The sequence below is a fragment of the Halonotius aquaticus genome, assembly GCF_003605575.1.
In the GTDB taxonomy this organism is placed as follows: domain Archaea; phylum Halobacteriota; class Halobacteria; order Halobacteriales; family Haloferacaceae; genus Halonotius; species Halonotius aquaticus.
The window spans coordinates 1-57,671 of record NZ_QKNY01000012.1 but is presented as its reverse complement, the minus strand read 5'-3'; the positions used below and the strand labels follow the sequence as shown (position 1 = coordinate 57,671).

General features: G+C 53.1%; 42 protein-coding genes and 2 pseudogenes (1 of these 44 running past the window's edge). 24 read left to right on the top strand and 20 right to left on the bottom strand.

The features are described from left to right. The 4 genes from DM826_RS08050 to DM826_RS13165 all read left to right on the top strand — a co-directional run. Nucleotides 1-510 carry the 3' portion of a DUF7680 family protein gene (locus DM826_RS08050; RefSeq protein ID WP_120102887.1) on the top strand. The gene continues 132 nt to the left of window position 1, outside the view, so 510 of the gene's 642 nt are visible here — the last part of the coding sequence; the start codon falls outside the window, past its left edge; the stop codon is at nt 508-510. 7 nt (nt 511-517) lie between these two features. Next, nucleotides 518-3,409 (top strand): DUF1156 domain-containing protein, encoded by a 2,892-nt coding sequence (locus DM826_RS13230; RefSeq protein WP_233735729.1) that lies wholly within the window; start codon nt 518-520, stop codon nt 3,407-3,409. Nucleotides 3,410-3,426: 17 nt separating this feature from the next. Continuing rightward, complete coding sequence (locus DM826_RS08035; protein WP_120102885.1) at nt 3,427-7,377, top strand: helicase-related protein; 3,951 nt, start codon at nt 3,427-3,429, stop codon at nt 7,375-7,377. 259 nt (nt 7,378-7,636) lie between these two features. Next, a complete protein-coding gene (locus tag DM826_RS13165) occupies nt 7,637-7,993 on the top strand; it encodes a hypothetical protein (protein WP_205738819.1) in 357 nt (118 codons plus the stop codon). A gap of 180 nt (nt 7,994-8,173) precedes the next feature. Here DM826_RS13165 and DM826_RS08025 read toward each other — a convergent pair whose 3' ends face one another. Both DM826_RS08025 and DM826_RS08020 read right to left on the bottom strand, forming a co-directional pair. After that, entirely contained in the window at nt 8,174-11,155 is a 2,982-nt protein-coding gene (locus tag DM826_RS08025) for an AAA family ATPase (protein WP_120102884.1), read from the bottom strand. After that, nucleotides 11,152-12,879, bottom strand: coding sequence for a hypothetical protein (locus tag DM826_RS08020; RefSeq protein WP_120102883.1), 1,728 nt, complete (start codon nt 12,877-12,879; stop codon nt 11,152-11,154). The genes DM826_RS08025 and DM826_RS08020 overlap by 4 nt, the downstream gene beginning before the upstream one ends. A 325-nt stretch (nt 12,880-13,204) precedes the next feature. Here DM826_RS08020 and DM826_RS08015 point away from each other — a divergent pair, with 325 nt between their 5' ends. The 6 genes from DM826_RS08015 (at nt 13,205) to DM826_RS07990 (ending at nt 24,210) form a co-directional block, all read left to right on the top strand. After that, on the top strand, nt 13,205-14,302 hold the full coding sequence (locus DM826_RS08015; RefSeq protein WP_008524494.1) for a hypothetical protein: 1,098 nt from the start codon (nt 13,205-13,207) through the stop codon (nt 14,300-14,302). 3 nt (nt 14,303-14,305) lie between these two features. Next, on the top strand, nt 14,306-15,433 hold the full coding sequence (locus tag DM826_RS08010; RefSeq protein ID WP_120102882.1) for a hypothetical protein: 1,128 nt from the start codon (nt 14,306-14,308) through the stop codon (nt 15,431-15,433). Between the two features lie 277 nt (nt 15,434-15,710). Further along, nucleotides 15,711-15,983, top strand: coding sequence for a hypothetical protein (locus DM826_RS08005; protein ID WP_120102881.1), 273 nt, complete (start codon nt 15,711-15,713; stop codon nt 15,981-15,983). Between the two features lie 238 nt (nt 15,984-16,221). Beyond that, complete coding sequence (locus DM826_RS08000) at nt 16,222-19,278, top strand: PD-(D/E)XK nuclease family protein (protein WP_120102902.1); 3,057 nt, start codon at nt 16,222-16,224, stop codon at nt 19,276-19,278. Beyond that, nucleotides 19,271-22,906, top strand: a complete 3,636-nt coding sequence (locus DM826_RS07995; protein WP_120102880.1) for a UvrD-helicase domain-containing protein — start codon at nt 19,271-19,273, stop codon at nt 22,904-22,906. Before DM826_RS08000 ends, DM826_RS07995 begins: the two co-directional genes overlap by 8 nt. Nucleotides 22,907-23,016: 110 nt before the next feature. Continuing rightward, on the top strand, nt 23,017-24,210 hold the full coding sequence (locus DM826_RS07990; RefSeq protein WP_120102879.1) for an RNA-guided endonuclease InsQ/TnpB family protein: 1,194 nt from the start codon (nt 23,017-23,019) through the stop codon (nt 24,208-24,210). Between the two features lie 168 nt (nt 24,211-24,378). Here the strand turns inward: DM826_RS07990 and DM826_RS07985 are convergent, their stop codons facing one another. Both DM826_RS07985 and DM826_RS07980 read right to left on the bottom strand, forming a co-directional pair. After that, the gene (locus DM826_RS07985) at nt 24,379-25,074 is read right to left on the bottom strand and encodes a nucleotidyl transferase AbiEii/AbiGii toxin family protein (protein ID WP_120102878.1); all 696 of its coding nucleotides are present in this window, start codon (nt 25,072-25,074) and stop codon (nt 24,379-24,381) included. Beyond that, entirely contained in the window at nt 25,071-25,745 is a 675-nt protein-coding gene (locus tag DM826_RS07980; RefSeq protein WP_120102877.1) for an RNA polymerase subunit sigma-70, read from the bottom strand. Before DM826_RS07980 ends, DM826_RS07985 begins: the two co-directional genes overlap by 4 nt. Nucleotides 25,746-26,057: 312 nt before the next feature. Here DM826_RS07980 and DM826_RS07975 point away from each other — a divergent pair, with 312 nt between their 5' ends. Together DM826_RS07975 and DM826_RS07970 are read left to right on the top strand one after the other, a co-directional pair. After that, entirely contained in the window at nt 26,058-26,876 is an 819-nt protein-coding gene (locus tag DM826_RS07975) for a ParA family protein (RefSeq protein WP_120102876.1), read from the top strand. After that, nucleotides 26,873-27,295, top strand: coding sequence for a hypothetical protein (locus tag DM826_RS07970; RefSeq protein WP_120102875.1), 423 nt, complete (start codon nt 26,873-26,875; stop codon nt 27,293-27,295). The genes DM826_RS07975 and DM826_RS07970 overlap by 4 nt, the downstream gene beginning before the upstream one ends. Nucleotides 27,296-27,435: 140 nt before the next feature. Here DM826_RS07970 and DM826_RS07965 read toward each other — a convergent pair whose 3' ends face one another. The 3 genes from DM826_RS07965 to DM826_RS07955 form a co-directional block, all read right to left on the bottom strand. Further along, the gene (locus DM826_RS07965) at nt 27,436-28,428 is read right to left on the bottom strand and encodes a helix-hairpin-helix domain-containing protein (protein WP_120102874.1); all 993 of its coding nucleotides are present in this window, start codon (nt 28,426-28,428) and stop codon (nt 27,436-27,438) included. Beyond that, nucleotides 28,425-31,562: a DEAD/DEAH box helicase gene (locus tag DM826_RS07960; protein ID WP_120102873.1), complete on the bottom strand. Its 3,138-nt coding sequence runs from the start codon at nt 31,560-31,562 to the stop codon at nt 28,425-28,427. The genes DM826_RS07965 and DM826_RS07960 overlap by 4 nt, the downstream gene beginning before the upstream one ends. 167 nt (nt 31,563-31,729) lie before the next feature. After that, nucleotides 31,730-32,275 (bottom strand): HNH endonuclease, encoded by a 546-nt coding sequence (locus DM826_RS07955; RefSeq protein ID WP_120102872.1) that lies wholly within the window; start codon nt 32,273-32,275, stop codon nt 31,730-31,732. Nucleotides 32,276-32,851: 576 nt separating this feature from the next. Here DM826_RS07955 and DM826_RS07950 point away from each other — a divergent pair. Then, entirely contained in the window at nt 32,852-34,108 is a 1,257-nt protein-coding gene (locus DM826_RS07950) for a tyrosine-type recombinase/integrase (RefSeq protein ID WP_233735725.1), read from the top strand. Between the two features lie 11 nt (nt 34,109-34,119). On the opposite strand, the gene DM826_RS12865 is transcribed toward DM826_RS07950, so the two are convergent. Then, nucleotides 34,120-34,635 (bottom strand): hypothetical protein, encoded by a 516-nt coding sequence (locus DM826_RS12865; protein ID WP_133304668.1) that lies wholly within the window; start codon nt 34,633-34,635, stop codon nt 34,120-34,122. A gap of 236 nt (nt 34,636-34,871) precedes the next feature. On the opposite strand from DM826_RS12865, the gene DM826_RS07945 reads away from it, so the two are divergent. Further along, entirely contained in the window at nt 34,872-36,599 is a 1,728-nt protein-coding gene (locus DM826_RS07945) for a recombinase family protein (RefSeq protein WP_165853281.1), read from the top strand. Between the two features lie 110 nt (nt 36,600-36,709). Here the strand turns inward: DM826_RS07945 and DM826_RS07940 are convergent, their stop codons facing one another. From DM826_RS07940 to DM826_RS07915, 6 genes are all read right to left on the bottom strand, one after another. Further along, on the bottom strand, nt 36,710-37,663 hold the full coding sequence (locus DM826_RS07940) for a recombinase family protein (RefSeq protein ID WP_120102870.1): 954 nt from the start codon (nt 37,661-37,663) through the stop codon (nt 36,710-36,712). Then, entirely contained in the window at nt 37,660-38,331 is a 672-nt protein-coding gene (locus tag DM826_RS07935) for a transcription initiation factor IIB family protein (RefSeq protein WP_165853280.1), read from the bottom strand. The genes DM826_RS07940 and DM826_RS07935 overlap by 4 nt, the downstream gene beginning before the upstream one ends. Nucleotides 38,332-38,497: 166 nt before the next feature. Then, on the bottom strand, nt 38,498-39,460 hold the full coding sequence (locus DM826_RS07930) for a ParB/RepB/Spo0J family partition protein (RefSeq protein ID WP_120102868.1): 963 nt from the start codon (nt 39,458-39,460) through the stop codon (nt 38,498-38,500). Between the two features lie 2 nt (nt 39,461-39,462). Continuing rightward, complete coding sequence (locus DM826_RS07925; protein ID WP_120102867.1) at nt 39,463-40,680, bottom strand: ParB N-terminal domain-containing protein; 1,218 nt, start codon at nt 40,678-40,680, stop codon at nt 39,463-39,465. Next, nucleotides 40,677-40,946, bottom strand: coding sequence for a hypothetical protein (locus DM826_RS07920; protein ID WP_120102866.1), 270 nt, complete (start codon nt 40,944-40,946; stop codon nt 40,677-40,679). The genes DM826_RS07925 and DM826_RS07920 overlap by 4 nt, the downstream gene beginning before the upstream one ends. Beyond that, nucleotides 40,946-41,761 carry a hypothetical protein gene (locus DM826_RS07915; RefSeq protein ID WP_120102865.1) on the bottom strand — a complete coding sequence of 272 codons (816 nt, stop codon included), beginning with the start codon at nt 41,759-41,761 and terminating at the stop codon, nt 40,946-40,948. Before DM826_RS07915 ends, DM826_RS07920 begins: the two co-directional genes overlap by 1 nt. 298 nt (nt 41,762-42,059) lie before the next feature. Between DM826_RS07915 and DM826_RS07910 the strand changes: the two genes are divergently transcribed. Next, entirely contained in the window at nt 42,060-42,284 is a 225-nt protein-coding gene (locus tag DM826_RS07910) for a helix-turn-helix domain-containing protein (protein ID WP_120102864.1), read from the top strand. Between the two features lie 43 nt (nt 42,285-42,327). On the opposite strand, the gene DM826_RS07905 is transcribed toward DM826_RS07910, so the two are convergent. Then, nucleotides 42,328-42,996, bottom strand: a complete 669-nt coding sequence (locus tag DM826_RS07905) for a DUF7509 family protein (RefSeq protein ID WP_120102863.1) — start codon at nt 42,994-42,996, stop codon at nt 42,328-42,330. 112 nt (nt 42,997-43,108) lie between these two features. On the opposite strand from DM826_RS07905, the gene DM826_RS07900 reads away from it, so the two are divergent. From DM826_RS07900 to DM826_RS07870, 7 genes and pseudogenes are all read left to right on the top strand, one after another. Next, nucleotides 43,109-43,501, top strand: a complete 393-nt coding sequence (locus DM826_RS07900) for a winged helix-turn-helix domain-containing protein (RefSeq protein WP_120102862.1) — start codon at nt 43,109-43,111, stop codon at nt 43,499-43,501. A gap of 17 nt (nt 43,502-43,518) precedes the next feature. After that, a complete protein-coding gene (locus DM826_RS07895; RefSeq protein ID WP_120102861.1) occupies nt 43,519-44,886 on the top strand; it encodes a restriction endonuclease in 1,368 nt (455 codons plus the stop codon). Nucleotides 44,887-45,191: 305 nt separating this feature from the next. Beyond that, nucleotides 45,192-46,190: a hypothetical protein gene (locus DM826_RS07890; RefSeq protein ID WP_120102860.1), complete on the top strand. Its 999-nt coding sequence runs from the start codon at nt 45,192-45,194 to the stop codon at nt 46,188-46,190. A 341-nt stretch (nt 46,191-46,531) separates the two neighbouring features. Beyond that, nucleotides 46,532-46,819 (top strand): PadR family transcriptional regulator, encoded by a 288-nt coding sequence (locus DM826_RS07885; RefSeq protein WP_120102859.1) that lies wholly within the window; start codon nt 46,532-46,534, stop codon nt 46,817-46,819. Between the two features lie 193 nt (nt 46,820-47,012). After that, nucleotides 47,013-47,192 (top strand): annotated as a pseudogene (locus DM826_RS13220) (hypothetical protein); the annotation flags it as partial. Between the two features lie 138 nt (nt 47,193-47,330). Further along, complete coding sequence (locus DM826_RS07875) at nt 47,331-47,519, top strand: hypothetical protein (protein WP_120102858.1); 189 nt, start codon at nt 47,331-47,333, stop codon at nt 47,517-47,519. A gap of 259 nt (nt 47,520-47,778) precedes the next feature. Further along, nucleotides 47,779-48,558 carry a hypothetical protein gene (locus DM826_RS07870; protein ID WP_120102857.1) on the top strand — a complete coding sequence of 260 codons (780 nt, stop codon included), beginning with the start codon at nt 47,779-47,781 and terminating at the stop codon, nt 48,556-48,558. Nucleotides 48,559-48,578: 20 nt separating this feature from the next. On the opposite strand, the gene DM826_RS07865 is transcribed toward DM826_RS07870, so the two are convergent. Continuing rightward, nucleotides 48,579-50,042, bottom strand: coding sequence for a hypothetical protein (locus DM826_RS07865; RefSeq protein WP_233735723.1), 1,464 nt, complete (start codon nt 50,040-50,042; stop codon nt 48,579-48,581). Between the two features lie 149 nt (nt 50,043-50,191). On the opposite strand from DM826_RS07865, the pseudogene DM826_RS13370 reads away from it, so the two are divergent. Continuing rightward, a pseudogene (locus DM826_RS13370) lies at nt 50,192-50,507 on the top strand (hypothetical protein); the annotation flags it as partial. Nucleotides 50,508-50,523: 16 nt separating this feature from the next. Here DM826_RS13370 and DM826_RS07855 read toward each other — a convergent pair. Together DM826_RS07855 and DM826_RS07850 are read right to left on the bottom strand one after the other, a co-directional pair. Beyond that, nucleotides 50,524-51,327, bottom strand: coding sequence for a DUF6036 family nucleotidyltransferase (locus tag DM826_RS07855; RefSeq protein ID WP_120102855.1), 804 nt, complete (start codon nt 51,325-51,327; stop codon nt 50,524-50,526). Next, the gene (locus DM826_RS07850) at nt 51,324-52,250 is read right to left on the bottom strand and encodes a MarR family transcriptional regulator (protein ID WP_120102854.1); all 927 of its coding nucleotides are present in this window, start codon (nt 52,248-52,250) and stop codon (nt 51,324-51,326) included. Before DM826_RS07850 ends, DM826_RS07855 begins: the two co-directional genes overlap by 4 nt. Before the next feature lie 140 nt (nt 52,251-52,390). Here DM826_RS07850 and DM826_RS07845 point away from each other — a divergent pair, with 140 nt between their 5' ends. Beyond that, nucleotides 52,391-52,714 carry a hypothetical protein gene (locus DM826_RS07845; RefSeq protein ID WP_120102853.1) on the top strand — a complete coding sequence of 108 codons (324 nt, stop codon included), beginning with the start codon at nt 52,391-52,393 and terminating at the stop codon, nt 52,712-52,714. A gap of 287 nt (nt 52,715-53,001) precedes the next feature. Here DM826_RS07845 and DM826_RS07840 read toward each other — a convergent pair whose 3' ends face one another. Both DM826_RS07840 and DM826_RS07835 read right to left on the bottom strand, forming a co-directional pair. Continuing rightward, nucleotides 53,002-54,348 (bottom strand): orc1/cdc6 family replication initiation protein, encoded by a 1,347-nt coding sequence (locus DM826_RS07840; protein ID WP_120102852.1) that lies wholly within the window; start codon nt 54,346-54,348, stop codon nt 53,002-53,004. 773 nt (nt 54,349-55,121) lie between these two features. Then, nucleotides 55,122-57,287, bottom strand: coding sequence for a type B DNA-directed DNA polymerase (locus DM826_RS07835; RefSeq protein WP_120102851.1), 2,166 nt, complete (start codon nt 57,285-57,287; stop codon nt 55,122-55,124). Nucleotides 57,288-57,671: the final 384 nt, after the last annotated feature.

Here is a 57,671-nt window from a genome sequence, read left to right as displayed (position 1 = left end):
GGCGGCGAGTGGACGCTCCACGAACTACTCCCTCGTGAACAGGCTGAAGCCCGCCGTGATCGCCTGGAGCGGGATGGTCGTTCGCTGAGTATTACACCAGTCGAGGATCTCGTCTCGGACGTCGCCGGGGACGACCTCCTTTCCAAGCTCGATGGTTGGACGTGGGATGAGTGGGCCGGCGCAAAGGTCGCACGGCTTGATCCGACCCGTGTCCGTGCGCTCCAGGCCGTCGTCGGGGAGGCGATTGAGGGCACGCCAGGAGATTCCTCAGAAGTTCTTACTGGTGGGGCTGGATTCGTGTTCCTACCCGAAACGGCAGGCGTCCGGCTTGCTGTTGCCTTCCGTGGCGTGAAGCCGATCCAGCGTATCGACCGGATGCGGTCGCTGGCTCGAGGCGTTGCACGGATGAGCGATGAGGAGTGTTACTACTGGTACGCAAAGTGTCGGTCTCCGTCGAGTCCGAACGGCGAAAAGGCCCTTCGAGTGTTGCTGACGGACCATATTGAGTGATTTAACGATGAGCCAAAATCCCGAAAGTCAGGATAGTGATTCGGAGCTGAAGCGTGTCGCAATTGAGGGGACACTTCCCCTGAAAGCGGTAGGTATTGAGAATCTCAAGGAAGCAAACCCGAACCGGATGCCTCCTCATCGTTATCTCCATCCATGGTTTGCTCGTCGTCCTACCCCTGTATCTAGATTGGCAACACTCTCGTCAGTTTTACCTCCAGATATTGACGCCAATACTATCCTTGATTGGATGCAAATCGGCCCCCGTGACGATATTGATGTCGATATTGAAGAGTACGTGGCCGAGCGAAAGAGGACTGAGGGAGAGCGTACTGGAACTCTAGACGATCATTATGGCTATCCCCGTCCGTATTCTCAGACTCCCACTTCTTCTGAAATGGGTGAAATTCATTCCCTTCTTAGAGACCATTGGGATGGTGAACTTCCGACGGTTTTGGATCCTACAGCTGGTGGAGGAGTAATCCCTCTAGAGTCCGCTAGATACGGACTTCCCACTGTAGCAAATGAACTCAATCCAGTTCCAACTGTAATCCTGAAAGTCATCTTAGAATATGCACGGGAGGTTGGTTCCATCTCAAACGAATTGAATCGGTGGGGTGAGCAAATTAACGAACGTGCTGGTGAGCGTGTTGATTCGTATTTCCCTGGAGAGAAAGATCACCAGACACCATCTCATTACGTTAGTACGTATACTGTCGATTGTCCCGAGTGTGGCTGTGATATCCCGTTAGCAAAGAAGTGGTGGCTTAGAAAAAAATCAGCTTCTGAAGGAGTAGCGGCCCGCCCGATTGTATCAGAGGATGCTTCGGAGATTAACTACGAAGTTGTCAATCTTCCGGATGATGTTTCAAAGTCTGAATTCAATCCTCAACAAGGGCCTCACACACGTAGTGGTGCTGAATGCCTGAATTGTGGGATTGTAATGGAATCCGAAGAGATTCGAATTCGCCTCCGTGATGGTGACTTTGACTATGAGCCATATGGGGTGAAATATGTTAAGTCAGGTGGGAAGACAGGATGGCGAGCTCCAAACTCTGACGACTATGAGGCCCAGGAGAAAGCTCGAGAACGGATTAATTCTGATTTTGAACTCAGTACGCTCCTTGACGTTCAGCGATATATTGGTGATGAAGATCGAGCGGGCCCATACGGTGTTACAAAATGGCGGGATGCGTTCACCCCTCGCCAGCTAGTCACCCAGTACGAATATCTTCGGACCTTCAAGGAATTTGAAGATGAAATTCTATCAGATGAGGGCGAGAACGAAGGGGAGGCAGTACTGACCGCATTGTCATTAGTAGCAAGTAAAATCGTAGACCGAAATTCCCGTTTCTCTCCGCTAGATACGAGACTTGGAAACTTGGGTAATGCTCTTGGTGGAAAACATTTCACTCTTCAATGGACCTTCGTCGAGAATAATCCTGCATTAGGATTTCAGGACTATAACGATCATCTCAATCGCGTACGAGACTCTTATGAAGAAATTGTATCGTACTATAACGATGAAGCCGCCGATGATGTCCGTGTTTCTCAAAGTGACGCAGCAAATCTGGAAATAGATTCGAATTCTGTTCAGGCCGTTATCATCGATCCACCATATTATGATAGTATAATCTACTCCGAGATGGCCGATATGTGCTATGTTTGGCTCAAAGAATATCTCTCCAGCATCTTCCCCGACATCTTCCGGGATGATCTGACTGACAAAGATAGTGAAGCGGTTGCCAACGTAGCCGAATACGAGGATGTGGCTTCATCCTCCAATTCAAAGTCAGATCTAGCTGCTGAGGATTATGAAAACAAAATGAAGGACATATTCCAAGAGCTCTATAGAGTCCTTCAACCAGGGGGCGTTATGACTGTGATGTTCACACACAAGGAATCTAGCGCTTGGGATACGCTCACAAATTCCCTAATTCGTTCTGGGTTTACGATAACATCCACTCATCCAATCACCAGCGAAATGCCTCATCGAACAGACACACAGGGGGGTGGATCTGCAGACAGCACACTTCTTCTGACTGGTCGTAAACCACATTCTAAAGATGAACATAGAGACAATCAGAGTCCGACTCTTTGGAGCGATGTACGGGCGGATACAAGAGCGGTCGCAAAGGATGCCGCTCGTGATCTCCTCGACTCAGGTCTCTCTCTCACCAAGACTGATGTGATCATATCCGCATTCGGACCGACACTCAAGGTCTACGCTGACGCCTATCCGGTTGTTGATGACCAGGATCAAGAAATCCCCCCTCGCCGTGCTTTAGAGGAGGCCCGGGAGGCTGTAACACGCGTTCTTGTCGACGAATATCTGGACGGAGAACGTCTCGGTGATTTAGACGATATTACAGAGTGGTACATCCTTTCTTGGCTAGTCCATGAATCGGATACATTCGATTACGATGATGGCCATCAGTTAGGACTCGGTCTCGGGGTTGATATCGATGATATCAAACGGTCTACAAAGCTCTGGGGGAAGAAGCGTGGTGATATTCAGCTGAAGACCCATGAGGATCGCGTCCAGGATATAACACTCCCGCCCGAAGAGAGATCTAACCGGACACCCGTCGATCCTGAAGCACTGTCCTACACGATCGCTCTGGATGCGGTTCACGCCGCAATGCACGTTTATCATAAACAGGGTGAGGATGTCGCAATTGATTGGCTCAAAGAACGCAACTTCGATACGGATGCGGGGTTCAAAGCAACTCTCAAAGCCCTCCTACAAGTTCTTCCCAAAAACAGTTCGGAATGGGAGGCTGCTCGCGACCTCGCATTAGGGAAAGCCCATGACGCTCTTGGCCTCGAATTCACCCCTACCGATTTCACTAACGCCTCAGACGACACTCTCGAACAGAGCGAACTCGGCGACCACGCCTAACTCGAAACACCTCTAGTATGACTAATCTACGTGACCGCGAGTGGCAGTCGATCTACGAGAGCAAACCCGAACAGGGGCGAGCCCACTTAGTCAAGGATTTCTACGAGCCCGCGCTGAAAAGCAGTCAACAATACGACCGGATCGCGGGCTACTTCTCTAGTACGGCACTCGCGGCTGCTGCCAACGGCATTCACGCCCTCGTCGAGAACGATGGTGAAATGCGTCTCATCGTCGGCACCGAACTCTACGAGTCAGACCGTCCGGTTCTAGAGACGCTCACCGACCGCCTCGAGGAAAACCTCGAGGACCTCGATGACGAACGCCTGGATGCGAATCTCCGTATTCTCGCGCGTCTCCTCCGCGAGGGACGGATCCACATCAAGGTCGCCTATCCACGCTCTCCCTCTCACGATTGGGAGATCTTCCATCCGAAAGTTGGACTCTTCCACGATAGCGACGGAAACACGATTTCGTTTGAGGGCAGCGTCAACGAGACGGTCGGCGGCTGGGCTCGCAACTATGAGCGGTTCAAAGTTCATCGGTCGTGGGTTCCTGAACAGGCGGACTACGTCGCCGGCGACGAGGAGACCTTCGAGCGGCTGTGGAATGATGAGCACCCCTTCGTCAAAGTGTATGATCTTCCCGAGGCGATTGAAGAGGATATCATCGATTGGAAAGCTCCCGACACGGAAAGCGATCTGCAAGAAGCGATTCAGATTGCGAACGGTACAGCTCCGCCGACGGAGCGCGACAAAGCGAATATCATTCAGGATGGACCGCTCTCGCCCGGTGGGCTCGCACTGGCCGAGGAAGCGAGCACGATCACTCCGTGGCCTCATCAACGAGTCGTCTCGGACACGCTCGTCAACACGTATCCGCAAAGCTTCCTGCTGTGTGACGAGGTGGGACTCGGGAAGACAATCGAGGCCGGTCTTACACTCTCCCGGCTTGGACTTACTGGCGAGCTTGAAACCGGGCTGTTGCTGGTTCCGGCGAGTCTGCAGCGACAGTGGCAGGAAGAGCTCTGGGAAAAGTTCAACATCAACGCCGTCCGGTTTGACCGGGACACAGCGGGCGATCACGTATTCCGAGACGTCCGCGGCCGCGACCACTATCCACCATCGGTAACAGATCTCGACCTCACCGGGGAGCACGAATGGGCGGACAGCCCTATCTGGCGGTTCCTCTACGAACAGCAGTCGACTGACGACGATACATCGTCGCCGCTGGATGGGCCAACGGTCGTCATTATGTCCTGGCACACGGCCCGTCTCGACGACCGGTGGGATCAAGTCGCTCCCTTAGACCGGGTATCCGACCGGTCTCGGGACGTCATCCCGGCAAGCTGCCGCGGACGCGACCACGATACGGAAGACCGGATGGGCGTGTGGGACGCCGTCATCGTCGACGAGGCGCACAACGCCCGGCGTGGCAGTAATTTCTACGCTCTTCTCGAACAGCTTCGCGATTATACGCACGCCTACTACCTGCTGACGGCTACCCCGATGCAATTGCACGCTGGCGAACTCTATGACCTGATGCAGTTGCTGGATCTTCCGGGTGGTTGGGATAACCGGGATACCTTCATGGAGTTCTTCGAAACTAGAGACGGGCTTTCGCAGGCCCTCAACGAAGTTCTCAACAATCCTGGTTCAGAGTCCGACGAAGCAGAGGCTTCCTGGGACACGCAAGCCACGCTCGATGGACTGGAACACCAAGACCGGCTCCCGACGGATCGACCATTCTCCTCAAAAGTCTTCCAGCACATTGCGGATGAGCTTGAGATTAATGAGGACGGACAGAACCGTGCCATTGCCAAAGAGCGTGTGCTGACCGCCTGCCGGCTCGCACGCGCCTATGGGGACGCCTACGACGGCTATCTTGACCACGTCGACGACGCGATGGCAGAGTACGATATCGACCGTTTTGAGGCGAGCGAGGATACGAAACTCAAACGACTCCTCTATCCTGAAGACGCCGACGAATGGTTGATGGCGTCCCGCAGCGACCGACAGGACGCACTTGACGAACTCTCTCCGGGCGGTTGGCGAGTCATCCGCGATGTTTTAGCAGAGTCCACACCCGTCGACGCGCTCATCCATCGGAATACGCGGGATACACTCCGAAAGTACGAGGCGGTCGGACTCCTCGACACGACCGTTCCGAACCGGAATCCCGAACAACGGAAAATCAAACTCACCGAGGAGGCACGGGCGGTCTACGACCAGATCGACGAGTACACCCGTGAGTTCTACAAGCGAGCCCAACAGACTGACGAAGCCCAAACACGCGCCATCGGGTTCGTGATGACCACGTACCGGCAGCGACTCACGTCGAGTGTCTATGCGATCAGTCAGAGCCTGAAACACCGGCTTGAGACCCTCCGCGCGCAACGGACCGTGCTTGCTGGTCGGGAGCGCGCTCGTGACCGGGACTATGGTGATGCGGAGCAGGTCGTCCTCGAAACGCTACAAAACGCAGACCTCGACGACGGGGACGTTCTGGATGAACTCGACGCTAGTAGCGACGACCTGGACCTCTCTGAACTCATCCCGAGCGTGACTGAAGAGGGGAAACAGCTAATCGAGGAAGAAATCGAGGCTCTGGAAGCGTTCGTCAACGACTTAGACTTGGTTGATACAGACCCGAAGATTCAGCAGCTGTACAACGACCTCGACGAGCTGGATCGGGCTGGCCACAACCGGGTGATTGTCTTCACGCAGTACGCGGACACAATGGACTTCATCCGGGACAGTCTCGCGGACCTTCTTGGAGCGACAATCGCGACGTACTCCGGTCGTGGGGGCGAGCTTTACGACCCCGATTCTGAAACGTGGGAGCATGTCGGGAAAGAGCGCGTGAAGCGTGAATTCTCACGCGATGATGGGCAGGTCGATATCCTCGTCTGTACCGACTCCGCGAGTGAGGGGCTAAACCTCCAGGAGTGTGGGGCGCTCATCAACTACGACCTGCCGTGGAACCCGATGAGGGTTGAACAGCGTATCGGTCGGATCGACCGCATCGGCCAACGATTTGACGAGATTCGCATTCTCAACTACAGCTACGAGGATACGGTTGAGACGGACATCTATGATCGCCTTGACGACCGGATTGGCCTCTTCGAAAACGTCGTCGGTGATATGCAACCCATACTCTCCGGCGTCAGCCAACAGATCCGGGATGCGACCTTGAACGCGGACAGTGCTAACGACCAGTCTGCAGTCGAATCAGCTGATCGTGAGTTCTCTGAAGAACTCGAAGAGCGCGATCAGGGCGATCGCGTCGATGTCGGAGAGTCACTGGAGGACGTTGACGACCTCGTCGCTCAGGATGTTGTCGACGAAGCAAAACTTGATGCGTGGCAATCATACAGTCACCCAGATCTCGTCGATGTCGGCGAGGAGGAATACGAGTATCAACCTCCGTTCGAGACACCAAGCCTCCAGTCAGTGTTGGTCGATAACGAGGCTCTTGCTGAGGCCGGTGTCGAATTCACCTCGGTTCAGGAGATTGACTTCGAGTACGATGACGGGGACTTCGACTTTGCGGATAGTACGTATCGCCTCTCAATAGGTGACGCACCGATTGAGGTTCCAGCTATGGATGGGGAACAGACGATTGCACAGGCTATTGCGACTGGTGCTGATGAAGTGGCGGTGACGTTCTCGGCTGTGTGTGCTGACGAGTTCCCATCGGTTCAGCATCTTGCACCAGGTCATCCACTTCTAGGACAGCTTCTCACAGTACTACAGAATGTGAGTGAGGATACGTCGCGACTCCAACAGCGAATCGTGACTCGACCCGATCAAGACCAAGAACCAGTCGTGTGTGCGTGGGGGCGGGACGGCATGTTTACCCGCATTGCAGGCGATGGGACGGTGGCTGAAAATGGATCGATGGATTCCCTTCCGACGTGGTGTGATCAATTCCTCGATAACCGAGAGAAGTCAACAAAGCAGCCACAGTAGCTGGATAGTTTTGTAAGTATGGACCTCCCAGATGAACCAATAGATGCCAAATACTGCTCTTGAAGCAAATCTCCGCGCTATCGGGGACGGTGCGAGACTGGAACAGTTAGTTGTCGACTTGCTTGGTCGAGAAGGATACGATGTCGATCCAACCGGCGTGAGGGGTCCGGATGGTGGGAGAGATGCACTTTGAACGCTCGGGAAAATCTGGCGTGCTCCATTAGCTATCTCTTTGTAGCTCCAATTAGACTCGGACAATATGCCGAAGCCGGATATCGAAGTCCTCGACGACGGCGACGCCTATCCGTATTCATCGCATATCAGCGTAGACGGTACAGAACTCCAGCTGGGCGATCTTCTCCTTGTGTTTGATTCTCCTGACGATAATGGTGTCAGCTTCTTTGAGCGCATCTATGGGTTCACTTGGCCGGGAATCATCACTCACGTCGTCGATGGGCCGGTTCCTGCTGAGTTCCACAATTTCGAGGACTTTGCTGCGGATCTCGACAGCGTGAAGATCGCGGTCGCCAGCAAACGAGCATCTTTGTCGACGAAGACACCGTCCGCACTATCACCCTCTACCGATACCAGTACCAGGGCGGGTGGCAGCCGATAGTGATTGATGAGCGACGAGATCCACTTGAGAACACTCCTTTCAATGAATCAATTACTCTCTGTGAGGATGGAGAGCAGGTGATTGAAGAACTACTCGGGACGAGTTCACCTGAGGAGAAGCAGGAGGTTGAACATCTCCGTGAATTTCTGCGGTCTGCTGGCTATCAGATAGACTCAATTCCTAACTCGGATGGCTCTCCAGATTGACCCGTTCGAACGCTTCGGTCTCGCCAACCTTACGCTCCAGTAGCGAGGCGAGGTTGTCGTTCGCGGTAGCGAATATGATCTGTCGATCTCCCCGGACCGCAAGTTCAATCACGAGATTGAAGAACGATAGCGTATTGAGCTCGTCCAAGTGAGCGAATGGTTCGTCTAGCAGCATCAGAGGCGGCGCAGAGTCGTGTGCGAGGTTGTTGGTGACAAATATAGCCAACACGAGTGCCGTCCGCTGCCCAGAACTCATCTCATCTATTCCTACTACCTCCCCACTGTCTCGCCGAACGACCTGAAGTTCTTCGTTGTCGTTAGTGAGTTCGACGCGCTTGAAGTCGTAGGGGCGCTGGAATACTTTGAACAGTATCGTGACTATCTCGGTATACTCTCCGAGCACCTTGTCGAGACTCTCTTCAACTCCCACGAACGTTTCCCCGAGGTGCTTTCGCGCCACCTCCAATTGTTCAATACGATCTTTCAAACGGTCAATCTTCTCTGCCTTTGTGTCAATTTCGTCTGATAGCTTCGAGGCTGGCTTTGATTCGGCCGCTTCTGCCGCCTCTTCGACTGCAAACTCAATCGTCCGAAGGTCAGACTTGACCGCGGGGCTGGCATCGAGCAGTTCTTCCGGCCATTGATTTTCTAGGACGTCAAGTCCCTGCTGAACGGCCGACAGTCGATCCTCACAGTCGTCGATCTGTCGCTGTATCTCTGTACCGGGATCGAAGTCACGCATCTCCGAAGTTTGCTCTGCGATGCCGCTTTCGATCTGATCTATTACGCTTGATAGTACCGCATCAGTCGAACGGTTGTAGACCGTCTGGTCCTGTGTTAGCCTAGCAATGGCCTCCACCGTCTCAGGAGTCGTCTTGGGAGACAGAGCCCCCTCTTTACCGTCCGCAACGAAACCGAACAGCCGCGGGACGTCGTCGAGGCCACACAGTTGGTTCCTGTACCGACGGATGTCGTCGTCAATGGCCGCCAGATTGCCACTCTCGACTACCTCTAGCGCCTGCTCAACGTTCTCCAGCGACTCAATAAGGCTCTCCGGAACACCGCCCGCGTCGTGTGTGTGTTCGGGCTCTTCGCGTGTCCGGATGTCCTCGGCAGACTGTTCGACGTAACAGGCTGGGCAGTGTTGAATGTCTTCATCGTCGGTGATCTCGAGGTACTCCTCCGTATCCGTACGGATCTGCTCACGGAGTTCTCTCCGACGTTCCTCAAGATCACCGAGCTCTACTAGTCGGTCGCGGGTTTTCTCCAAATCTTCGTGCTGTTCACGTAGTGCCGACTCGAAAATCGCATACCACGGCTCGGCGGACTGTATAGACTCGACCTGGTTAATTTTGAGATCCGTCTCTTCGATTCCCCGGACGAGTCGCCGTATATCCTCGCAGCTGATTCCATTAGCAACGAAGAGGAGTCCAGTGAAGAACGTCGAAAACGGCAGTTCTGCGGTGTTCTCGGACTCAGCTTGTTTCGCGACCTTGACCACCCGTCGACGCTCGTCTTTCAGATCCCGGATATTGTTGAGATCCTTCCTTTGCTGATTGAGAAGGTCCACCTCGTCGTTCAGTCTCGACCGTAGGTCGCGGGTAGTCTCCCAGGCCAGATCTGACACCGTAGCGTCAAGTGCTCTCTCAAGCTGTTCGAACCGTCGCATCCAGTCTCGCCACCGAGAGATCCGATCACTTGGCGGCACCTCATCTTCATGTTCGCCTTCGTTCTCCACGAGCGCAGACGCTGCCGACGAAAGGTCGCGTCGGGCGCTTCCGAGCGTCGAGAGTGCTTTTTTCACCTCGTTTCGCCGGTCTTGGAGTTTGTCTCGTTCCGCTTCGACCTCTTCGATATCCTCTTCCGCATCCTCGATTTTCCCGTCGAGCAGGTCCAGAAGCTTGTCCTTCTCTTTCGTGGCATACGCGAGATCTTCGCCGTAGAGGAAGTTCCTAAATACTCGCTCGATCTCCAAGTCTGTCGACGGTTCGAGCAGTCGCGTCGTCTCGCCGGCCTCGTGATAGTTGACCCGGTAGAACTCGACGTGCCGTCTCGCTGGCCCTTGCGGCCGGAACCCGAACCAGTCGGCGATTCTATTATTGATTGACTTCGAATCCGTAGGAAGCGGTTCGTCATCACCCTCTAGCGTGACACTCAGCCCGTCGTAGGAGTCGACACGCTCGTCGTCACGTCGGGTCTGACCGACGAGCCCCATCGTGATCCCGTCGAGTATGCTCGTCTTCCCGCTCCCATTACGGCCGTATAGGAGTGTGAATTGCGACGCCTCAAGCTCCCGTCTGGACGCGTCTTTTCGGAAGTCTCCCAGTTCGACAGTGTTGACTGCCGATGGACGGTCGTTGGTCGTCGGTGACGCCGACTGGACGTGAACGTCTCCGACATCATCGATATCAATTTCTAACAGTCGTTCGAACTTCTGGTCAATACTGGTCTTCTGATCGAACAAGAACCCCAGACTGTTGCCGGTCACCCGCTGGATGAGTGCATGGCGCCCGAATTCGTCGTTCACCTCGGATAGTGCCCTACGGCTGTGCTCCAGCGGCCGGAGGAACTCCTCTAGCGACTCGCAGGGGACACACCGTCGGATGGCGAATTTCGTCTTTCTCTCAAATTCGCGGCGAAACTCGGTGTCAGGCTTACTCTCGTCCTCGTAGACCCAGAAAAGCTGAATGTTCCATTGGTTCGGCGTATCGTCGTCGTAGAACTCCAATTCAAGCTGTCGTGTGTCTATCTCCAGTAGCGTCTCCCAGTCGTGATCGTTATCACCCAGCAGTCGCACGAACAACACCTCGTCATCGAACCCTTGTTCCCGAGTCCGTTCTATTCGATACAGCGGACCCGCGCTCTCTATACCTTCCGGCTCGTCAGCACTGTCTTCCCTCGGTTGGACTGTAGTTACCTCTCCAGCCTCTTCCAGCTCTGTGGGGATATCGGTCATCGGTTCACCTCTACAAATTTGACTTGCGAACCACTCGCGGTGATGTCTTCTGGTTCAACCTTGCCATTTGTCACGTCCTCTAGTCCGTCTATTCCTTCCAATTGAGTCTCAGCAGCCGATACCATCAAGACAAGCGGTTTAAAATTCCTCTGTTCCTGATGGATCCACAACTTGGCGATGTCAGTGAGGCGTTGTCGACGTGTCCCAGCCGTCGGATCGTCAAGCCGCGAAAGCGAAATATCGACGCCACGTTCACCATTGTCGGTGGCATTAATCGGGATATCTAATGGTCCACATCGGCCCGCTGGGTCAACGGAACGACCATACCCCTCGCTGGCCGCTTGGAATGTCTCTAGGAGTCGTCTCGAATTCTTTTCCACACTGTTACCACGGCGGTGTTCGTGAACCGCGAACGAGTGCCCCAGTTCCTCATCTCCGTTCCCTTGGAGATTCTTGAGTGCCGCCAGCGGCACGTCCCACCTCGTATCGAGACCGTCCATCTCGTCTACCTCGAGGCGCCAAAGTGTGACCGCAGTGACTAGCTCCGCGTCACGTGGCGTGTCGGGAAGTTGTCTCTGCCGTTCCAATCGACTGCAGTTTGAGCACTCCTGACAGTCGCAGTTGTCGCAGACCTCACACCCGCACTCGTCTATCCTTCCCGGAGGTTCGTCATACGCGGATCCGCCCCAGGTGGATGTACTCAGTATCTGTGGTTCTGGTCGGCGTGCCTGAGCTGGAGCGGAGCTGTTCCCTTCTCGTCGTACACGCAGTTTACTCACCCCGTCGTCCACCAGCGTCCAGACGTATTCAGCGTGGTTAGACAAGCTCGCTCCGTGCAAACCTGCGTTGTTGTATGTTCTGTCGTAGTTTACGAGTGACGACCACTTTTGCGCCTTCTGATATACACCTGAATACCCCCACTGTACTTCGTCCTCGTCGACACCTGGGACGTTTCCCCAGTTGGCACAAACGTACGTTACGTCATTCCTGTTATTGAATATACGCGAGCGGAAGTCGGTCCACTCGGGGTGAAACGGCTCCGGGTTACACTGTGGATGTACAACGATGTTGCCTCTCTGTGCGTAAGTGATTACTTGATCCCGAAGGTCCTCATTCAGTAGGTCTGAACAAGTCCAGACGACGATTCCAGGACCGCTCGACGGACCGAAGTGATGTATCCGGCTGCCTAATGCGAGGTTGTCGGCCTCGTTAGGGTTGGCCCCTTCGCTCATCGGGTATGTCTTGTACTGGATTACGATTATCGGATCGTCGACACCATCAAGCGCATCGGCACGCAGCGGGATTATAGTCGGGGTGACGAACTCTTTGCCGGGTTCGTCCGGTAGGTCCTCTCCAATCACGCGGAAGTCTTCGTTTAGGTTTTCGAGTGTCTCCCGGATCTCTTCGATTTCTACTGGACGGCAGCCCAGGACAAATAACGGGCTCTCGTTGGCGAACAGTTCGTTGTGATCCCTCACCCAATCCACACTGTAACTCCACTCGGGAGCAACCGCGAGGTCGCAGCTATTCGCCAGACTCAGGAACGACTCTGCCCTCTGTTTCGCCTCTCTCGGGCTGGGGAGTGATTGAATATCTTCGACGACGGTCCCTGGCTGCCATAGTGCGATGTCTTTCTCGCGACTGTCCTCGAAAATAGAATATGTACTCCTCTGAAATTCCCCGGCGATCCTGTGGACCGAATGAATATCATCGCCGTCCGGCATCTTAAGAACAATTAGAATCTGCGCACTTAAACTGTCTGTACAATATTACCCAAACTGTCGTCTCTGGCCTGCCTCGATTTACGACGGTCCCCCAATCGTTGGCTAATCTCATATCGCCGCGGATGTCGGTATGCAACTCTGAATTGTCTCGTATGTTTCAGGAAATCGAACATCAACCCCACCAACAAAGAAGAATTTGAATGAGATCAGAGTAGAATTCTATGATCGACCACTATACACCGTAATTCCACTTTCACTACGAATGGGGAACTAATATACGGTCTGGTGTACGACAATCAACAAGCAACGCTGCCGGAGGTACCTAATGCATATCCCAGAAGGACAATACAATCTCAAGGAGTTCTGCCGAGTGATTTTCGACTCGCCAGAGCGTGTCCTCGATGGGTACCACGGTCAGCGCATCAAATCTTTCCTCTATCTCTCTGACGACGGCTGGCGCGACTACCTTGACGACCACTACGAGACTGAGGAACTTGGCGGTATCACAAAGTTCGTCGGAGAGTATAGGAACCGAAAGGGTGCGGAGCAGCCGGCCAAATTCTACGTTGGCCAGTACAAAGACGACCTTCAGATGGTGTTGACTGCTGAAACTGAGGAAGCGATTAGGCAGGCGCTCCGTCCGGTTTCGGAGCACAGCGATAGCTTGTCGCCGATGCCGATTATGACTGAGGACTTCCAGACGATGAACGAAATCGTCCTCAGTACCTACGATGATATGCGGATTTCTGAATTTAAATCAAAGCGAGTGCCAAGCCTTGCTGACGCTCGGACGCGACCGGACGTTGACCGGGAAATCGAATACAAGGGCGCTGATGGTCGGGATCGATTGGATGAATTCCGTGACGAGTATGGCGTTGTTCCGACCCGAATTCAGTACGAGCACGAGAATGTCTCGATTCGAATCGATACATCCGGTAAATTCACGCTCGAAAGCGTCAACAAAGAGAGCTTCAATATCCTGTTTGACCTGCTGAGCGAGGTCGTGGTGAATGTGCTTGAGCTGCTGGATGTAGCAAATCAGATTAAGTTTGAGAAGCGGGAGGTGGTGCCGGGAAACTTGAAAGTACAAGTGCCTGAGGTGAGTTCTGGTGAGATAGATTTTGATCAGCAAGTGTCGTTGATGCAGGCTGAGAATTTTATCAAGGGCACAAAGAACAGTGATGACCTGAATTTCAGCTTTACTGATGTCACCAAGCAGGCTGGATCGCTCGACTTCTCTGCCCAGGTTACTGACGAGAACCGAGGCTCCCTATTCAATGTGAGTGCCACCGAAGAGTCGATGCGTATCGTGCCGAAGCACGACTGCTCGTTCCCGTCTCTCGTCGAATTCTATCTAGCTGTAATACAGCTGTTAGATGGTGGCGCCGAAATGCGACTATACGAGTCTCAGTCAGCAGCCTAACGCATGACGAATGTTGACCCTCCTGAATCGGTGCCTGAGGGTCAAGAAACAAAGTATCGCGGGCTCTACGGCAAGTGTGTCGAGCATAAGCTCGAAGGGTTCCCTGAGCAGTCCAAGAGTGAAACCCTGCGTGAGGAAATTAATGTTCAACGGCAACATCGAAAGCTCATCAGTTACTCTATTTTCCCGTTCGTACAGGGGCGTCCGGCTGGCTACAAGTTCTTCACCGCCGAACCGCTAGAGGAACTTGGCGTTCCAAACTTCGATTTCCTATTGTGGAACTTGGATGGGAAGGTGATTTTCGGTGAGGCCAAGTCTTCGGTCCCGGCGAGCGCCGATACTGTGGTGAATCAACTTGAGGAGCGCAAAGAGATTGCAGAAAACCACAAAGAGCACATCGAAGAGGAGTACCTTGGAAGTGAGATCGACCATATGGAGTTCGTTGTTTCTACGTACGTCAATCACGGCGACAAAATCGCGAAGGCCATTATTGAGGAGGGGGCCGAGTTCATTACTTGGGTCGTGGACGCCCACCACGACGAGCTGTGGATTCGCCAAGCCCGCCCAACCTCTTTCCCGGATAACTTGGAGGCTGACGATCCGGATGCGATGCTTCAGGAGCTAGACCGCCGACATACGCACGATGTGTCAGCGCTGAACGGAGAGCTAGACCGAGTTACCACGAGTTTTGGCCAGGCAGATGTTCTACCAACCGCAATTATTGTCGATCAACTGCGAGTCGTAGTACAGGCACGTCGGGTCGAAGGACGACATCCTTGTGTTGATCGTGCAGATATCGAATCATACGTCTCGAGCAGTTCACTGAACTACCCTGAGGAACGGGTGACGGACATTGTAGATAACCTGATTGAGTCGGGTAAACGCATTAATTTCCTCTCTGAGTGGGACGAAGAACGTGCTGATTTGAAGGTGGTATCGAACTATACGGCTAAAGACGATCTGGAGCAGGTTCTTGACAATAAGTGGGTTGATTGGCGAATAGAGGATATGAAAGATGACCTCCGTAAAGAATGTGAAGAGCGAATTACTGCTGAGTTGGGCAGACAGAAGCAGCTCAACGAATTCGGTGTGGGCCTTCCAGCGGAGGAATCGGAAGACGAGTCTTCGTAACCACTTCTGGGTAGAGAATTTTGACCCGGCCTCTGCTGGTAATCCGGGTGATAGTATTGCGAAAGTCGAGCGTGGCTATGTAGTGTTTATCCCCAATATCGCCGGTAGCGATCCATAAGTACACTAATTAGTACCCTCTGGGGTTTGTCATTGTTCTCGGTAAAACACTGGTACTGAGAAGGCTTCGTTCGAGCTAATCTGATGGAGGTGGTTCTGAAAGTAACGCCTTTTCCACTCGTTCAAAATGGGACAGTCTTCCAAAGCCGAAATTCAATCTATGACAGAGCACCCAATTGACGTACTGGACGATATGGCCGACCAGGTCGCCGAAGAATTCGAGGCTTATAGACAGCCGGACGAATTCAAAGACGTATCGCTTGTCATCAACAACAACGATCCAGACCGACCTACACTAATCGTACACGTCGATAGAGAGGAGGCCGATACGCTCGCCGATGAGATCGAAGCCTTCCTAGAGGAACGGGGTGCTCGAACTCAGCGTGAACGGCACTCGGACACAGATGTCCGGGTGCTAGCGACCGTCGACTGAGTTCTCAGCCCTTTCCCATTTATTTGGCCGCTGCCGGTAAGCCGCTCCTAAGCTGTCAGTCTCGCCAAGAGTGAAGTGAGACCGATATCTTGGTAGGGAGTGTTCGATGGATTCAACGCTTCTCACCGGTTCGAAACACGCCCGATTGGAACGACGGGCATTTCAGCGGGCTGATGACATCGCAACCGATTCGCTGGGAAGTATTCTCTACATAACGCGGAACGACGCTCGCCGGAGTATGGTCGAGAACCGCTGGGCCGCTTCGCACGAACCTCTCCGTCTTCGTGCCGAGACGCTTGACGCGGTCGTTCGGGAGTGGTACGAGGAGCTCCACGGTCCGGTTCAACCCCTCGTCGGGCAGCTGAACCGCCGGCTGGCGGAGTACGCGCTCGATAGATCGACAGCCGAGACAGATGGCGCTCTCGCTGGCGAACCGGCCTCGGCCGCTCTCGCTGATTCGTTCAGTAGCCGCTTCTCGCTCTTCGACGACGCCGGCGTCGGGACCGCTGACGCGCTCGTAGCGGAGTTCGAGGGCTCCGCTCTCGATGACCGTATCACGACAGCCACTGTCGACGCGTACCGACACTACCGGAATCTCCACGCTGACTACGTCGACGAGTGGGTCTGTACCCGGGGAGAAATGTTCCACGCCGTGTCGACGGCGGAGCAGTCACTATCGGCTCTCTCCCCGGAACTGGATGTCGTCGTCCTCTCCGGGTATCACGAGTTCCGCCCCGTCGAACGCCGCCTCATCGAACGCCTCGTCGACGAACTTCCGATGATTGCACTTCTGCCGCTCCACCAAGATGGCCGGAGCGGAGTCGACGCCGTTGCGGAGGACGCCTTGGATGTCTACGAAGCACTTGACTTTGAGACAGTAGACCTCGAGCCCGTCGACGAGTCAGGGCGGGCCTTTGGAACGATCACTGAGTCGCTCTACCGCCCGGACCCGGACAGTGTCCCTGCTCCGGACACTCTGCGATGGCGTGAACTCCCGACGCCCGAGCGCGAGATTCGCTTCGTCGCTCGCGAACTCCGGACTGAGTTGGCTAATGGGCGTGATCCCGACGACCTGGCTGTCGTCATCCCGGGAACGGAGGCCTATTCGGGGTACGTCGAGGATACGTTCGATACGTTCGACATTCCGCACGTTACGACCGCCGCTTCACAGCTGAACCGGACGTTCACCGGGAGCATCGTCCACGATCTCCTGAACCTCGCCGAAGCTGATCCCCGCGCTAAGAACCTCACGTCCCTATTAGCGAATCCACTGGTTGACATCGTCCCCACCGACCAAGCCAACGCCGTCACCGCAGCTGCTCGCCGGCGTGACACGGTTTCTGTGGCACCTCTGCTTGATGATGTCGACGACCAGGCTGCGACACTGATCGAGGAGCTGCTGACCACGCTAGAGACGCTCCGAACAGGCGACATTGAGGACGCAACAGACACGCTCCGTCGACTACTTGATGACCGGTTTAATCTGAAGGAGACGACAGAAGACTACGCCACCGGTGCCGAACAGGCGGTTGAACAGCGGGCTTACGACCTCGTAGACGAGGTTCTTACCTCGTTCGAGTCGCTGGCGTCAGTCAGTAGCAATCTTTCGCCGTTAGCACTCTTCACACGCGCCTTCGATGGCGTGCCAATACGGGTTCCACAGCGCGCTGCTGGCGGCCACGTCGAAGTGATGGGGCTGCTCGACGCTCGGATGCGCTCCTTCGAGAAGGTATTCCTTGTGGGACTGACGAGCGAGCACTTCCCGGTAACGTCGGAACACCCGGCCTTCTTCGAGGAGATGACCGACGCCCACCCACGGTTCGACACCGGCGACGAGCGACTCCGTGGCCGCTATCTCTTCGCGACGCTCCTCGCGAACGTTGACCAGCTCACGATCACCACGCCTGAGGCTGGCGACGAGGAATCTGCCGTCGTCCGGTCGCCAGTCCTCGACGAGCTTCAGCGCGTAACCGATATTGAACCCGAAACCGGCGTCGATGACCGCGTGGGCTCCCGTGAAGATCTCCAGCGGCACATCGCAGCTACGGCTGACCAGCGTGCGGCAGTCAGCCGCGCCGGTGACCGAGGTGACATCTCCCCCGACCAGACCAAACGCATGGATCGGGGGCTCCACTGTGCGGACAAGAGAGGAACAGCTGGCCTCTCCGAGCACGACGGTGTATTAGAACCTGAAACAGTCGATGAAGTATACCCCCCGTCGGAACGAGAACCCTACAGTGCGAGTCGGATCGAGCGATACGTCGAGTGTGGGTTCAAATTCTACGCTGACAATGTCCTCGGAATCGAAGATCCGGACGACGTTGAGGTCGCACCTACACCCCTCGAAACAGGATCATATGTTCACGATGTCCTCGAACGATTTTTCGCAGATTTGCAGGACGATATCGACGAGGGTGTCGACCTCCCGAAATTTGACCGAGATACGCTAGCGACACACCTCAGCGATATAGCTGTCGAGGAACTCCACGACGCTGACTTCCAGTACGACGGGCTGTTCTACGAACGGTGGAAAGCTGAGCTATTCGCGGGCCTCAGCGACGAGGGGAGTAGACTCTACGAGGCTGGCAGCAACCCCCACAATGCGCCAGAACAGGGCTTATTCGCAAGGTTCCTCGACAACGAACTCTCACGAGACGATACCGACCGCCCACATCTATTCGAGGCTCCGTTCGGCGAGGGACTCCCTGACTCAGATGCTGGCCCATTCACGGTCGAGCGACCGGATGGTTCGACCGTCTCGATTCGTGGATACATCGACCGCGTTGATGTAAACCGCGAAGGTGAGCAACCGTCGCTCACGTTGTACGACTACAAAACTGGCCGAGCACCGTATATGACGAAGACCACCGGCGGCACGAAGTTCCAGCTCCCGATATATCTGCTCGCTGCGGCCGATGTTGTCACCGGTGATCTATTCGATCAGGGTTCGCTCTCGGCGACGTACTATCAGGTGCGGCCGCCAAACGACCTCAAGGTTCCACGCGGCGTCGAGTCGAAATTTGATTCAGAGGTCGAACTTCGCCGCTTCCTGGATGATATCGTTCCAGAATGGCTGGGGCAAATCGACGATGCGATTGCTAACGGACGGTTCCACACGACGCTTCTGTCAGCTCGGGGTGCGAATTGCCGATACTGTGACTACCGTCGAGCATGTGACGTTCGGCACCATCGCAAGCGAGAGTTCGTCAACGAGGTTGGTACGGACGAGGCGGCCTACGTTCCACTCCGTGTTCGCGACGATAAGGACATCGAGGCGGTGATGGGTGATGACTGAGGACACAGAGAAGATTCAGCTCACAGAGGAACAGGAAGATGCCCTTGTCCAGGGTCGGAATGTCGCGATCACCGCCGGTGCTGGAACTGGTAAGACGACGACGTTAACCAAGCGATATGTGACGATTCTGGCTGACAACCCTTCACTCACGCCCGAGAATATCGTAACGATCACCTTCACACGAAAGGCCGCTGCGGAACTAACCGAGCGTGTCCGTGAAGAGGTGTACGACCGTTTGGAAGACGTTGATTCACCGGAGGCTTACCACCGGTGGCGAGGGGTTCTGGACGATCTGGAGGACGGCTACGTCCACACCATCCATGCGTTCTGTACCCGTCTCTTACGAGAACGGGCTGTCGAAGCCCCGGTGCCGCTTGGGTTCGATGTGCTCGACGAAGACGGTGCTGCAACACTGCAACGTGAGGTCGTGACCGAGTTTCTTGAACGGAATCAGGACGATGAGGATGTGGCACTCCTGGCGCAGCTCTGGGGTCGCGACCAGTTAGTCGAAGTACTGTCTGGGATCCTTGATGAGCGGCCACAAAGCGAGGCGATCCTCAACGAGTGGCGTGATGCCGAGGTCGATGACTATGTCGATGTCCTCTGGGAAGTCGTCTGTGACCTCGATGTCGACGACGCCCGACAAACCCTGTATGCTGACGGACTTCTTGAACAGCTACGGACGGTCGCGAACCGCCTCGACCCAGAAGTCACGATTGCTGACGATGATGGGTTCAGAGCCTACCAGACCATTACAGAGGTTGCGACGACACTCCCTGACGATCCGACGAAGAGTGATCCTCGCGACTGTCAACAGGCAATCCTTGAGCTTTACGAGGTCTGTGAGAAGAAGAACGGCGGCCTGTACAGTAGTTCAGGGTACGTCGTTGGTGATCGGGATGATTGGGGAGAGTACGGTAACGTCTACGACGACCTGAAAGACAGTATCGACACCATCATTGGAGCCGTCGAGCCGCACGCAGAGGCGGTCGAGACGACGCCCGGTGAACTGGAAACAAATAGTGCTCACTACGTGCTTGCCCTGATGCGGGTTTTCGACGATGTCCTCACGGCCTACACTGTCGAGAAGGAGAGCCGCGATACGCTCGACTTCCCTGACGTGATCGAGACGACACTTGAGTTCTTACAAGCTAACGATGCTGTCACTGAGCGACTTCAAGACCAATTTGCGGCCGTAATGGTCGATGAGTTTCAGGACACGGATCCGCGTCAGTGGGAGCTGGTCAAGCTTCTAACGGGCGTCGACGACCAGACAGCCTCGAACGTCTTCCTGGTCGGCGACGAGAAACAGAGTATCTACGGATTCCGTGGGGCCGATGTGACGACGTTCGGGGCTGCAAGAGCTGAACTACAGACTGTTAACAAACTCCGGGGCGTCAACGACGTGCCCGAGAGCGATGCTAAGAGTCCAACCGCCCTCGAACTATCCGGAAACTTCCGGACGCTAGAGGAGCCGTTGTCATTTCTGAACGAACTCTTCGAGCATCTGTTCCAACCAGAAGGTGAGACCCACGAAGCCTACGAAGCACCACCACAGGAGTTGAGCACACAACGCGACCGAGTTGAAGACATCGAGGGATTAACTGGGAGTGTCGAGTATCTCGTTGTACCTGACGATGCTGACACAGCAGCGCAGCTCTTCGGCGATGATCATCCGGTCGCCGAAGGCGCGCTCGATCACACCATCGAGGCTGAGGCCCAAGCACTCGCTGCTCGACTAACCCACCTGTTCAACGATCCGCCTACAATCCAAGACCCCGATACAGGTGCACATCGCGACGCCACGCCTGATGATACGGCAATCCTCCTCCGCCGGCGAACCCACCTTGATCGGTATCAACGAGCTCTTGAGGAGTACGATATCCCCTACACTGTCGTCGGTGGTGTCGGGTTCTACGATACACCAGAGGTTCAGGCACTGACGAACTTGCTTCGGGTGCTCGGTGACCCACAGGATGATGTCTCTCTGTATGGGGTACTTCGTTCCCCGCTGTTTGGGTTCGCTGATGATCGCCTCGCACCGGTGGTCGCAGAGGCAGAATCAGTGTGGGACGCCCTCGCCGAGACGGATGATCCGCAATTGAAGGATGCCTTTAGCCTCCTGTCGAAGTGGCGAACGCTCAGTGGTTGCGCAACGCCGGCGGAAAATGGCGTTCTCCCGTGGAACCGCTTGTTGTCCCGAGTGATTGACGACACCGGATATCTGGCGAGTGTGAGTGCTGATGAACGCGGTCAGCAGGCCGTCGCAAACGTCGAGAAATTCCGTGATCAGGTTCGCACGTGGAGTGAAAACGGGGTTCACACAGCGGCTGGGTTGCTGCATCGCATTGACCGACAAGCAGAAATCGATCCCCGAGAGGGTGAAGCTGATATTCCGGGTGACGCTGAAGGCGTGCGGATCATGACGATCCATTCCGCGAAGGGTCTGGAGTTCCCGATTGTCACAGTCCCAGATCTTGGAAGCGACCTCAATTTCGGTCGCTCTGTTGATGACCACGGGTACGTACGTCTTGTAGACGGTACTGAAGACGCGCCACCGGTGCCGGCAGTCGGTGGGCCGAGTCCTGGCGATGCGTTCTCGATTGAGAAGACAGCTGTCCACGAGTACGCTGACAGACAATCACGGCCCGAAGAACGAGCAGAGTCGAAACGGCTTCTCTACGTTGCATGTACACGAACACGAGATCACCTCCTCCTCTGCGGCACGCATGATATCGACATCGACGAGGGTGGTACAATTGAACTGGGTGAGCCTGCAGCCTTCGATGATGCCGACCGGTGGCGTGACTGGCTACAGCCAGCCCTCCTCGACGGCGAACTCGTTGCTGAGGCGATCCAGGACGGCCAGGCCTCCGGCGAGATTAATGGGGCCAGCTATACCGTTCGCAAGCCACCGCGCCCGGTGAACTGGCACACTGGCGACGACGCTGTTGATTCAACGCCGGAAATCTCAATTCCGTCACCACCATCGCTGTCGCCGGCGAAACGGATCGCAGCCACGACGCTCGTGAATGCAGTAGCGGATGCATCTACAGACGGCCATAGCTATTCGCAGCAGGAGGAGTCGGTGGGGTTGAGCCCCACTACATTCGGGACGGTCGTCCACCGGATCAACGAACTTCGGCCACCGAGAGACGAATGGCCTGCTCTGATCCGCCGTCTGAGTGGGATGGCTGGTGAGGAGCCGACGGAATCAGACCTCCGTGACGCTGTCAATCACGCTGTAGATGCGGTTGAATTCGTTGATCAGGTTGAGACCGCTGCCCAGCTCCAAGCAGTCTATGATGAGTATTCTGTTGTCGCTCGAATTGGGGAGTCGAGGATTGTCGGCGATATAGATCGACTGCTCGTCACGCCGGATGCATTCCACATTATCGACTACAAGACCAACGACCTCTCAGCTACGACATCGGAGGAACTCGCCGAACACTATCGACCGCAGATGCTCGCTTACGCTCTCGCACTCCTCCAACATGACCGAAATCGTGACGTACGAGCTTCACTCCGGTTTACTGATGCGGGCGTAGAGGAACAGTTCAATTGGGAGTCGGATCAGATGGCGGAAATTGAATCTGAACTTCGACCGATGATGGATCTAGTCAACTAATCACAAGGCGGAGTCCCCTTCCTCAAGGAGCGACTGAAAGGGAGCGAGTAGGGAGGGGAGGAGCCGACAACCAGCACAGATTAAAATATTGTTAGCACTTTATTGAAGATATGGCGTCGGACGACGAGTACCACCGTCGCACGCTCATCACTCGGCTTGAGCTTCGTTCAGCAGAAGATGAACAACTCCTACTCAATACAATTGATGAGTGGCGCGACAGCTGCAATATCGGCAGTGACCTCGCATGGGAAACCTGCCATACCAAGTCCGATGTCAGAAACCACGCTAAGGAGACGATCAAACAGCAAACCGGGCTGGGCGACCAACACGCCACGCTCGCCTGTCACGAAGTGGCAGGCGCGATCAAATCCTGTATCGAACGTCGAAAACAGGACAAAAAAGCCTCACAACCGCAGTTCACCAGCCGGTCGATGACCTTCGACCGGCGAACGCTCACCGTCTTTCCCGACCAAGAGAAAATCACCCTCACGACGCTGGGCGACCACTCGAGAGTCCATGCGGATCTCGCACTACCGGAGAATCCGGATGGCTACCAGTACGACTATCTCACCGACGACGAGTGGGCATACACTGAATCCACGCTCCACTATCGGAACGGCGAGTGGTTCATTCACCTCGGGTATCGAACGCCTCGGGATGACGCCGATGAGTCAACGACGCAGCACGGAGCGGTGCTGGGTGTTGATTTCGGCGTCAACCAGATCGCCGTCACCAGTACGGCACAATTCTTCGATGCTGGTGAGCTGAATCACTATCGTCGGGAGTGTAAGCGTGTCCGTGGTGAGCTACAGGAGACGGGCACGCAGTCAGCCCATCGCACGATTGACCAACTATCAGGACGTGAGCAGCGATACGTGAAACACATTCTGCATAGTGTAGCGAACGGGATTGTCGAAGAAGCCCTCGACCACGACTGCGCTGGGATAATCTTGGAAGACCTCAGTGACATCCGCGATAACCTACCGTTCGCGCAATGGCACTCGGAGTGGGCGTTCCGAAAGCTCAAGGATTTCGTAGAATACAAGGCCGAGTACGAGGGGTTGTTCGTGGATACACTCGACCCCCGGAACACGTCGAAGCGGTGCAACGAGTGTGGGTTCGTCCATGACGAGAACCGCCACAGCGAAGCCTTCGAGTGTCGTCGCTGCGGGAAACAGAATCACGCGGATTACAATGCAGCAAAGAACGTGGCGGAACTGTATCTCCTTCGGGGTCATCAGCCGCCCCGTGGGAGGAGCGTCAGTCAATACGCTCTGAAGTCAGGATCGCGGACGCCGACTTAGGGCATACAGCCCTCACCTACATGGGTTCGAGGCCGAGATCACTGACAAGCCCCACCCTCAACGAGCGAGGTCGGTAGACCGAGCGAAGTAGGGTGGGGTTGTTGACGTAGTTACACGGCTATTCGACAATCATCTGTCCGCAGATTGGTTTGTAGCCACGACTGATTCTCAATTCAACCTATTCACCTGCTTTGCCAGATACTCTTGGAGGGCGGATACAGTCTCTTCTGAGACAGCTGAGGCCCCGAAGTCACTCCGGTACCCGTGCTTGAGTTCATCGCTCTCCAAGATCTCCAGACCACGCTCAAGTTGCTCCCGTAGCGCATCGTCGTCTCCCCGCCGCAGGTGGGGTGTGACAGCTTCAAGGTCGATCTCTTCTGCGACAGCAAGGACGTCCCGAAGATCTGTTTCGCGGCCGCTGTGGAGCTTTGCCGCCACGAGGACGGCTCCATCGATCACTCTGGCCGTCGTCGTTACTGTGCCCCCGCTCACCTCTTGCTGGTGGCTATGGTCGTACAGGTAGTCGAACGACCACTGTGCCTCTGTCTGGCGGCAGCCGAGGCCATTCACTAGCAGATCGAAGCCGATCGGCTGCTGCGGCGTGAGCCGCTTCTCGTATTCGAACACTTCGGTGTCGTAGAACCACTCCTTGGCGTGACTATCCGTTTCTTCGAACTCCCGATTTTCGAGAAATTCGATGAATTCGGCCTTGGAGTCTGGTGCGACGACGATATCCAGATCAGTAGAAAAGCGAGCGTTGAACACCGATACAGCATAACCCCCGACAAGGACGTACTCGTGTCCCTCCTGAGTGAGGTCTTCGAGCAGTTCGATGAGTGCGTCACTTCGGTTGTGGAAACTCATGGCTGCGCTCGTTCCATCTCCCGGTACGTGACGCCGAGATCGATGTCTTCGTACATCCGGTCGAGCATGGCTAGTGCCGACTGGAACTGGGCGTAGTTCTCACGCATATACTCGATCGTCTCTGCTCTCGGGATAACCGGGTACCCCTCGACGTGTTCAATGTCGAGTGAGGAGCGTGGCTCGACGACAATATGCAGTGCCCCGTCCAGCTCGTCTTGGGGCTGCCGCTCGAATGCGGTAGGGAGGCCGAACGAATCGAAAAACGCCTCCCAGGCATTGACATCTTGCTCACGAACAGCCAGGAACAGTGGATAGTCGTCGGGCTCGCGACCAACTTGGTAGCCGCCCTGGGTCCACACGTAAACGGCGTCGATCCGTGTGAATGCGAACGGCCAGTCTCCGAACTGGGGGATGACGTAGGCTTCCTCGATGGATGGTGGACTAACGCCGGCGCTGGCCGCGACGAGCTCGCGGGCTGCGTCCCTCACCTGCTCGTCGACGACTGAGAGGCCGTCGTCATAGGTGACGTAGCCTACGTCTTCCAGCCGATTGACGGCCTGTCGTACCGTCTCATACGGTGTTTGAAGGTGTTGGGCGACACGGCGGATGGAGTCACCACTCTCGATGGCGAGGATAGTCTGTGCCGCCGTGTCATCGAGAACCTCATACATCTGTTGATTACCAATAATTCGGTAACAGTTAAAACTCTTACTCGATTGGCGTTAAATCACGATCTCTCTATTCGTCCTGAGAGTAGCCCTGGTTCCCGCTGTAAATGCGCGGAATAACAATAACGAATTAAACGAGTGAAACGAACAGAACGAATAAATTGATAGCAACGAGTGCGTTTATCTCAATGAGCGGAACGAACAGTTGGTTTTAATGCCGTAGTAATCCTTTCACCGAGTGAAACACCCTCACCGAACGCACCGAACTAAACGACCAAAACGAACGAAACGAACACAACGAGGAAAACGAAAGAAATGACCGACACTAACACGGCACGAATCACGGTGGCGAATCAGAAAGGAGGCGCGGGGAAGACAACTGATGTCATTCATACTGGCGGCGCACTCTCCGCCCGAGGCCACGATGTCCTCTTGGTTGATATCGACTACCACGGGGGGCTCACCTGCTCGCTTGGCTACAACGAACTGTATTACGATACCGACCGTACGACACTCTTCGATGTACTCGATTTCGACCAGATGGAGTCGGTGAACGATATCATCGTCAAGCACGAGGAATTCGACATCCTTCCCGCCAGCGAGAAGCTCGCGAACAACAAGAACATCCAGACGTTGCTTGAGGCACCTAAAAGCCGTGAGCGCTTGGAGATGACTCTCGACGAACTCGACAAGGACTATGACTACATCATCGTCGACACGCCACCATCCCTGAACGTCCTCACCGACAACGCCCTCGTCGCGACCGGCAATGTCGTCATCCCCGTGATTCCTGAGAAGCTCAACGCCAACAGCCTCCAGATTTTCGCAAAGCAATTGAGTTCGCTTGAACCAGCCTACGGTGACATCAATCGGCTCGCTATAGTCTGTAATCGTGTGGAGCAGAACTCCGAACACCGCGATACGATTGAGGAGATCAAATCGGCGTACTCGTTGCCGATTTTCGAGATCCCAAAGCGGACTGACCTCTCCCAATCGATTGGAGAGGGTGTATCGATATTCGGCTACGGGAAGGAGAATCAGCGCGTTGAGGATGCACGCGATTTGTTTAACGACATCGCCGACCTGTTCGACGAAACGTTTGAGAAGACTGCACCTGAGGAGGTGAAAGCATGAGTGACGGCTGGGGTGATGCTTCCGGCATTGAGGGCAACTACGAAGATGAAGACGATGAGGCCGATTCCGGCGAAACGAGTGAGGTGAGTGAAACGGTGGAAACCGGTTCATCGACCGAAACACCCGAAATGACTTCAACGAGTGAAACGAACGTAACGAGTAAAACGAAAATGAATATCAAGGAGGAGTGGAACGGGCGGACGATCTACATTCCCGACGATGTCCTCGACGAGATGGAGGATACCTACCTTGAGTCCCAACTGAAACTCCGCAAGGCTGGGCAGGATGAGTTCAAGAAGAACCGCCACTTCTACCCGCTACTCGTCCAGTTCGGTGTTGAGGGACTTTCTGAGGCGGATGCCGAGGAAATTCAAGCCAGACTGGCAAATATCGGTGACAGTAACACAAGTGATAATTGATCCGCTTTGTTCCCAGCAGCGACAAATACGTCCCCGCTGGAGGCCGAACTGAATGCGTCTCTCGTTCGACGATGGCACTCTCTTGCTTGAGGATGCTCCCGATACTGTCCCTCACGCTGAGAAAGATCACATGATATAATTTATTTGATAGAACCGTCGGGATTGGCGTGCTGCAAAAGTAACTCTGCTTTACTCTGACCGATATGCTCAACGTCTGTTAACTCGTCAATAGACGCGGTTCGAAGATCTCCTACCGTCTTGTATCCTGCTTGGTTCAATTTAGTTACCAATACTCGACCTACTCTCGGTACGTCTGCCGCGAAATCTTCCACTGGGGTGTCATCTAGTTGGTCTTCCTCCGGAGTTGAAACTGAGTTCTCTGTGCGAATTTCTAAGTACTCAATTAATTTGGAGATGGTTCCTTCCCCTATTTGTTCAATATCCGCCAGTTCTTCGCACGTTGCAGCACGGACATCTCCTGCAGTCTCATATCCTGATTTTTCAATCTTCTTTCGACTAACATCTCCAAAGCCTGAAATTTGATCAACAATCTCTTTGAGTTGAGTATCGTCCCGAGTAGATCGTCGGTTATTTTTCGGCTTCTCTTCCCGACTCTTTGTAATTTGATTCTGGGTGAAATCAACCAATCGCTGTGCTGTTTCCGTTCCAACACGGTTTATTTCTAGTAATTCACTGACAGTAGTCCCTTCTAGATCACTTAGTGTCTCAAAACCCTCTGATTCCAGATTCTTCACGATAATCGTTCCAGCACGTGGTATTTGTTCTACTACGGTGGCAATTGGCGTTTCCGCCGTGTATTCCGTCTGTGGGCTCTGTATCGTTTGTATTTCTCCATGGAGGTGATCAACTATCTCAAAAACTCTGCTGAATTCTTCGGGCGGTTCACCAAGCGATGCTAATTCTGTCTTACTAGCTACTTGAATATCCTCGGAAGGCATCTCATATTCTTCAGGTATCTCAGTCCAAAATTCGCCAACAGATTCTTTCAACGACTCGTCGGTAACCTCAACTGATGAACTTGTCTCCTGAAAGCGATGCTTCCACCACGCGCTGCTCAGGTTTTGCGGTTCCTTCTCCGTGTCATCAACACTACTTCCATCAGATTGAGTCATACTATAGAGTCCGCTGATAACGATACCAGTTCACGTAACTCCTCATCTGAAAGTTCGGTTACCCATTCATCACTATCGGCCAGTACTTGTTCTGCTAAGTCTCGCTTGCTCTCAATGATCTGGTCTATCGATTCTTCGATTGTTCCCCGACAAATTAGTTTGTACACCTGAACATTGTTATTCTGCCCAATCCGATATGCTCGATCAGTTGCTTGTTTTTCGACAGCTGGGTTCCACCACCGGTCATAGTGAATAACATAGTTGGCTGGCGTGAGATTGATACCGGTGCCGCCAGCATGCAGTGACAATAGGAAGAAACAGGATCCGTTAGCGTCTTCGAATTCATCAATCATTTCTTCACGTTCCTCTTTCGGCGTGTCTCCGTAGAGATAGAACACACGATAACCTTGGGCTCGTAAGTGTTCTAACAATAGCTCTGCCATCTGGGTATATTGAGTGAATATAAGCCCTTTCTCGTCATAGTCAGATATCTTCTTAACGAGGTCATCAAGCACCGTAAGTTTACCCGATCTATCTCTGATACGCTGATCGTCATTCAGGTACTGACGTGGATGATTACAAATCGATTTGAGATTCCCGATCAGTTTCAGAATTTTCCCCCTACGTTCGATATCTCGGGCCTGTTCAATTTGGTCGAAAATTTCATCTGCTACTGCCTTATATAGAGTTGCTTGCTCTTCAGTGAGTCCACAGTACTCCTTTTTTTCTGACTTCTCCGGGAGATCGTCGATTATTGACTCATCCGTTTTCTCACGCCGCAATACGAATGGTCGTATAAGTTGCCTGAGTTGGTTCATTTTCTCGATATCTCCTCGTTCCTCAATCGGTTTTGAAAAAGCGTTTCTGAACTGTTTCTCAGATCCGAGTAGACCAGGGTTACAGAACTCCATTATAGACCACAATTCGCTCAAGCGGTTCTCAATCGGCGTTCCGGTTAACGCCAACCGATGATGGGCGGACAGCGACCTAATTGCCCGTGTACGACCGGCTGATGTGTTTTTGATCTTTTGTGCCTCATCAAGGACGATCCTATGGAATTGAACGTCTTGCAATTGGTCGATATCACTCCTCGCTGTCCCGTACGTAGTAATGATTATATTGTGGTGTTCTATGGCACTGGTAAGATCATCTCCCGACATTCGACCTTGGCCGTGGTGGATATGCACTGTCAGGTCAGGAGTAAACTTGTTCGCCTCACTTTTCCAGTTGTACACAACAGACAGCGGACATACTACTAACGTTGGACCAACCATTGGATCAGCCGACCGCTCCTGAACCAGACGTGCGAGAACCTGAATCGTCTTCCCAAGTCCCATATCATCTGCCAAGCAACCACCAAATCCGTTATTTTCGAGATAAGAGATCCAACCTAAGCCCGTTTTTTGATATGAGCGCAATTCACCGTCAAATTCAGAAGGGGTGTCTATTTTTTCGACCCATGTCTCGTAGTCCTGCTCAAATAGCTTCTTGAATGAACCTTCCAATCTTTTTTCGACGACGGGGAGGCTAACCTTGTCCTCATTGATTTCAGTGTCTGCCTGAAGTGCTTCTTCAAGTGTGCGTTCTTGTTCACGATCAAGAAGATCCATTGCCGATTTTACCTCGTCGTCCTGCACTGGAACCCACTTACCCTGGAAGTGTACGAGCGAACGCTTGAATGAAGATAGCTCTTGCAACTCATCTTCGGAGAGAGTGTCATCTCCCACGACGATCTCCCAATCGAGCCCGCACAGTTGTTCGATTCCCAGACCACTACCGGTAGTCTCAAACTCGTCGTCAGTGTCGCCTACAACCAACCGAGCACCAAGTTGTTTCGGGGGCTCTCCCCACCAGTCAGGGAGTATCAGCCCAAACCCTGCTTGCCGCAAGTTATCTGCATATTTTTGCAGAAATTCAGTAGCTTCGCTATTCGATAACTTGATCTCGGTCGGTTTCGATTGATCAAGTTCGTCTTTTAGTCGGGGATATAGTTTAGAGGCACGCTCCAACTCGTTTTGTAGAATCTGACTGGGTTGGTTGAGGTGGCGTGCGAGTATTTTCGATGTTGAGCGATCTGATTGCCACAGGTCGCTCGTCTCAACCACGAGGCTCGGATCGTTTTCCGATTGGAGTAGCAGTTCAATTGTCCAGCCATCGGGAACAATCGGTTCCTGTTCTGGGTCCGACATCACCGATCCAGTGTCCAAATCTGGCTCTTTCAGTTGGAAGCAAAGTCTTACGCTCTGCTCGTTTTCGGTCATCGAAGGGCGACTCCATTCGTCAAGCTGCTCTCGAAGTTTAGCAATCGATTCGGAATCAGCCTCAATCGAAGTTCCTTTTTCAACGAGCGTAGCTATCCACTGTTGATTGACAGGATCTAATTCATGAGAAGCTAAATCGGCCTCTGTCGTAGATAAGCGCTCTTTCACCAACGTATTAACCAGCCTATCCAGTGTACGTGTCAAGACCTCTTTCGAGGAACGGGTAATAGGGTATTTATGCGGTCTATGTTGGCCTGATCCAATTTCTACGGATGTCCGTGCTAGTGGTGGCATTGCCTCTATCAATTCCACAATTTGATCAATATCATCGGCTTCTGAAGGGAACGCACGCCAAGTACCTGTGATAGACCCACCTTTTTCTGCAAGGTGTGGAGCAACCTGTCCGGAGTCAACGAAAGACTCTGCAACCGAGCACACAGACTTCCAGTAATGGACAGTCTGTCCTGGTTCGATATTGGTTCCCCAGTAACTATTGGTCTCCTTCGAAAGATGCGTGAGAATTAATGGAGCATCTATCGAATTAATTTCTACTGCCGAAATGAGCCACGGGGCAAGAGACATTGAATTATTTTCTTCAGTGTCTTCTTGCTGGATCGATGGTGATGGTTGAGGAGAAGTTTGACTTGTTGGTAAATAGATTGTGAGAGTTCTCAACTCTGTATTTGATAACTCATATTCTATTTCCGAAAGAATGTCGCTGAGAGTTACATTGTCAACAGTAAACGGGTGCTTATTTGCACCTATTCTGTCTGCTGTCGGGTGTTGATTTTGTCGTGAACGAGGGAGTGTAGAATCCTCTGCCCAAAGGTAGATTCTACCGCACTCATCTGTAACCGTATGAAGAACAAGCATACTACGTTTATGTTTCGTGAGATTTCTGTGGGAGTGTGGGGATTTAGTACCTTGCAACACCAAAAAAGAATATTATATTCTTTCGGCTACATGTGCCACCCGTTAGTATCTATATTATTCTGTGAGAATAGTTGAGTATTTGAGTTTATATTACTCCCTATAACTATTTACCCGAAGAAAGTTCCTAATTTTTTATGTTTCCTTATCTCGTAAAACACAGCTGAAGAAACCGTGGGAACATCATTCACATCATCTACTTCTCTGAGTTTGTATGTTGCTGATCCATTTTTTCCCAGTACGGTTTCTTTGAATAGTGTTCGACAGTTTTCACATGTAATCAGCTTGGCTTTGCTCAGGAAATCGTGACGGTACCATTGAACAGACAAAGCCCATTCTCCACAGTTGGGGCATCCGTTGACTTCCTCATTGATCCCCTGCTCAGCATCTCTGTGAAGACGACCTTTCTTATTTCTACTTACCGCAGTCGGAGATGTATTTTTACCATGGATACTCATATGACAGGAATCACAGAGAGTTATGAGATTATCCATATCATTGGTTCCCCCGGAACCTAACGGGACAATATGATGAGCGTGTAATTCTGTAGAACCGTACGGGCCACCACGATCTCCACATTCTTGACATCGGTAATCATCTCGACTATACACGTCCTTTCGGATTGAGTCCCAGTTGCTTGGATAATCGGGGGGCATGGTTATTCGATAGATATTGTGTAGTGACAATTAATCCTCGGGGACGGATGTTGAATGTTAATATATTCTACATACAGTCTGGTCGAATATGTGTTCAGAACCATTGCCTTGTGTTCTCTGTGCATCCGTATTCGGATAACAGCCGAAAGTCGAGTGAATGCACCTTGGTCAGTTTGTCGTTGTAAACGTGTAGAGAAAAGTGTGAAAACAGAATTACCCCAACACTGAGATACGTCGCCGATTGACTTCTCTCTTACCTGCGGGACTTATTGACGACTTCGCGCTCGCGGGCAAAATCTTTGAACGCTATCGAACACTCGATCTCACGAACAATACTCCGAGAATTCGCGTGGTGAATCGCAATCTGTGGCTTGCTAAAGGTCAAATTTTAATTGATTTTATGTAGCGTCATATGATTTATTCGCGCTTGGGCAAGTTCACAGGATATACATTACTTAGTATGTTGTCTACGTGGGACACCTGACTTACCAAAAGTATTAGATAGCTGTGAGATAAACGCTACTCCCAGAGAATGGCCGATATCAAATCACCCCAAACCACGGCGAGGCGGTTCCCGTGAGCGATTCGCAGTACCAGTGGTCGCGGAAGTCACTCGACGAGTTGGTCGATTTCTACTACAGCGAGATTCGACCGGCGATGCGAGAGGCCAATTACGACCCAGATCACGGGCGGCCAAGCTACGAGTGGCTGGCCGACCACGGCTTCTCGGGGTTGTCCTACGCCCTTCAGGAGCATCATGACTTGACTGCCAAGGAATTCTTCGTGGAGGAAGTCGGTCTCGGCGACGATACTTCGAGGGATTACGACACCGATGCTGGGTACGACTGGGGCATTCGGAACGACGAGACACTCGAAGCGATCAAGCGGTACCTCTCGACGCAGCGAGATCGTGGACAACTCGCTGAATCCACTGTCACGAGTCGTCGCTCCCGGCTCGCGGAGTACACACGGATCTACGAGCAGCTGCATGGGCCGGTCAGCCTCACTCGGAACCTCGATGATATTGAGGAACGGCCGGCCGAAAACGACCGCTGTATGGCTGTCTTCGACGTACTCAAAGGCCAGCTCTCGACCGATCAATCGCGTCTCAAGTACCTCGGCGACGTACAGCAGTTCTACGACTATCAGGTCAGGTTTCAGGGCGCGAAGTACAATCCGCTCGATGGAGCCAACGATCAGTTCCGCTGGGAGATTGACAACCCCGACAACAAAACCGTTGACGCCGACGGTATGCGGGCGATCTACGAGGCTGCCGAAAGCATCGAGGAACGACTGTTAGTGTTGGCTCTTGGAGCATGGGGACTGCGGCCGAATGAGGTTGCCTCGCTCACGATGGATCAGTTCGTCCTTGATGATGGCGAGGCTAACCGAATCGTCTTTGAGCATCGGAAGAACGGCCCTGGCGAGGTCACAGTACTGTTCGGTATCGACGTACTCAAACAACGAATCGTTGATCTGGATGGGCCAGGCTGGGAGGGCTATCTCTTCCCATCTGATCGGTCATCCACGGGCCACATCACGCCGCAGACGGTCACGAACCGATTCAAACAGCTCGCTGAGCTCGCCGGTGTCACTGTTGAGGGTGAGACGCCAACTGCCAAGATGGGGAGGCGGTTCTGGTATACGACCTACAACGAGGCCGTCAAGCAGATGATGGAAGGACTAGAGGGAATCGCCGCTGATCAAGGCTCATCAAGTACTGAAATCGTTTCTCAGAACTATCTTTCGGAGGCTGAGAAACGGCGATACCGTCACGAGTCGATGCGTGACGAACTGAGTGAGGTGTTCGGAGACCCATCCAGTAGGAACTGATCCCCTCCTAATTATTCTATGTTATCTAAAAGATCTGCTAAATCAGGTTGATCTTGTTCGTCCATACCAGGTGTTGTGAAAGTATACGGACGAAAAAGTGCACCATCATCCGAGTCATTTTCGATTCCTGAGTCTATTTTACTCGTCATCTGGTCTTCAGTGAAGATGCCGACGGACGGATTCTTAGATTCTTTTGTTCCATCATGCGCAAAAAAATAGAGCAGATCTCCTTCACTAATGTCCTTTATATTTCTAACTTTATCAGGTATAGAAGTTCTATTGGACGATCCTGAATGAGCTTCGGTATTATCTATGGTTTTAGAGTTTTCTTCACGAGGAGTATGACTAGCTATGTAAATATATTCATCACTTTCAGTTTCATGAATGTACCAGTAATAAACTTTATCTTCATCACTTATATCATCAGCGAAAATCAAATTCTGAACCTCAGTTGGAATAGTTAATAGATTTTGTGAGGTTACCTCGGCTGATTCGATATGTTGTGTAGAGGGATTCTCAGAGCCCATGTATTCTCACTCGCACATTTGATGTAAATTCAATATAAAAATTAGGCTTTGGAAATTAGGGCCAATTCAATTCAATACTTTAGTCTCAACAATCTTAGTATTAATATATCTGTTAATTATATTTAATAGGCCTCATGTGCCCCGTTTGCATTTTTGCAAATGGGTTCATTAAAGTATTCAATTTCATATATATTATTTATGATGATATTATTCGGCCACTCAAACACATCACTCTCATGGCTAAAAACAAGCCAACAAAAGAACAGATCCTGGTGCTTGCGCACATCCATGTAAGTATTGGATTGGCCATCGCAGGTAGTCTGGCCAATCTTTATCATAGACCTATGATATTGCAACGGTACCGTCAAAAAATCATAGCTAACCACATAAATGCTGTACAGCATTTATATATAACCTCTAAATCTCTCGCACACGCGATATACGTAGTAGATCTGGGAGTATACCTGAGTCAGCCAACAGCTCCTAAATCATACCTGCCGACGGCTCTCAAATCATACCTATCGACGGCTCCTAAATCATACCTCACAAAGTGGGTATCAAATTTCCTCACCAATCGATTCAGCGTGGTTCTGCTGCTGCCACTAATTATGCTTGCAACATCAAGTGATTCAAACGCTTCTTTGTCGGAGTTTGCCGATTCATCTGATGAACAGTCAAACTCAAATAATAAATCAACAAATACTTTTGAATTAATAGATGATCTGGCTAAAGCAGCATACGGATACACAAGACAAAGTCAAAGTTCTCCTGATGATAGTAGTTCTGAAACTATGAGTATTGAGGTTCAAAAACAACATATACACGAAATAGCAGATGAGCTTGGGTATGAAATAGCAAATATATTTGTGGATATGGATGAAAGTGGGTATACATTCGACCGAGAAGGTTTCAAAAAGCTTGACGAGCATTTAGAACAGGATCCTCGTCCCGTTGTACTTGATCGGATAAATCGTCTCGGTCGAAATACACTTGAGACGATCTACGTGGCAGCTGTAATTCATTATGAGCACGAGGTAGAGATAATTACCTACCGGAATGGATTGTATAATCTAGATTCTACCTCTGATCAAATTACTCTCGTAGTCGAAGCCATCACCGCCGGCAAATCAGTTGAGGATCGTATCCGAGCGGCATGGGACACGATAAAACGAAAATTTGAGAAAGAAAAGGTCTGGAGTACATGGTTTGACAATGTACGTCTTGGATATCGACTACCAGATGACAAAGATTGGCCAGAACCAGTTACGGGTGGCGAAAAAGTAGTATCTGCGATTATGGAAGATGTGATAGAAACAGAAAACTACTCTCAGGTTGCTAAACTTATCAAATCTCACGTGAATAATGAGGGACTTGATCAGGGTTATGAACAGAAGTACTCTGTTCTTAAGTTACCAGTTGAGGATGTCGTCTCAGTGTTCGACTATTCAGATATCGACATTGACGATACAGATGGGGCGATAATCAAGCGCATCGTCGAAGACCCAATTTACGTTGGAAGAGTAGTATATCCACGTAGTGCAGATGAATCTGAGCAAGCTGTAAAAGAAGACTCTGAGTTACAGTTGATCTCTGAAGATCTCTTTGAAGAAGTCAACGAAACTGTTGATGATATCGCAAAAAAGCACTCTACCACGACCGACAGTGTTGATATTGAAAAGTTAGCAGATATGGGATTGATTATGAAAGTTCTAGAGGATATTGATAGAATCAAACCCATCTGTGATCATTGTGGTCGAGGTATGGAAAAGAATGGTTCTGAAACTTTGAAGGACGGCTCGAAGTGTCACTACTGGATTTGTCCAGAATACGATACTGATGGAGGTGAGAAGGAACACGATCAAATGAAATTCCCGCATGAGAAAGAGTGGGAAATGCTGAAAAACCACGCAGAAAATGAGAATTCTGATGTAGTTATATTAAGAATAAAACCATTCAATCAATAATATTTGAATTTACATTCTCGATTAAAAGCCGACTGAGCAATCCCTATTGATGATTTCATATAAATACCCACTTATAGTGAGGGAAGACACAAACAACGTAGAGTTTTCAATTATTGCGTTTCCAGAAACTCTGAGTACTGATTAGTGACGTTCTGTATTCGTCTCTCCTTCCGATTACGTGGCATCTCTGAACGCACTGATTTTCTTGCACGTTGGAATCGATTTCTGACTTGAGTAACCGTTTCAAACCGACGCTTCTCCACTATCTGATACTCTTCAACGTACTCATCCACGTCTGCCACTGTGTATTCGCCTATGTAGATCTCATTTTTCAGTATCTTACCTACTCGGTGGGGCGTCCATTCCAATTGCCGACATTCTGGATGAGACTCTGCTTCTAATTCTGTGGCGACATCTGGCATTGATCGAAGACGGAGATACCGATCAAAGATGATCCGTACGAGATCGGCCTCTGCAGGGATGATTTCCAGCGTTGCATCCTCACACTTCCTGTATCCCAGAGGGGGATTATCATTGGGCCACTGGTGGTTGGCAGCTAACCCAATCATTCCCATCTGTGTGCGCTGTTTGATGAGATCACGTTCAAGTTCTGAGGCTGAAGAGATGTTCCGGAAGTTGAACCGCCCAGTGGGAGTAGTCGTGTCGATATGTTCGGTGACACTATGCAGCCCGACATCCCAACTTCTCAACTCCTGTTCCAACTGCACCGCGTGCATGAGGCTTCGGGAGAATCGATCCAACTTCCAGACAACTATCACGTCGAACCAACCAGCCTCAGCTCGGGAAAGCATCTTCTGGAACATCTCTCGGTCAGTATCGCTTCCGCTGACTGCTTCGTCACGAAAGATGTGTGATACCGTCCAGCCTAACGACGAACATCTCTGCCAACATTGTCGCACTTGCTCATCTATGGAGTACCCTTCCTGTTGACCCGGTGATGACGTTCGAGCGTAGATCACCGCAGTGAGATCGTCGGCAGCTTGAATTGGAACACCGGTTGTGGCGATTTGATTGGAAGGGTCATTATTCGGAAGCCGAGTCATGAATCCAACACCTCCTGGAAATCACTGACCCGCTGACGGATCGTCTCTTGTGAGACACCGGTGAGGGTCGCAATTCGACGTTGCGTTAGCTCTCCAGACGACACCATGTATATCGCTGCGCCAGCGATGCCAACTGGATGAACCGCTGCATTGCTGAATAGCTCTGATTCAACAACAGTGTCTATCAGTTGTTTAGCCTCTGATTTGATCTGATCCGAAAGTGCTGCCTCTTGACAGAGATACCCAACGTAGGCCGTTGGTGATAGCTCAACATACCCTCGGGTCAATTCTGCTTGGAATTGTCGTATCATCTGTTTGAGTCGATCTGAGTCAATATCCAGTTCAGAAGCTACTCGTTCGGTAGGCCGTGGTTGCTCTACTTCTCGTGTTCCGATACAGATTGCCGCACCAACAACGAGTGTGGTTAATCGTCCGTCTGTGAGGTTCACTCGTGAGGCTTCTGCGTAGACATCGGCAGCCTGTTCTCGAAGCTCAGGAGTAAGATAGAGATCCTCAGCGACGGATTCAATCTCTTCAAATGCCGCTGCGACTTGTTTTTCAGTGCTGTTGGTTATTGCATAGAACTCACTCCAGGATTGGTCTGTTTCAACATCTTCCTCCTCAGTGATCTCTTCTATCGAACCAACAGGGGCCTCTGTTCCGATCACGTACCCACACGATCTACAAACCTGATTCGGTACTTCAGGTGCCGAAAATTTCAGCAGACTCTCACACTGGGGGCATCGATCTATTTCCCCAATCCTGTTGGTGACAATCGAATCGATAACGGTGGCAGGCAATCGTGGCTGGTCGTGCGATTCTCTCGCCATAGTATCACTCATTAGCATCCGATTCAGTGTCATCATCAGTGATCTCATTTGCTAACGATGTGACCGATTCAGACACAATCTCACTGAGCGGTTTGCAGTGTTCATGGCAGTGATCCATGATCGCTCGCTTCTCCGCCGTCGAGAGTTTTACCGACACGCGAGGGATCACCAGATACTGTTCGTAATCTTTCCCGAATAGCACCTTCCGGTGGAGAACATCGACTCTCATTTCAGGGTTGGTCACCGCTAGATCGACGAACTCGATGCCCTGTTCAGCAGTCTGGAACTCCACAGCTGTCGCTGCGATCTCGATTACCCGTTGCTCGGAAAGCCCTGATTGATTCCGAGCGAGCCGGTCGGCAACCTGCCATTGCAGATCGCCGTACTGTCGAACATCCGCGTTGAAATTCTTCAATGCCGACCACTGCTGTTCATCACCTTCCGGGCCATCCGACAGTAGGACGTGGACTTCGTCAGGCAGCGACAACACATCGATATATCGACGAACAGTGTCGGCCTCACGGCTGGTTCGAGCGGCGACCTGCCGGGCTCGCTCGGCCTTTGATTGCGTGTCAGTTTCGATTTCGTCGGCCAACGAGCGGCAGTACTGCGCCCACTGGTAGGTTGACCACTCCCGGACGATGCTCTCCATTTCGGTCGCTTCAAGCGCATCCAATGTGTCCTCATAGATCCGAACCGGGAGTTGCTCCCAGCCACAGGAGACGGCTGCCTGGTACCGTTGCCAGCCATCGGTGATGTGATACACATCGTTTTCATTCGGATCTGGACGCACGATCAGTGGCTTGTTGATACCGAAGCCGGCGATGGATTGTTTCAGTGTCTCCGATGGCCGAACACGACGAGGGTTGTGCTCACCGTGGACGAGTTGCCCAACTGGCAACAACTCATCGTAGGTGTCTGGCAGTAGATCGTGGTTGGTGGCTGGATTCGATGGTGCCTGCGACATGCTTACTCCCACCCCCGTTCGTCAGCGAGGGTCTCCAACCGCTCCAGATACAACTCCCGAGCCAGTTCTGTATGCGTGTTAGCACCCCGCGAGCGCATCGCCTGGACGTGCCAGCGACTGTGCCGTTGGGTCTCTGGGCCCTGCAGATCGACCCGTTTGAACGGCCGGTTCGGTTCGATCTCTTCGTGGAGTTCTTGGAGTTCCTCGGTGTGCCGCTGTAACGTCTCACTGAAGACCTCTCGTTGCTCGGTCGGCGATTCCGAATCGAGGGCCGTCGAGACATCCTTGCGGAACTCTCGTAGCGACTGCCGAAGTTCGAGTTCCGACATCTCGTCGAACTGGAGTGAGCCAACCGTCTCTAAGACCGCATCGACTGGATCAAGACTGTCGGCCTCCAGTTCGGACTCCAGAGTGTTGTGGAGCGCGACAACCGCCCGAGACGTGCCAGATTTGCCCTCACCACTTCCGAGTGTCGCACGGGTATCGATCCCGTAGTTCTCAAGGGCCGTCCGCTCGGGGGCCGTACGCTCCTCGGGATTTTTGAACAGTGACTGCAGCACCGGTGGAAGCGCAGCCGTCTGTAGGTGCTCCTGAATATGATCAATCGCACTTTGATCGGAGCGACCAAGGTACCGTTCGGCCATGTAAGCGAGGGCTTCCTCGTCGGTCTCGAAGTGCCCCTGCTCGATCTCAAGATCTACATCGAGTGGCGTGTCAGTTGGTTCAATGCCCTCGTCGTTCGTTCCCGGACGAATCAGTTGATAGATCAGATTGAGTTGCTGAGCGATCTCCTGTTCGGAGAGCTCGCGCCGGTCTGTATTTTCGAGTAGCGATGTCCACGCAGCATCCAAATCATCTGCCTGCAAGATTTTACACGGTAGCGACTCATAGCCGGCCTCCATCGCAGCGTAGTAGCGTCGTGACCCGGCGACGATAGCATACAGGTCTTCTGCAGTCACCGGTGATGGATTGCCATCAGAGCCAGCGTTGTCATCGTCAGTAACAGCATCGCGACCGTCATCGACGGTGTCGGTGGTCTCAGTAGTTACCCCCATCTCGACAGCGTCGAGTGGCCGGACGATGAGATCGTTGTACAGCCCATCGGCTTCGATAGCGGCGACCAGTTGCTGGTCGATATCGTCACCCGTCCACGGTTGGTCACGAGACTGCATCGGATCGACGACCAGCGACTCGATTGACAGTTCAGCTCGTTCTATCATGGAGTCGGTTCCTCTCCATTTTGTGCGGTCGTCATGTCGCGGATGATTTGCTGCCAGCCGACCTGTTCGAGACTAATAGCCACGTCGTCACTGCCATCGTTGTCGATAGTGACCTCAGCGAGGAAGCTGTCAGTCTCGGTGGCGATCTTCTCCTGCACCTCGGCAATCGCGGCGTCGTAGGACTCGTACACCGTGAGTTCAGTCCCGACGGTCACGTAGAATCCCTCATCAGCTGCGGGATCGACGCTGAATTGCGCCGGCGGCATTAGTTCTCAGCCTCCGAGTCCGCAGGTTCCCCGTCAGTTTCACTGTCCCCAGTGTCGTCTTCAAGGGCCTCATCAGCCACATCGATTACCTCGTCGTCGACGACGTGATACGGTTTGAGCACGCCGTACTGATCCGGCAGGATGCGGTCGTTAATCCGAACCGCCAGCTGCGGGTTGACCTTCGGCCGAGTATCGTCTTCAGGCCCGTTCCATGAGAGATACTCACCGTCTGAGGTTTCGGAGTATTTTGTGACCGTCTCGATGACTGAATGGAGATTCAGGTTCGTGACGTTGAATCCCAGTTCAGTGTACAGCCCACGGCCAGCGTTTGCTCGCCGTGTCTGTTCCCGAAGGGCCTCTTCAGCCTTCGAGGCCTCGAAGTGGAGATCGAACTCAGCTGTTCGCGCCGGTGTCACCTCTTGGAGTGCCTCATCGGTCACTCGAATGGTAACTGACTGGACAGCGAGATCCGGTTTGACCGACTGAGTTTCTGCATCGAGGATAGCGTCGAGATGCTCGTAGAGCGTCTCGATAGCGGGTTCATCCCACGGATTATCCGGGTTAGAACTGTCAGAGTCCTGCAGCTGCGTGTAATCGATATCGAGGGTTTGTTTTGTCTCTTGTGCTCGAAGTACCCCATACTCCCGGAGTTCTTCGACGAGGGTTTCGTTGGTTGTGACGACGCTGCTGCTTGCTTTGAGCTGGATGATCGAATCACCGAAGGCATCCAGTATCGCCCGCGCGGAGTTCGTCTTAAGTGCTGGAATCGCAGTCGTACGTTTGACTGTGCCAGCTGGATCTGACGTGGAGCTCATTGTCCACCTCCGATTCGGGTTACGGCGAGTGATCGTAGTGTGAGACTTGAGAGCGTCTGTTCTAATTGTAATCCGGTACTATCTTCCGATCCTGGAGTAGATCTTTTCATGGGTTTCTGTCCAGAGACCCAAGCCTCCGGTGCGGCAACACCGCGGGGCACTTTTCGAATGACCCCGAACGCTTGGGCCTCCTTATCCATTATGAGAAGTCATATCGGTAAAAGCCTTTCGGAGTTATCATAATGGATTTGAATTCAACCGATAGGACTATTCTCATCCATTATGATTAGTCCTAACAATGGGTGAAAGGGACGATAAAACAGGGCAGTATACGGATGAATACCCGGAAGAGGCCTTCTTAGATGCAATTAGGAGTGCAGATCAGATGTTGGGTACTGGGGAAATAGCTGATGCTGTCGGGTGTGCGCACGATACAGCATATAAGCGACTACAGAAACTCGAAGAGGAAGATGTTCTCGGATCGCAGAAAGTTGGGAATACGATAGTTTGGTTCATTGAATAAAAAATAACGTTCACTCGAAGGTATCGAATGATATAGAGTCACCTCAGTCCAATCGATCAAGCGAGCCGTAGAGTTCTTCATTCTGAATGTGGGTACAGAACTGTGCGCAGAGCTGACAACAATCCGCTGCATCAGTAAATGTCCGGACACTGGCGTCCCAGCGTGTGTTGACGGATCCAAGCATCGCACTCCGAACCGATGGTTCGGTTGCAACCATAACCCGTCGTGTGCGCGTTGGTGGTGTCGCGTCGGCAGCTGGCCCCCGCATTCCATCCGTCGACAAGAGATCTTCGAGAACACTCCCAATCTCGATACCGACGCCCAAGTTATCGCCAACCTGTGGGGCGATAAAGATCGTTGCATTACTCGCCTGGGCAAAAGTGATACTCTGTGTTGCGGCATCCATCTCGTCAAGCGAAATACCGACATCGATTGCGAGGAAGGCATTGAACCCACGTTCACGGAGACAGTCTCTAGTCTCCTGGAGCAGACGTAAGACCTCGTCTTCAGCATACTCACCGGTGGTCTCGTCCCACGTTGCAAACGACGGGGCATCGGTTTCGGCATCGGCGTTCTCCGGGAGCAGCGCGTCGAGATCGAACGTACGATATGGGCCCATCAGGTAGACGAGAAACTGTTCTCGTCGCACTGGATCGAGCGCGTCTGAGTCACCGGCGGCACGAGGGAGCGAGTCGATAATCCGTTGCCGCATTCGACTCACCAGTTCGGAACGATAGTATATAAATATCGGTGTACTCAAGAATCTTCGAGTCGAGAATGACTAAGTACGTGGCGTCCTAAGATGTGAACAGAGGCACTCACAGATGTCCGAAACCAATCGGCACTCGACAACGGAGGTTCGGCAGCCTGAACCACCGTTGCCAGAAGATAGCGGGCTGACGCTCGAAGAGTATCTGGCGATGCAGCAAGCGATCAGCCATATGACGCGGTTTCGGATTCTTCGCACACTCGTCGCTAACGACGAACTAAGTGCCGCCGATCTCAAGGCTGCCGTCGATGTCGAATCCAATAACTTCCACTACCACCTCGACGAGTTGGTCGATGTAGGTCTCGTCGACAAACGGCAGCGACGAACCGCTGACAGCCAGGGGTTCTATACGTACTATCGGCCGACAGCAATGGGTCGAGGAATCCTTGAGCACGGCGTCGAGGAGCTAATGCGGCGTGAGCGCGAATTTAACGACGTTTATTCGTAATATCGACTGGAAACAAGATGGCGGTTCTCGACAATCTCTCCGGGTTCGAATTCGAAGATGTCGTCGAAGATGTCTTCCGTAACCTCGGTTACGAGAACGTCCGGCAGGCCGACCGACGCGCCGATGAGGGCCGCGACGTATTGATGGAAGAGGTCGTCGACGGCACACGCCGGGCTATTGTCGTCGAATGCAAGCATACTGATACGGTCGGTCGGCCTGTAGTTCAGAAACTCCACTCGGCGATTGCCACCTTCGACTTCGATGGACCCAAGCGAGGGATGGTCGTCACGACGGGGCGGTTCACCCAGCCAGCAACCGAGTACGTCACAAACCTCGAACAAAATAACGACCCCCATCCTATCGAGTTGATCGACGGTGAGGATCTCAGAGAGATCGCTGACGATGTCGGGCTCGATCTCTACAACGGCCGGATCGAGATCCTCTGTGATGAGACGCTACGCCCCTACGACCCAGCATCGTCGGTGACCGCGCCTATCGAGGAGGCAATCGGCGATATCCAGAACATCGATGTGACCGACTTACCGACACCACATGCAGCAGTCACGTTCCAGCCAGTCGTCGAGGTGACAGCCAATACGAACGCCGTCTTCGAGACCTCTGTCGGGGTAATCCATCGAATCAACGAGCGAACGGAATTCGTCATCCACGCAGACCGTGGCTCACCACGGGTGGCCGACAGCGACGTGGCCGAACTGGTTTCGGAGAACATCCATGCGACTGTGGATTTAGACGACGAGTCGATCCGCGAGCCGTTTGACGAGACAACCGACCAGCGGTTTGGACAGACTGAAACTGAGTACAAAGACTGGGCCGTCGATCAGCTACAACGGGCTCAGACGACGACGGTGACCTACACCGGCGACAACAACGTCACCTACAACAAGACCTGTGAGCCGAACCGGTCGGATATTTCAGTCCAATCGATTGAACCGGTGTATCTCCCCAAGATACGGCAGATAACCGAACTCGGCGAGTACACCTATCCATACGAGTACTACGCTGCTGGGCCGTCACGAGTGACGACGGAGGAAGGCTTCCATCAGTGTGCCCACTGTGAGACAGCCGGTGGTGATGAGACATACACCTATTGTGAAAACTGCGGCGCAATTGCCTGCGGAGACCACATCAAGACGGAGCGACTGACTGGGGAGCCGGTCTGTACTGGCTGTGCTGTGACTGAAAAGTTCGCATTGAAGACGAAGTACTTCTATGACGAAGAGAATCTGGGGACTTTCCGCGAGGAGTACGCTGCCATGGGACCCCATCAGAAAGCAATGGAGAATCCACTGTTGGCTGGAAGCAGTCTACTGGTTGTACTCGGTGTCATCGTAATCGGTCTGCTACTGATGACTGGTGGCGTTTGAGTTGGTGGCTGTCAGTACGAAATTAGGGGAATGGATCGGAGAGGGAGTGGTGATGCAACCAGACAGGGAGGTGGGGGAGACGGCAGGTGGAGTGGGCCGTTTGCGTTCCGGCCAGTTGAGCGAATAGGGCTGTCAAATAAGTGCCTTCTGTACACTACGAATGTTGCAGCTTGCCGTCACTACATCACTGGTAGATTCGGAACAGGGAGCGTTCCACTACAGAGCCTGATCGAACCACAGCAGTGACTTCATCGGTGAATAGGCATGACCCGCATCTCTTTGACTCGGGGTTCCCACGGCCAAATATGGGCTTCACTGCAAGCTGGAGTACGCTCCTCGGGGAATTAGAGGAACTTTCCGACAGTGCGACACTAATTACGCCACTGTCTCACGACCGGTTCACCATCACCGATATCCAAGAACAACGGGTGATCACCCGGTTTCAGGACAAAGATATCGATCCAACCCAGCCACTACAGCGTGAGCAATTCGAGACGCTCTACGAGCGGATTACCGACGCCACCGGTGGCTTCGAACTCGATAGGTTGCCGCCAGACGCCGACGCCTACCCAGCCGTCTGGAGTCTCCATCCCCGCTTCGAGATTGACGAAGAACAGGGAGTCATCATCGAACGCGACGGACCAACCTCTTCACAGCTCGTCAAGACGGATCCCGAGGAAGACGTGGCAGATGCCGACCGAACGGAGCCCGACCTCGCCGTGTATGCTGACGCTCTCCTGTTGGTCGACGCACTCGAACGCCACGACGTGGAGTATCTGGAGGGCATGGAAACGCCCGCGCTCGTGAACATCTACACCCTCCTCTCCGACGTGCAGCGCAACGCCAATGAACTCCGACAGGAGGTGCGGTCAGTCCTCCTTGATCGCTTGCATCACGATCAGCCCGTCGCCGGGCAATACGGCTCCGTCCAGCGCACCTCCCGGCGGAATCGCTCGCTCAAGGATGAGGAGGAGGTCATCGAGACAATGGAAGCCGCCGGTATCGACCGCGAGCGAGTGACCAGCGTCGACAGCAGCAAAGTCGACGAAGCACTGGACGTGGTTGAAGTGGCCGAATCCGAGGTGTACGATATCGAGGAAAGTGAGTACGTCCGAAAGGCCGAGGTTCACGACGAACAGAAGGAGACTCGCTTGCAGGGCCTGAAGGATCAACTCGCAGCTGCCGAGGGTGAGGAAGCCGAAGCACTCCAACAAGAGGTCGAAGAACTCGAAGCCCGTATTGAAGAACTCACCGAGTTCAACTCCGGCCACTCGTTCCACACGCAGTCAAACGCCGATCCATAGCAGCTCCCGACAGACATCTATCCCCACACTTGCGGGCGACTAAACGGTCACCAACGTTTTTCAGAGTGCTCGACAAGAACTCACACGATACTGATGTTTGGGTTCCTGGCCGCTGCGTTTTCTCGAACCGCTCGCACAGAGCCGGGCAGTCCCTACGAGTGTCGCCACTGTGGGCAGCGATTCAGGGTTCAGCATCACTCCTGTCCGGACTGCGAGAGCTACAGTGTCGAACGCGTTGTCTGGCCAATGGCCAGCGACTGACAGTCATAGATCCAGACATCCGCCTTTGCTGACAGAATCGCTATCGCTTTAGGCCGCCTACTCGACGATACGAGTAGGCAATGTTCGAGTTGACCGGTTTTCAGCGCGATCTGTTGTACTGTATCGCCGGGGCAGAGGAACCCTACGGGCTCGGTATCAAAGCCGAGCTGGAAGCCTACGGCGACACAGAAGTCAACCACGGGCGGCTGTATCCCAATCTGGATACGCTTATCGAAAAGGGATATGTGACGAAAAGCCAGCTCGACGACCGCACGAATCGCTACGAGTTGACCGATGCCGGCCGAGAAGTGCTCGCTGGGCGGCGAGAGTGGGAAGCTAAGAAACTCTCCGGAGTATTAGATAGCTGAATCTGGAGTCCGACTCGGAGACAGGCTTCGAATTTTACTGTCTCACCGTCTGTACTGCACATCGTTCTATCTACGCTACGATTTCAACACCAAAACGGGCCATGTTCTCTGTAGACTGCTCTATGAACGGTCGTTACCCCGATTTTAAGGAACTGCGGTCGACTGGCGAGGCGTCCCACTTCTAGGACACGAAGCTGGACGACAAGTGTCATCGGTTCCGACGACGCAAGAACTCGACTGTCAAAAATGTGGACGGGCGACCGATCATCGATACAATATCCATGAATCAGTCCCGGACGAGGCGTTGACGGGACAACCGATCTGGGAATACCGGGGGTGTGCCTCGGTTCGCTACGGCCCCAATCTCGGGTAAGACCCGTCCTGGGCATCGATTAACCAACAGGCTGCGAGTAGCGTCGAGGTTTGTTGGTTAAGATCGCGATCTCCTGCAAGCCCGACACCAGTCTCGATGGGGAGTCTTTCCGCGCCAACGAGCGGTGAGGTGCTTCAGATGGAGCAAAATTTCAAACAGGGCTACCGGATGCATCGTATACTCAGCAATCTCAATCGACTCGACGTAGACGGAAAAGACGACGCGGATCGAGAGCGAGTCGAGACCGCGAGAGACCTCCCAGAAGAGGTGAGCCTTCTCACGGGGCCGGGCGACGGAGCCGGGGCGGACGCCCACGCAGACTCCTAACCGGCGTCGCCGGCCACGCCTTGGAAGGCAGCTCTCGCGTTGGTTTATCGCCCCCGACAGGGGTGCGGGTGCGAACCCCGTGAGGTCCAGACATGGCGACATGCAAGCTGCGACGACGTCGAAGAACCATCGGAGGTGGTGCACCTGGCGTAATGGTATTCATCATGCCCAATTACCAAATGACCTATTATACCGGATCTAGGCCGGCGGTAGTTACACGTATCTCACTTCACTACCCCAGTCTATGTCTCAAAATCCTATGGAAACTCTTATCGGCCAATTCTCCCGGTTTACCGTCGGCACAGACTTAGACACTAATGACTGGGTGATGGCTGCTACAGAGTTCGGCGTCAATGACAATCTGAAAGATATCGACCGCTTCCACGCCAGCTGGGATCACAGGGACAATGACCAGCAAGCCAACACAACCCAGTTCCTCAGAGAGGTAGCCGAAGAAGACGAAGACAAAGCCCTCGGAGTAATGCAGCGAATCTATACCTTGGCCGAAACTGATAGTGACACACTGGAAAAATATCCTGCCCTAGAAATCTTGGAAAACAAAAATCCTGAAACAGGAGTTCTACACTCAACGTTCCGCTCTAAACAATTCCTCGATCTCGACAACATTCCCGGTGCGTTCTACCCCGACCTCGTCGACGATATCAACCAGTGCTACAATATCGGAATCAACGACGCCACTCTCGTACTGACACGGAAACTGCTGGAAAACCTGCTCATCGACATCCTTCGAAAACAGTACGGGAAACAAGGAATAGATCTGTACTACCTCCCTGAGAACCACCGATACCAGAACTTCAGCACCCTCCTCAACAACTTCGAGGAAAACCTCAATGACTTCCGACATCTCTCTGGAGGCCTTGGCAGTGACTTCATAGACGAACTGAACGCCTTCCGGCAAAACGCCAACGCAGAGGCTCACTCCATCGAAACCAATATTACCGAAGACGAGATGGAAGACTACCGGGAACAAGCCCGACACGCCTCCCAAATCCTGTTCCAAGTCAAAGATAATCTTTAAAAGCCGATCCCGGATCTCGTCTATAGGTGCTGATCCTTCAGGTTTAATTGCCCCGGCCTACTGAAGACCTCCTGTATCTGATTCTGTCCATTGATTAGATCGATGAATTCAGCCGGGATCTGATCCTCCACATTCTCATTATAGACCGCTTCCACAGCGGACTGCAGCATTACATTTCGCCCCACCTCCGTCACCTCATCCATAACCACATCAGTCATCAAGACAACGGCCTTAACCCGGTTCTCACGGTCGGGGTTAGCGTATATCCCGATGATCTTCTCTTTCAAGCGCTCCCACTTACTCACCCTTTCGTCCCTGTGGTTGACGGTTTTCTCCCTCATCATCTGGTAGACAAAACCGGGAGGTATCTTGACGAAGATTATGATATCCGGGTAGTCTGGGAACTGATCTGTAACCCCGTCAATTGTCGAGAAGATCCAGGAGTCGTACGGGTTCTCCCACGGGATATCGAGAAGGAAAGCGTACGTACTGAAGATCTCGATCTCATTATCACCCGCTTTTTCAGCATAAACAGTCCCGTGGCCATCCGTATCCAAGATGTCAGGGTTAATTCCTAGATGTCCATACGGATTAATGACTTTAGCCAGGTTAGCCCGTTTCTTCACGGCGTCCATCTGTTCTTCGGAGAGAGTGACAGAATGGCGACCGCTGTAGTAATTAATCAGCTCAACCTCGAAATTCGCGTCTGCAATCTCAACCTCTGCTTTCGAATTCCTCTGCTTAATCAGCTCAGCCAGTTCTCCGGCGACCTCCTGAATCACCCGTTCTCTGAAACTGGAGTTCTCAGTTACCTTTTCCGAGATGTCATCGCGGCTAGAAACCCTTACCGCAAAACTATCCTCTCCAACGTCATCCTCCAGATCGTAGTCCAGCCAAAGACTATCCGCTACCTCACGTCCAAATCTCTCCAATTCCCAGCCGTAGCTCGTGGTCTCCCTCTTGTTCTTGCATTCCACCCAGAAGTCTCGATCTTCAGCCCTATAGAACACGTCAGAACCGGGGCCAGCAACCGCAGATTCATCGATGGGACTAGCATCTAACTCCTCAAGGACAAACTTGTGCGCAACCTCCATCTCAAAATACACGTCCCAGAAAGAGGCGAAGTCGTTCACGATATCCTCGCCGTAAAGATCTACTATATTCTTAGAAAGCGTCTTTCCGGTAGGATCGACGATGTCAACATCTTCTAAGATTTGAAGGAAGAAGCAGAACCCCATCGCATTATACGCTTCAGAAGATATCGCATTTGGCCTTCTATCTGAAGCATGATGTAACGAAATCTCGGCCTTGAGAAGGAGGGGGAACAAGGCGTTGTTCTGTTGTTTGTCCAGCGAAGTTCTGCTGACTTCAGGAAAAGGATCCAGCTGTTCTTTCTTGTACTCGTTGTACTTTTTCCGGATCTCTGGATCCTTCTGTTCCAAGAAAGATAGAATCATTTCGTGAGGAGTATCCATCTCAGTCATTAGTTAGAGGTTGACAGTCACCTTTTTGAACCTTTTCTGTAGCCGCGCGGCTTCCCAACGCTTGTTTGGCTACACGAAGTGTATTCTCAACGAAGCCGAGTAATTCGACTGCCATTATCGACTTCTCAGCCATTCCGACGCCGTCTTCCATTTTCAATAGAGGACTCACGACGGTTTTTTGAGGAAGCCGAGCACGTTGCCGAGCACCACTACCAGGTCGCTCGAATGACAGACAATGAAGCCCACGAGTATATCTGATACGCCGCCCTCCGGGTGGTTGAAGCTGAGGCGAACCACCTCCCAGCAGACTGGACGCCAACCGACGAGGTGACCGTCGTCTACGGGAGCGATAAGCCAATATTCGATAGGTAAGGCTCCAGCGAAGACTGGTGGGAGATCGTCCCGCCGCAAAAAGCGTGTACCCGCTTCCGGGTGTTCTTCCCAGACGGCCGCCTTCCCTTTCCCGTAGGTAACGACTGATCTACTCCACTGGACGGACTGTGTCGCCTTCTCGACAGACCCGGTCGAACGTTGAGAGATACGCGATCCGGTCGTGAACTTCGTTGGTATCTAGTTCAAGTTTTGCGGCCAGTTCGTCGACGGCCATCGGCTCGTCGAGTACCTGGAGGACTTCGAGCCCCCGGTAGTACCTGTTTGTGAGTTCTCGAACGCGTCCCTCAATCGGAGTGGTCACCCCGTACCGCTCCTCTAATTCCATCAAGGCCTCATTCGCGAATGTGACGAACTGGTCGTCACACAGGCGTTCGATCTGGATGTCGAGTTCATCCCGAACAGCGTCGTAATCAAGGCCGGCCTGCACGAGCATATTCATGTCCTCGATGTCGTCATCACGGCCAGCGATCAGTTTGAACAGGAAGATATCCACGTTGCTGACCAGCCGGACAGTCAATCGCTCGGTCGCGAGGAACGGCTCGCTGCGCTCTTGCATGCCGTCAGTGAGAACGAGCTTGTTTGCCACCTGCTGGTTAAAGATATCGAGGCGACACCCATCGTCGTTCTCAACGCAGCTCGTCGCCCCCAGTGCTCTATAGTCAGGGTCAAGCGACTGGATTTCTGAATACCCGAGATCCATCAGGACGGCCCACAGCTGCCCGTATGCGTCACCATCCGCGAGAACCAAGTCAATATCTTTCGTCGCCCCTTTGAGGTCACGCAGCGACATCGCACCACCACCGATCAAGTAGACTGTGAGCGGTTCAGATATACCAACGTCTATGCGCTTGAATTCGTTCTCGATGTATTCACGTCCGAATGTGGGTCTCATGGAGGGAGTGGCACCTCGTAATCAGCCGCCAGATCCCGGAACTCGTCCCACGCCGGGAGACGGTCGTCTTCGACTTCGCCCTGCGTCTTGAGGTATCTCAGCAAGCCGTCGATCTCATCTTCGAGGTCATACTTCGCCGCCTGCTCGCGGAGCTCCTCCTCGTCGATGTCGACGTGGCCAAGCAGGAGGAGACAGTACGAGCGGTAGCGACTGCCGTCGTCGATTATCAGCGTGTGACAGCAGAGCTCCGCCGGCGAGACTTCGTCAAGTTCCTCGGAGTAGACGTAGTAGCGGTGGTCAGTGAGCAGGAACTGGAGATCGAAGGCCGCGAATCTAGCGAGGCCGGTTTCGTGGAACCCCGCCGCGTCGATTTCCTGCTCGGCCTGGGCGAGGAATTCGTCGTAATCCTCCCAGAGAATCGTGCCCATCGGAGCTACGGCTTCGAGGCATTGCCGATGTAAATGGTGTACGAGTTCACGTGCGAACTCGTTGAGCCGGCCGAAGTCGGCGTTGAACTCATAGTGACCATCGTCTGTTCCGACGAGACCCCGGTCACGTAATCGCTTGAGGATTCGGTTGACCGTGTTGCGGTAGTTGTTGCTGAGGTCTGCGATCTCGGCGACGGTTCGCGGCTGGTCGATATAATATAGTACCTCAAGAGACTTTCCAGTCACCAGCTCAGAGAACCCAATGTGGGAGTGTTGGCGGACGAGATCCTGGTAGATCTCAACAGCGCGAGCGTCTGATGGGACGACCCGTTTTCGGCGGCCATCTCGTTCCGTGTAGACGAGGCCCTTCTCAGTCAGGTCGTTGATAGCACGAGATAGATAGCTCTCGCTGTGGTCGAGTTTCGCTGCGAGTTCGGAGATCGTGTCGCCGCGGTCGACCGTGGCGAGGACATCGAGTTCGATACGGCGGAGCACGGTATAACATATTACGAAACTCATATATAAATCAGTTTCGAGTAATGTTACATCTAGCGTGTAATAGAAGCCGATCCACGTCGTCTTAACCAACAAAATTATGATATAGCAGACTCTGTTGGTTAACACAAGGGCAATCGATGTCGTACGAACCCCCAACTCCACCGGCGGAACTCCAGACAGATATCGTCAACACACTCAACAGCTACTCCCCAGACCAGCTCCAGCACGTCGCACGCTACGCCGAAGAGCTAGCAGAGCACAAAGCTCGCGAGAGCCGGCTTGAACAGGAATCAGATGATGACGAGATCGACAACCGTCCCGATGACCTCCCGGACGATGTCCCGTCGAAGGCCACGATCACCATCAAGGAAATCAACGATAATCGCTACTACTACTGGCAGTGGAGGGAGGGAGACAAAGTCACGTCTAAATATAAAGGGCCAGTCAATCCGGACGAGTAAGGCGACAGCTGCTGTTATTTCGCCGGATAACACCCCCCGTGTGCGAAGTGAATTTACGCCGACAGCGTCGAGACACCACCCCGTGTGCGATATGATTTCGGTTGCTTTCCGCAGGAGACCCCGTGTGAGAGATGAATTGAGTGATGAGTCGGAGGGGGACACCCCGTGTGCAAAATGAAATCTTGCGTACTGTTGTCAGACACACCTAGTTATTCTAACAACACACTCGACGGAAATACCCTCTGTATGCGAAATGAATTTGAAGCCGGCGTCGGGGACTTTTCGCGTCAGTTCCCTTCGAAGAAATCGTCTATCTGCGCGTTGACAACGGATTTGACGAGATCCTCTTCGTGTTCAGCATCCTCAAGACGGAAGTCAGTCTGGAGAGTCTCGGCGACGACCCCCGGATCGTCGATGAAGGTGTACTCCTTGTGAACCCCACTACCGTAGCCGCGCCCCCGTTTCTCGGACGTGACGAAATTGTAAGTCTCAGCTTCGTTCATGTATCGCAGATAGGAGTCGCGCGATTTTTCATCGGCATCCAAGAGATCGGTGAGGTACTGGTACACTCGGTAGGCAACCGTACTGGGGACGGCATTCAGGTTGCGCTGCGAATAAACAGGGACGATCGCGGTTGCGTAGAGCGAGAGCTTCTTTTGTGTCGAGAGGCCCTGCATCTGGGTCAGCGTCCGATCCCGTTCGGCTTCCTTTTGAGCGTCGCGGACGTGCTCTTCACGGACAGTATCTTCTCCACCTCGGTCGGCGATTTCACCCGCCTTCCGAAACAGATCGATTGCCTTCCGCGCATCGCCGTGATCCTGGGCAGCGAATGCGGCACTGATCGGAATAATTCCATCCTCGAGAACGTCATCCTGGTACGCGTCGCGACGGCGTTCAAGGATTGCCTGCAGTTGAGTCGCGTCGTAATCAGGGAAGACGACATCCTGCGGATTGAATGAACTCTCTGCCCGGCCGTCGATATCCTCCATGAATCGGGGATCATTCGTGAGCGCGGCGACGGACACATGGCCCACGATGCGTCCAAGCTGGGACGCTCGCGACAGCTGGTAGAGCAGTTTCGAATATGCCGGCTCCTCGTTCGGATCTCGTTGCCGACCCACCAGAAGGTCGACCTCGTCAAGTATGATGATGACCGAGTCGAAGTTGTTGCTCAGAATCTCGTAGAACCGGTCGAGTTTCTGGTCAGTCGAAATCCCGCTTTCAGGGACGCCGACATCAACGCCGGCTTCTTCGGCCGCATTCTTCACGAGCCGATAGACAGCCCGGTCGTGAGATTTGATCGTCTGGCAGTTGATTTTGATGACACCGAATCGATCTCCCTGCGAATTCGCGAGTTCAAGAACCTGCTGGCAGACCGCATTGATGATAAGTGATTTCCCGGTCCCCGACGGGCCGTAGAGGAGCATATTGGGTGGGCGATTCCCCTGCAGTGCCGGTCGCAGGTAGGTGATGATGTCGTCCAGCTGCTCATCACGACCAACGATCCGGTCTTCGTCGATGACGGCATCCGGGTCGAGAAGTCCTTTATCGCGAAAGACAGAGTTCTGGACTCCTTCCTGAAGACGGCCTTTGATAGATTGTGAGATGGATTGTTGCTCGTCGCCGTCAGCCATGTATGCGAGGTTAGGACGAAACTATAAATAAATATGGGTACCGTGTGCGAGGTTAAATCACTCGAATTCAGTCGATAGAAGGGCTTAGAAGTCGGGTGTTCGGTTGAACCTCGTGACCGCGGGCAAAATCAATTGATCGTGATAACCCCCCGTGTGCGATATGAATTCGCGGGAAGGCTCATCGAACAGCCGGCGACGTCAAGGCGAGTCAGAAGACCTCGGCGGAGGCCCCCCGTGTGCAAAATGAAACATCAGACAGTGTCTTGATCCGGACAGTATCAGGAATATCTCTAGACAACCTCGCGTAGGACGAGATTTCGTCGGGAGACCACCCCCCACACCCCGTGTGCGATATGAATTTCCCGAGAGGGTGGGCAGGGACGCACCATTCATGAAACACGGTATTCGACCAGAGAAGCCGTGATAAGACGTAGAACAGACGATAACACCCAACCCACGAGAGAGTAAAGCCACGAACTAATGCGTAAGTATCACGAAACGGTACGTTTCGTTTCGACCGACTCTAGTTCTAGTAAGGGTTTGGTTGACAGAGTGGCTACGTAAAGGTTTCTCTGTTAAGTATATCACTCCGATATTGTTGTTTCTGGGTTCTCTCACCCGTGATATCGTAGATTTCGGGTGTTTCGCAGCCTCTCTTCTCTACTACCCCCTCCCGCTATCTTCCTGATTTCATATCGCACACGGGGTGTGGGGGTTCGAATCCGTGGGGACATGGTTAACCAACAAACTCTTTCCGACCGGGCCCATGTTGGTTAACTTTTCTTCGTTCTCGCGAACGCCGTCAACTCCGGCACCCGGGTCTCCGCGAGTTCTCGACGAATCTCCGTTCGATCCCAGCCAAGCGGTGACAGTACACTCTCAACAGCTCTGATGAGTTGCGTCTCGTAGTACGGGACATCGTACGACTCGACCTCCTCGTGCGCTAACGCGACCCGCTCTCGGGAGTTCTTCTCGTCGTCAACGACCACGTACTCAATGTCTTGTCCTGGGTGAACAGCGAAGTCCTGCTCCCGAGCTCGCTTTAACGCCGCCACATTCTGCGTATTCTGTGTGTATCGTTCTAACGGCTTGGAGATACGATTTCGTTCGACAAGTTTCTCAACCGTTACTGTTCCAGCTTGGAGGCGATTAATCGCGTCTTGAAGACAGTCGAGTACGGCGTCCGGAGATCGTGTCGCATTGAGTTGTTCGAGACAGTCACGCTGAACGTCCTCGACGAACGGCGGGGTTGAGCGCTGCCGGGCTTCAATCCCTCTAATTTTGAAGTCGTCTTCGCCGGCGACCTTTCCGAAGTACTTCGTCAGCGCGCCGGCATCGCTCTCGCGCTGTGGGACAAACGCCACCCAGTCATAGTGAGCTTCGTGTTCGAGTCGGATCTCGACACACTCAGTGATTTCCGTTGCGAGTGCGTTGAGGTCTTCGCGGTTCTCGTCGTCGATGTCGGGATCGGGCGTCACCCAGATCGAATCAACGATGCCATGGACGACACGCCACCCGCCGGCTTCCAGCCGTTGTTTCGCCGTTAGCAGAATCTCGCGAGCGAACGCGTTGATGGCTTCGTGACACTCAATGCGTCCGAACTTCGCGTTACTGAATCCCTGATACCCAAAGCAGGCGACGAGAATCCATTTGAGAGCCCCTGAGCGGCCTTCGAGTTCGGCCAGTCGTTCTTCGTCGGGATTGTCCCGTTGTTTCTCGCGACGGATTGCCGCCTTGATCTCGTCACGAGCGTCGATGATCGGTTGTAGCACATCGACAAGGTACCCCTGTTCGTCACAAATCGAGTATCCGAGCTCGGGGACGTCCTCACGTTCCCTGTGACAGTCACATCGGATGACATCGGGTGAAACGTTTCGAGTACAGATGATGTTCGGATAGAGGCTCGAAAAGTCGAGTTCGTGAACATCCTCATGTAAGCCAACCTCGGGCGCGAAGATGAAGCCGCCGCGGTCGGCGTCGTGGAGTGTTCCCATCGGTTTGTAGAACTCGTGTCGCCAGGAGTTCCACGGCACGAGGACACCGCGGTCGTGGGCCTCGCAGATTTGAATCGCCGTGAGCACGTTTCCGATCGAGGCCCAGGCAAGCTCCTGAATCGGTTTTTTCGAGCGCGACACAAGGTCAAGGACGCCATCGAGGTTCGTCTCTCCGTAGAAGAACGTATTCGACTCGTCGATGATCACCCGGCCGGGCACGTTGTACCGTGCCGGTGAGTGACCAACACGACCGTAGCTTGAGTACGTCGACCGGCTCGCCAGCTGCTGATAGCCCACGTTTGGCAACCGGCTCATGGAAAAGTCATCCACGCCGGCTTCCGTGGCCATTTCGTGGAGGGTTGGGATGATATCGCTCGTCGAGCAGACCAAAATATCTGGATCTTGATCTTCGAGTGCTGTTTGCACGATGTTCAGAATCTCCACCGGTGAGCCAGCGACAGTGTCACCGCCGACCGAGAGCTTCCTATATATCTCATTGTTCGTTTCACTTACCGGTACGCTGAGTCGGAGGGTTGATATCTCGCAGGCAGGCGTCGGATCAACACCGTTCTCTAGACAGTAGCGGAATTCTCGCGAGAAATCGACATTGAAGCAGGCGAGATCGCCGATTGGATAGTCCGATAGCTGCCGTATCTGCCGGGCAAGTGGGGTGACGCGGTCGATGTGGGCGACATCAACGGCGAGGACTGTCTCCTCGTCTCGTCGAAAACTAGGCCGTCGCGTAACCATTTCAGTCGTGACGACACCAGGGTGCTGATTGTACACCGACTGGAGTGTGGTGAGACCGGAGTCAACGTCTGGGTCACGAGCGGCGACGTAGAAACGTGGGGTGTAGTCGTCCCGTTCTGTTGGGATGGCACCGTCGACGGTTGTATTCCACTCTATGACTCGACCGTCGTCAAGGAAGTCGATAGTGAACGCCATCTGTCTGCTTCAAACCGAACGACTCAGTCGTGGTTAAGCAATGGCGTGTTGCTTCCGTAGTTCAGAGAACGAGCTTGGTGGCCCGCTATCGGCATGTATTCTGCTATACGGCTGTCTGCAATCGTTTCTTAGATGTCTTCCGGAATCCATTCTTAACCAACAGTTGCGATGAAATCCCCGGATCTGTTGGTTAAGATCTGTGTTTCAGTATGATTGGTGCCTCTACCTTTCCAAGTTTTGTCAAGAATTACGTGCAAGATACAGAGTATCGGCCTTGTTTAGACGGGGAACCCGGTCGGTCAGAGAGATGTGCAACTAGTATCGTTTCGCTAGTAGCTCTAACGAAGTGCCAAATCTACTAGGAAGTGAAGCGGGACGGATTGG

Bases quoted from the DNA above. Each gene is read 5' to 3' on its own strand.
- DM826_RS13165 (WP_205738819.1), top strand. From the start codon at position 7,637: ATGCCGAAGCCGGATATCGAAGTCCTCGACGACGGCGACGCCTATCCG.
- DM826_RS08000 (WP_120102902.1), top strand. From the start codon at position 16,222: ATGGTCGAGAACCGCTGGGCCGCTTCGCACGAACCTCTCCGTCTTCGT.
- DM826_RS07990 (WP_120102879.1), top strand. From the start codon at position 23,017: ATGGCGTCGGACGACGAGTACCACCGTCGCACGCTCATCACTCGGCTT.
- DM826_RS07945 (WP_165853281.1), top strand. From the start codon at position 34,872: ATGGCTAAAAACAAGCCAACAAAAGAACAGATCCTGGTGCTTGCGCAC.
- DM826_RS08010 (WP_120102882.1), top strand. From the start codon at position 14,306: ATGACGAATGTTGACCCTCCTGAATCGGTGCCTGAGGGTCAAGAAACA.
- DM826_RS07920 (WP_120102866.1), bottom strand. From the start codon at position 40,946: ATGCCGCCGGCGCAATTCAGCGTCGATCCCGCAGCTGATGAGGGATTC.
- DM826_RS08015 (WP_008524494.1), top strand. From the start codon at position 13,205: ATGCATATCCCAGAAGGACAATACAATCTCAAGGAGTTCTGCCGAGTG.
- DM826_RS07960 (WP_120102873.1), bottom strand. From the start codon at position 31,562: ATGCTTGTTCTTCATACGGTTACAGATGAGTGCGGTAGAATCTACCTT.
- DM826_RS07835 (WP_120102851.1), bottom strand. From the start codon at position 57,287: ATGGCGTTCACTATCGACTTCCTTGACGACGGTCGAGTCATAGAGTGG.
- DM826_RS07910 (WP_120102864.1), top strand. From the start codon at position 42,060: ATGGGTGAAAGGGACGATAAAACAGGGCAGTATACGGATGAATACCCG.
- DM826_RS07890 (WP_120102860.1), top strand. From the start codon at position 45,192: ATGGGCTTCACTGCAAGCTGGAGTACGCTCCTCGGGGAATTAGAGGAA.
- DM826_RS07965 (WP_120102874.1), bottom strand. From the start codon at position 28,428: ATGACTCAATCTGATGGAAGTAGTGTTGATGACACGGAGAAGGAACCG.
- DM826_RS07955 (WP_120102872.1), bottom strand. From the start codon at position 32,275: ATGCCCCCCGATTATCCAAGCAACTGGGACTCAATCCGAAAGGACGTG.
- DM826_RS07855 (WP_120102855.1), bottom strand. From the start codon at position 51,327: ATGAGACCCACATTCGGACGTGAATACATCGAGAACGAATTCAAGCGC.
- DM826_RS07885 (WP_120102859.1), top strand. From the start codon at position 46,532: ATGTTCGAGTTGACCGGTTTTCAGCGCGATCTGTTGTACTGTATCGCC.
- DM826_RS07840 (WP_120102852.1), bottom strand. From the start codon at position 54,348: ATGGCTGACGGCGACGAGCAACAATCCATCTCACAATCTATCAAAGGC.
- DM826_RS07905 (WP_120102863.1), bottom strand. From the start codon at position 42,996: ATGCGGCAACGGATTATCGACTCGCTCCCTCGTGCCGCCGGTGACTCA.
- DM826_RS12865 (WP_133304668.1), bottom strand. From the start codon at position 34,635: ATGGGCTCTGAGAATCCCTCTACACAACATATCGAATCAGCCGAGGTA.
- DM826_RS07845 (WP_120102853.1), top strand. From the start codon at position 52,391: ATGTCGTACGAACCCCCAACTCCACCGGCGGAACTCCAGACAGATATC.
- DM826_RS07980 (WP_120102877.1), bottom strand. From the start codon at position 25,745: ATGTATGAGGTTCTCGATGACACGGCGGCACAGACTATCCTCGCCATC.
- DM826_RS07975 (WP_120102876.1), top strand. From the start codon at position 26,058: ATGACCGACACTAACACGGCACGAATCACGGTGGCGAATCAGAAAGGA.
- DM826_RS07995 (WP_120102880.1), top strand. From the start codon at position 19,271: ATGACTGAGGACACAGAGAAGATTCAGCTCACAGAGGAACAGGAAGAT.
- DM826_RS07930 (WP_120102868.1), bottom strand. From the start codon at position 39,460: ATGTCGCAGGCACCATCGAATCCAGCCACCAACCACGATCTACTGCCA.
- DM826_RS07900 (WP_120102862.1), top strand. From the start codon at position 43,109: ATGTCCGAAACCAATCGGCACTCGACAACGGAGGTTCGGCAGCCTGAA.
- DM826_RS07970 (WP_120102875.1), top strand. From the start codon at position 26,873: ATGAGTGACGGCTGGGGTGATGCTTCCGGCATTGAGGGCAACTACGAA.
- DM826_RS08020 (WP_120102883.1), bottom strand. From the start codon at position 12,879: ATGCCGGACGGCGATGATATTCATTCGGTCCACAGGATCGCCGGGGAA.
- DM826_RS07940 (WP_120102870.1), bottom strand. From the start codon at position 37,663: ATGACTCGGCTTCCGAATAATGACCCTTCCAATCAAATCGCCACAACC.
- DM826_RS07865 (WP_233735723.1), bottom strand. From the start codon at position 50,042: ATGACTGAGATGGATACTCCTCACGAAATGATTCTATCTTTCTTGGAA.
- DM826_RS07985 (WP_120102878.1), bottom strand. From the start codon at position 25,074: ATGAGTTTCCACAACCGAAGTGACGCACTCATCGAACTGCTCGAAGAC.
- DM826_RS08005 (WP_120102881.1), top strand. From the start codon at position 15,711: ATGACAGAGCACCCAATTGACGTACTGGACGATATGGCCGACCAGGTC.
- DM826_RS08035 (WP_120102885.1), top strand. From the start codon at position 3,427: ATGACTAATCTACGTGACCGCGAGTGGCAGTCGATCTACGAGAGCAAA.
- DM826_RS07915 (WP_120102865.1), bottom strand. From the start codon at position 41,761: ATGAGCTCCACGTCAGATCCAGCTGGCACAGTCAAACGTACGACTGCG.
- DM826_RS07895 (WP_120102861.1), top strand. From the start codon at position 43,519: ATGGCGGTTCTCGACAATCTCTCCGGGTTCGAATTCGAAGATGTCGTC.
- DM826_RS07925 (WP_120102867.1), bottom strand. From the start codon at position 40,680: ATGATAGAACGAGCTGAACTGTCAATCGAGTCGCTGGTCGTCGATCCG.
- DM826_RS08025 (WP_120102884.1), bottom strand. From the start codon at position 11,155: ATGACCGATATCCCCACAGAGCTGGAAGAGGCTGGAGAGGTAACTACA.
- DM826_RS07870 (WP_120102857.1), top strand. From the start codon at position 47,779: ATGGAAACTCTTATCGGCCAATTCTCCCGGTTTACCGTCGGCACAGAC.
- DM826_RS13230 (WP_233735729.1), top strand. From the start codon at position 518: ATGAGCCAAAATCCCGAAAGTCAGGATAGTGATTCGGAGCTGAAGCGT.
- DM826_RS07875 (WP_120102858.1), top strand. From the start codon at position 47,331: ATGGAGCAAAATTTCAAACAGGGCTACCGGATGCATCGTATACTCAGC.